General features: G+C 69.4%; 46 protein-coding genes and 1 pseudogene (1 of these 47 running past the window's edge). 30 read left to right on the top strand and 17 right to left on the bottom strand.

The genetic code is table 11. The features are described from left to right. The 3 genes from R8Z57_RS11415 to R8Z57_RS11405 all read left to right on the top strand — a co-directional run. Positions 1–361 carry the end of an LCP family protein gene (locus R8Z57_RS11415; RefSeq protein ID WP_318353886.1) on the top strand. It extends 1115 nt beyond the left edge of the window, so only the last 361 of its 1476 coding nucleotides appear in the window; its start codon lies off the left edge, out of view; its stop codon occupies positions 359–361. Positions 362–363: 2 nt separating this feature from the next. Next, the gene (locus R8Z57_RS11410; RefSeq protein WP_378722473.1) at positions 364–1494 is read left to right on the top strand and encodes a glycosyltransferase; all 1131 of its coding nucleotides are present in this window, start codon (positions 364–366) and stop codon (positions 1492–1494) included. An 86-nt stretch (positions 1495–1580) separates the two neighbouring features. Then, complete coding sequence (locus R8Z57_RS11405; protein WP_318353884.1) at positions 1581–5051, top strand: hypothetical protein; 3471 nt, start codon at positions 1581–1583, stop codon at positions 5049–5051. Between the two features lie 47 nt (positions 5052–5098). Here R8Z57_RS11405 and R8Z57_RS11400 read toward each other — a convergent pair whose 3' ends face one another. From R8Z57_RS11400 to rfbB, 3 genes and pseudogenes are all read right to left on the bottom strand, one after another. Then, a complete protein-coding gene (locus tag R8Z57_RS11400) occupies positions 5099–6235 on the bottom strand; it encodes an NAD-dependent epimerase/dehydratase family protein (RefSeq protein WP_318353883.1) in 1137 nt (378 codons plus the stop codon). Between the two features lie 43 nt (positions 6236–6278). After that, positions 6279–6854 (bottom strand): annotated as a pseudogene (locus tag R8Z57_RS11395) (dTDP-4-dehydrorhamnose 3,5-epimerase family protein); the annotation flags it as partial. Further along, positions 6835–7833 carry a dTDP-glucose 4,6-dehydratase gene (rfbB, locus tag R8Z57_RS11390; RefSeq protein ID WP_318353882.1) on the bottom strand — a complete coding sequence of 333 codons (999 nt, stop codon included), beginning with the start codon at positions 7831–7833 and terminating at the stop codon, positions 6835–6837. The pseudogene R8Z57_RS11395 and the gene rfbB, both read right to left, overlap by 20 nt. Before the next feature lie 118 nt (positions 7834–7951). Here rfbB and rfbA point away from each other — a divergent pair, with 118 nt between their 5' ends. The 4 genes from rfbA (at position 7952) to R8Z57_RS11370 (ending at position 13380) form a co-directional block, all read left to right on the top strand. Further along, positions 7952–8827: a glucose-1-phosphate thymidylyltransferase RfbA gene (gene rfbA, locus R8Z57_RS11385; protein ID WP_318353881.1), complete on the top strand. Its 876-nt coding sequence runs from the start codon at positions 7952–7954 to the stop codon at positions 8825–8827. Between the two features lie 86 nt (positions 8828–8913). Beyond that, positions 8914–10902, top strand: coding sequence for a rhamnan synthesis F family protein (locus R8Z57_RS11380; protein WP_318353880.1), 1989 nt, complete (start codon positions 8914–8916; stop codon positions 10900–10902). Next, positions 10865–12175 carry an acyltransferase gene (locus R8Z57_RS11375; RefSeq protein ID WP_318353879.1) on the top strand — a complete coding sequence of 437 codons (1311 nt, stop codon included), beginning with the start codon at positions 10865–10867 and terminating at the stop codon, positions 12173–12175. Before R8Z57_RS11380 ends, R8Z57_RS11375 begins: the two co-directional genes overlap by 38 nt. Continuing rightward, positions 12172–13380 carry an alginate O-acetyltransferase AlgX-related protein gene (locus R8Z57_RS11370; protein ID WP_318353878.1) on the top strand — a complete coding sequence of 403 codons (1209 nt, stop codon included), beginning with the start codon at positions 12172–12174 and terminating at the stop codon, positions 13378–13380. Before R8Z57_RS11375 ends, R8Z57_RS11370 begins: the two co-directional genes overlap by 4 nt. Before the next feature lie 15 nt (positions 13381–13395). On the opposite strand, the gene R8Z57_RS11365 is transcribed toward R8Z57_RS11370, so the two are convergent. After that, the gene (locus tag R8Z57_RS11365) at positions 13396–14262 is read right to left on the bottom strand and encodes an NAD(P)-dependent oxidoreductase (protein ID WP_318353877.1); all 867 of its coding nucleotides are present in this window, start codon (positions 14260–14262) and stop codon (positions 13396–13398) included. A gap of 131 nt (positions 14263–14393) precedes the next feature. On the opposite strand from R8Z57_RS11365, the gene R8Z57_RS11360 reads away from it, so the two are divergent. From R8Z57_RS11360 to R8Z57_RS11320, 9 genes are all read left to right on the top strand, one after another. Continuing rightward, positions 14394–15305: an ABC transporter permease gene (locus R8Z57_RS11360; protein WP_318353876.1), complete on the top strand. Its 912-nt coding sequence runs from the start codon at positions 14394–14396 to the stop codon at positions 15303–15305. Further along, positions 15305–16498, top strand: a complete 1194-nt coding sequence (locus R8Z57_RS11355) for an ABC transporter ATP-binding protein (RefSeq protein ID WP_318353875.1) — start codon at positions 15305–15307, stop codon at positions 16496–16498. The genes R8Z57_RS11360 and R8Z57_RS11355 overlap by 1 nt, the downstream gene beginning before the upstream one ends. Before the next feature lie 39 nt (positions 16499–16537). Continuing rightward, complete coding sequence (locus R8Z57_RS11350; RefSeq protein WP_318353874.1) at positions 16538–17518, top strand: glycosyltransferase family 2 protein; 981 nt, start codon at positions 16538–16540, stop codon at positions 17516–17518. Positions 17519–17586: 68 nt separating this feature from the next. Further along, positions 17587–18723 carry a UDP-galactopyranose mutase gene (glf, locus tag R8Z57_RS11345; protein ID WP_318353873.1) on the top strand — a complete coding sequence of 379 codons (1137 nt, stop codon included), beginning with the start codon at positions 17587–17589 and terminating at the stop codon, positions 18721–18723. A gap of 81 nt (positions 18724–18804) precedes the next feature. Beyond that, a complete protein-coding gene (locus R8Z57_RS11340; RefSeq protein WP_318353872.1) occupies positions 18805–19830 on the top strand; it encodes a glycosyltransferase family 2 protein in 1026 nt (341 codons plus the stop codon). A 17-nt stretch (positions 19831–19847) separates the two neighbouring features. Next, a complete protein-coding gene (locus tag R8Z57_RS11335; protein WP_318353871.1) occupies positions 19848–20300 on the top strand; it encodes a GtrA family protein in 453 nt (150 codons plus the stop codon). After that, the gene (locus tag R8Z57_RS11330; protein WP_318353870.1) at positions 20297–22264 is read left to right on the top strand and encodes a hypothetical protein; all 1968 of its coding nucleotides are present in this window, start codon (positions 20297–20299) and stop codon (positions 22262–22264) included. The genes R8Z57_RS11335 and R8Z57_RS11330 overlap by 4 nt, the downstream gene beginning before the upstream one ends. Before the next feature lie 41 nt (positions 22265–22305). Then, positions 22306–23112, top strand: a complete 807-nt coding sequence (locus R8Z57_RS11325; protein WP_318353869.1) for an ABC transporter permease — start codon at positions 22306–22308, stop codon at positions 23110–23112. Beyond that, complete coding sequence (locus R8Z57_RS11320) at positions 23112–23858, top strand: ABC transporter ATP-binding protein (RefSeq protein WP_318353868.1); 747 nt, start codon at positions 23112–23114, stop codon at positions 23856–23858. Before R8Z57_RS11325 ends, R8Z57_RS11320 begins: the two co-directional genes overlap by 1 nt. Here R8Z57_RS11320 and R8Z57_RS11315 read toward each other — a convergent pair. The 5 genes from R8Z57_RS11315 to R8Z57_RS11295 all read right to left on the bottom strand — a co-directional run bounded on the left by R8Z57_RS11315 (position 23843) and on the right by R8Z57_RS11295 (position 31204). Beyond that, entirely contained in the window at positions 23843–24955 is a 1113-nt protein-coding gene (locus R8Z57_RS11315) for a glycosyltransferase family 2 protein (protein WP_318353867.1), read from the bottom strand. The genes R8Z57_RS11320 and R8Z57_RS11315 overlap by 16 nt on opposite strands. Before the next feature lie 22 nt (positions 24956–24977). Next, on the bottom strand, positions 24978–25955 hold the full coding sequence (locus R8Z57_RS11310; RefSeq protein WP_318353866.1) for a glycosyltransferase: 978 nt from the start codon (positions 25953–25955) through the stop codon (positions 24978–24980). 168 nt (positions 25956–26123) lie between these two features. Further along, positions 26124–28205 carry an acyltransferase family protein gene (locus tag R8Z57_RS11305; RefSeq protein ID WP_318353865.1) on the bottom strand — a complete coding sequence of 694 codons (2082 nt, stop codon included), beginning with the start codon at positions 28203–28205 and terminating at the stop codon, positions 26124–26126. A 153-nt stretch (positions 28206–28358) separates the two neighbouring features. After that, on the bottom strand, positions 28359–29714 hold the full coding sequence (locus tag R8Z57_RS11300) for an O-antigen ligase family protein (protein ID WP_318353864.1): 1356 nt from the start codon (positions 29712–29714) through the stop codon (positions 28359–28361). Beyond that, positions 29711–31204 carry an O-antigen ligase family protein gene (locus tag R8Z57_RS11295; protein ID WP_318353863.1) on the bottom strand — a complete coding sequence of 498 codons (1494 nt, stop codon included), beginning with the start codon at positions 31202–31204 and terminating at the stop codon, positions 29711–29713. The genes R8Z57_RS11300 and R8Z57_RS11295 overlap by 4 nt, the downstream gene beginning before the upstream one ends. A 133-nt stretch (positions 31205–31337) precedes the next feature. Here R8Z57_RS11295 and manA point away from each other — a divergent pair, with 133 nt between their 5' ends. The 4 genes from manA (at position 31338) to R8Z57_RS11275 (ending at position 37433) form a co-directional block, all read left to right on the top strand. After that, entirely contained in the window at positions 31338–32534 is a 1197-nt protein-coding gene (gene manA, locus R8Z57_RS11290; protein WP_318353862.1) for a mannose-6-phosphate isomerase, class I, read from the top strand. Between the two features lie 198 nt (positions 32535–32732). After that, positions 32733–33059 carry a WhiB family transcriptional regulator gene (locus R8Z57_RS11285; protein ID WP_318354084.1) on the top strand — a complete coding sequence of 109 codons (327 nt, stop codon included), beginning with the start codon at positions 32733–32735 and terminating at the stop codon, positions 33057–33059. A gap of 85 nt (positions 33060–33144) precedes the next feature. Then, positions 33145–36030, top strand: a complete 2886-nt coding sequence (locus R8Z57_RS11280; RefSeq protein ID WP_318353861.1) for a glycosyltransferase — start codon at positions 33145–33147, stop codon at positions 36028–36030. Then, on the top strand, positions 36027–37433 hold the full coding sequence (locus R8Z57_RS11275) for a DUF5719 family protein (protein WP_318353860.1): 1407 nt from the start codon (positions 36027–36029) through the stop codon (positions 37431–37433). Before R8Z57_RS11280 ends, R8Z57_RS11275 begins: the two co-directional genes overlap by 4 nt. A 3-nt stretch (positions 37434–37436) precedes the next feature. On the opposite strand, the gene R8Z57_RS11270 is transcribed toward R8Z57_RS11275, so the two are convergent. Continuing rightward, positions 37437–37877: a metallopeptidase family protein gene (locus R8Z57_RS11270; RefSeq protein ID WP_318353859.1), complete on the bottom strand. Its 441-nt coding sequence runs from the start codon at positions 37875–37877 to the stop codon at positions 37437–37439. A gap of 230 nt (positions 37878–38107) precedes the next feature. Between R8Z57_RS11270 and R8Z57_RS11265 the strand changes: the two genes are divergently transcribed. Beyond that, entirely contained in the window at positions 38108–38314 is a 207-nt protein-coding gene (locus R8Z57_RS11265; RefSeq protein WP_045301176.1) for a DUF3499 family protein, read from the top strand. A gap of 73 nt (positions 38315–38387) precedes the next feature. Continuing rightward, positions 38388–39884 carry an adenosylhomocysteinase gene (ahcY, locus tag R8Z57_RS11260; RefSeq protein WP_318353858.1) on the top strand — a complete coding sequence of 499 codons (1497 nt, stop codon included), beginning with the start codon at positions 38388–38390 and terminating at the stop codon, positions 39882–39884. Between the two features lie 18 nt (positions 39885–39902). On the opposite strand, the gene R8Z57_RS11255 is transcribed toward ahcY, so the two are convergent. After that, positions 39903–40748: an RDD family protein gene (locus R8Z57_RS11255; protein ID WP_318353857.1), complete on the bottom strand. Its 846-nt coding sequence runs from the start codon at positions 40746–40748 to the stop codon at positions 39903–39905. A 16-nt stretch (positions 40749–40764) separates the two neighbouring features. Between R8Z57_RS11255 and R8Z57_RS11250 the strand changes: the two genes are divergently transcribed. From R8Z57_RS11250 to katG, 3 genes are all read left to right on the top strand, one after another. After that, positions 40765–41760: a stage II sporulation protein M gene (locus tag R8Z57_RS11250; protein WP_318353856.1), complete on the top strand. Its 996-nt coding sequence runs from the start codon at positions 40765–40767 to the stop codon at positions 41758–41760. A gap of 162 nt (positions 41761–41922) precedes the next feature. Then, complete coding sequence (locus tag R8Z57_RS11245; protein ID WP_318353855.1) at positions 41923–42393, top strand: Fur family transcriptional regulator; 471 nt, start codon at positions 41923–41925, stop codon at positions 42391–42393. Positions 42394–42434: 41 nt separating this feature from the next. Then, on the top strand, positions 42435–44747 hold the full coding sequence (gene katG, locus R8Z57_RS11240) for a catalase/peroxidase HPI (RefSeq protein ID WP_318353854.1): 2313 nt from the start codon (positions 42435–42437) through the stop codon (positions 44745–44747). 62 nt (positions 44748–44809) lie between these two features. Here katG and aqpZ read toward each other — a convergent pair whose 3' ends face one another. The 6 genes from aqpZ to R8Z57_RS11210 form a co-directional block, all read right to left on the bottom strand. After that, positions 44810–45598, bottom strand: a complete 789-nt coding sequence (aqpZ, locus tag R8Z57_RS11235; protein WP_318353853.1) for an aquaporin Z — start codon at positions 45596–45598, stop codon at positions 44810–44812. A gap of 275 nt (positions 45599–45873) precedes the next feature. Continuing rightward, positions 45874–47175, bottom strand: coding sequence for a DUF58 domain-containing protein (locus tag R8Z57_RS11230; RefSeq protein ID WP_318353852.1), 1302 nt, complete (start codon positions 47173–47175; stop codon positions 45874–45876). Between the two features lie 69 nt (positions 47176–47244). After that, positions 47245–48267 (bottom strand): MoxR family ATPase, encoded by a 1023-nt coding sequence (locus R8Z57_RS11225; protein WP_318353851.1) that lies wholly within the window; start codon positions 48265–48267, stop codon positions 47245–47247. Further along, on the bottom strand, positions 48264–49472 hold the full coding sequence (locus tag R8Z57_RS11220) for a DUF4350 domain-containing protein (protein WP_318353850.1): 1209 nt from the start codon (positions 49470–49472) through the stop codon (positions 48264–48266). Before R8Z57_RS11220 ends, R8Z57_RS11225 begins: the two co-directional genes overlap by 4 nt. Continuing rightward, on the bottom strand, positions 49469–50155 hold the full coding sequence (locus R8Z57_RS11215) for a DUF4129 domain-containing protein (protein ID WP_318353849.1): 687 nt from the start codon (positions 50153–50155) through the stop codon (positions 49469–49471). The genes R8Z57_RS11220 and R8Z57_RS11215 overlap by 4 nt, the downstream gene beginning before the upstream one ends. Further along, positions 50146–51699, bottom strand: a complete 1554-nt coding sequence (locus R8Z57_RS11210) for a glycerophosphoryl diester phosphodiesterase membrane domain-containing protein (protein WP_318353848.1) — start codon at positions 51697–51699, stop codon at positions 50146–50148. Before R8Z57_RS11210 ends, R8Z57_RS11215 begins: the two co-directional genes overlap by 10 nt. 267 nt (positions 51700–51966) lie before the next feature. Between R8Z57_RS11210 and mtrA the strand changes: the two genes are divergently transcribed. The 5 genes from mtrA to hpf all read left to right on the top strand — a co-directional run bounded on the left by mtrA (position 51967) and on the right by hpf (position 57599). Further along, a complete protein-coding gene (gene mtrA, locus R8Z57_RS11205; RefSeq protein WP_318353847.1) occupies positions 51967–52647 on the top strand; it encodes an MtrAB system response regulator MtrA in 681 nt (226 codons plus the stop codon). A gap of 7 nt (positions 52648–52654) precedes the next feature. Further along, the gene (gene mtrB, locus R8Z57_RS11200; protein WP_318353846.1) at positions 52655–54373 is read left to right on the top strand and encodes an MtrAB system histidine kinase MtrB; all 1719 of its coding nucleotides are present in this window, start codon (positions 52655–52657) and stop codon (positions 54371–54373) included. After that, entirely contained in the window at positions 54370–56064 is a 1695-nt protein-coding gene (locus R8Z57_RS11195) for an LpqB family beta-propeller domain-containing protein (RefSeq protein ID WP_318353845.1), read from the top strand. The genes mtrB and R8Z57_RS11195 overlap by 4 nt, the downstream gene beginning before the upstream one ends. A 94-nt stretch (positions 56065–56158) precedes the next feature. Then, positions 56159–56818, top strand: a complete 660-nt coding sequence (locus tag R8Z57_RS11190) for a ComF family protein (protein ID WP_318353844.1) — start codon at positions 56159–56161, stop codon at positions 56816–56818. 121 nt (positions 56819–56939) lie between these two features. Continuing rightward, complete coding sequence (gene hpf, locus R8Z57_RS11185) at positions 56940–57599, top strand: ribosome hibernation-promoting factor, HPF/YfiA family (protein WP_318353843.1); 660 nt, start codon at positions 56940–56942, stop codon at positions 57597–57599. Positions 57600–57671 lie beyond the last annotated feature (72 nt).

Raw genomic sequence — 57671 nt, 5'->3', positions numbered from 1 at the left:
CATGGACGGCGACACCGCCCAGTGGTACGCCCGATCGCGCTACACGACCAGCGACTTCGACCGTATGGAGCGCCAGCGCGAGCTGCAGGAGGCGATCCTCGCGCAGTTCACGCCGCAGGTGGTGCTCACGCGCTTCCAGGACGTCGCCGCGGCCGGCGCCGACATCGTGAAGACTGACCTGCCGCAGTCGCTCATCCCGACGCTCGTCGACCTCGGCATGAAGGCGCGCGAGCAGCAGGTGACCACGATCGAGCTGACACCCGCCGGCGGCATCGACGAGTTCGATCCCGACTATGCCTACATCGCCGAGCTGATGCAGACGACGCTCCATCCGCCGACCCCCACACCTTCGGGGGAGTGATCGTGGTTGCAACCCTTCGTGTCGTGCTCGATCAGCTCGTGGCGCCCACCGAGGCCCCGGTGGCCGAGGCGTCGCGCGAGCTCGCGCGCGCGCTGGTGATGGGCGCGCCGACGGGGTGCGAGGTCGAGGCGGTCGCCCCGGCCGGGGGAGCGGACGAGGCTTTCGACGCCGTCCCCGGGCTCGCCGGGGTGCGGCGTACGGCGCTGCCGCGTCGCGAACTCGCGGCCGCGCTGCAGCTCGGGGTGGGGACGGGTATCGGGGGCGGGATGATCCACTCGCCGTCGCTGTTCGCACCCCTCGTGCGCCACGACCGCGTGCACAACCACGACCAGACCGTCGTCACCGTGTGGGATCTGCGGCCTTGGGAGTCGCCCGCCGAGCTGCCTAAGGCCGTTGCCGCCTGGCACAAGGCGATGCTCAAGCGCGCGGCGAAGCACGCCGACGCCGTCGTGGTGCCCACGCACTCGCTGGCGTCGCGACTGGTCGAGATCGCCCCCGCGCTCCGTGGGCGCACGCGAGTGATCGCCGGTGCGTCGCCGCTCGGCTTCTCGGTGCCGACCGATGAGGTCGGGCGGCGGCGTTCGCTCGATCTGCCCGAGGGGTACGTACTGCTCGCCGGTGGGCCGCTGGGCTCGGAGGGGTTGGATGCCGGACTCGCTGCGGTGGCGGCATCCGGAATCGATCTTCCCGTCGTCGTGATCGACGTCGAAGAGGGACATGAACCCGCTGTGGCGGACCTCGGCTCGGCGGCCGGAGTGCCGGAGCGGGCGCTGCACGTGCGCGGCGTGCTGTCGGCGGACGACCGCGCGGCGGTGTTCGGGGCGGCAGTCGCGTTCGTGGCGCCGTCGCGCCGTGCGGCCTTCCCCTGGCGCGTGGTGGATGCGCTGACGTTGGGGGTGCCGGTGATCGCGGCTGCGTCGGCCGTGCACGAGGAGGTCATGCACGACGGGGGAGTGCTCGTCGAGGCGCCGGATGCCTCGGGCCTCGGTGAGGGACTGGGTGCTGCGATCGCGGCCGGTCTCAGCTCGACGTCGGCGGCGGAGCGGCTGGGCGTTCTCGCGGGCGACCGAGGGCGTGCGTTCTCGTGGCGCGAGGCTGCCGACAAGGTGTGGATGCTCCACGCGGAGATCTGAGTGCTCGGTCGTTCGGTGCGCAGATCGGCCTATTCCCTCCGGCGAGGCGTCACGTTACCATCCGTCTCATGCGTCACACTGTTCACGTGGCTGCAGGTTCCAGGGGGGAACGCCGCGTTTCGACGCGGCGTCGTATCGGTGTTTTCGCTGCGGCGTTGAGTCTGATCGGTGCGTTGCTACTTGCGCCGACGGCCGCGGAGGTTGATCCCGCGGCGGCAGCGGTCCCCTCGGCGTCGACTGCCGCGCCGGCCACGATCGCGAAAATGGCCGACCTCTCCCAGTTCCAGCCAGGACACATCATCAGCGACGCCAAGTTCTTCGATCGCGGCACCATGAGCGAGGCGCAGATCCAGCAGTTCCTGCAGTCCAAGGTTCCCAACTGCCAGGCAGGCTACGTCTGTCTCAAGGACTGGTACGACACCTCACGCGCCACGAACGCAGATGCGATGTGCGGCGCCTATCCAGGCGGGTACCGCGAGCGGGCCTCCGCGATCATCTACAAGGTTGCGCAGGCGTGTGGGATCAACCCTCAGGTGATCCTCGTCATGCTTCAGAAGGAGCAGGGACTCGTCAACCACACCTGGCCGTCGGACTGGCGCTACACGATCGCTATGGGGCAGGGATGTCCCGATACTGCAGCCTGTGACACCCGCTACTACGGATTCTTCAATCAGGTGTATGGCGCAGCCTGGCAGCTGAAGCGCTACGCGAACCCGCCTGGCACCAGCCAGTTCTTCACGTGGTACGCCCCGGGCAAGACGTGGAACGTGCGCTGGCACCCCAACGCCGCCTGCGGGTCGGCACCGGTGCACATCCAGAACCAGGCGACCGCCAACCTCTATTACTACACGCCTTATCAGCCGAATGCGGCGGCGATCCGCGCCGGCTACGGCGAAGGCGATGCCTGTTCGGCATACGGCAACCGAAACTTCTTCCAGTACTTCACAGACTGGTTCGGGTCGGTGTCGGGTGAGACGTTGCAGGTGCTCCAGGTGTCGGGAACGTCTGAGCGGTACGTCGTGAGCCAGGGGGCTCGCTGGCGACTCGCGACGGCCGAGATGGCCGCGCAGTTCACGTGGATTTCGCCCGTTCGCGACGTCAGCAGGTCGGAGATCGACGGATACCCGGATCGTGGTCCAGCTGACCGCGCGATCCGCACGTTGAGCGGCATCGTATATCTGCTGGATAGTGGTGAACGTTTCGCCGCTCGCGACGTCTACCAAGTCGCCGACTTCGGATGGGACTACGGCGGCCTTCCGGTCGCGAGCGACGCCCAGGCAGCGCGCTACCGAGACGGTGGCAGTCTGGAGCGCGTGGTCAGATCCGATGGGACAAGCTGGCTCATCCAGAGCGGCACGCGCCGAGAGATCCTCGATCTCTCAATGCTGCCCCGCTACGGCATCCCGGCGCTCGCGACGAACGTGTCGCGCGGTGTGATCGCCGAGTACCCGGTGGCAGCTCCGGTCCTCGGCGTCGGGATCTACCGCGACGCCGCGAACCCGCCTCGCATCGTGACCGATGGGGGTGTGTACACCCTGCCAGAGGCCGCCAGCGGCACCGCGGTCGCCGGCGCCTCCCGGACAGTGACTTCGGAGTCGTTTGCGTTCCTCAATCCGGTCCAATCGATGCCGCAGCGCATGACCTCCGCCGGCCGATCCTACGTGCTCCTCGATGATGGCTGGCTTGAGGTCTCGGTCGCCGACTATCCGGCGCGGCTCCCGTTCACGTCGCTGCCGCCCGGTGCGGCGGCTGGGCTGCCTTCTGCGGGTCGCGTCGCCAGCCCTCATTTCCTTCGTGAGAGATCGGACGCGCAGGTATACCTCATCTCTGGCGGCACTATGCAAGCCGTCTCGAGCGCCGACCAGGCGTTCATCACTCGCACCTATGGCGTCAACCCGCGCGTGTGGGTCGCGCTCGACGGCACCATCGCAGACGGGACGTCGATGGCGGAGGGCCTCGTGCGCACGTCGGCGGGCGCTGCGTATCTCCTCGACGGTGCGCGCGCCTACCGTTTCCGAGATTGCGGGCAGGTCGCGGCCTGGGGAAGCGACTGCAACACGCTGCGGACTGTCAGCGCGACCTCCATCGGCACATACGCGAATGCCGGCACCCTCCGCGACCTCGTCAAGGCGCCCTCTGGGACGATCTGGCTGGCGCAGGGCGGACAGTTCAGGCAAGTGCTCGACCCGGGAATCCTCGCGATGTACGGGATCTCGACGACCGCCAGCCCGGTCTCGGCTGCCACGGCGGCGACGCTCCCCGTCGGCGAGCCCGTGCTCACGGCGGGCGTGTACACCGACGGCGGATCAGGACGCATCGTCGTCACCCAGGGTGGCGAGTACACGCTCACCGATCTTCAGGCCACCGGCGTGGTGGCCGCATCCGCGCGGTCCCTTACCGCCGCGAGCTTTGCGAAGATCACGGTCGACGGGCCGCTTCCGTCTCGCATGCGCAGCGATGGAAGGGCGTTCGTCCTGACGCGGGAGGGCTGGCTCGAGGTCTCGGCAGCGGCGTACGGAGGCGACGGCGTCTTCACCCCGCTGGCTTCGCGCGCATGGACCGGCATCACCGTGGCGGGCAATGAGCAGCGGCCGCACTATATCCGCGACGAGGCGACGTCTCTTGAGTACCTCGTCTCGGGCGGGGCGATCCAGTTCGTCGCGGGGTCCGCCGAGCGTGCGGCCATCACTTCGACTTACGGGGTGCCTACGAAGGTGTGGCCGGTCGTCGGCGGCGTCGTCGCGGGCCTTCGACTCAACTACGATCTCGTCGTGAAGGATGCCTCGGGTGCGGTGTTCCTCATCGACGGAACGACACGCTATCGAATGAGCGGCTGCGGCGCAGCTGGCGACTTCGGCAGGGACTGCGCGTCGATCCGCACCCTCACGGCGGCACAGCTGTCGGGACTGAGCGACGGCGGCAACCTTGCGCCCCTGCTTCGTTCCTCTGAGGGCTACGTCTGGCTCGTACAGGGGGGAGCGCGACGCGAGGTTCCTGACCCCCGCGTCCTCGCGGCCTACGGGATCGGCACGGGCTCGACTCCAGTGTCGGCCGGCGTGATGTCTCAGCTGCGCCTCGGCCAGCCGGTGGTCGGCGTCGGAACGTACGACGACCGCGCAGGGGATGTCCGCGTGATCACCGGAGACGGGCGGACCTTCGCGCTTCCCACCGCGGGCCGGATCGGGTCGCTCACTGCGGCGGCTTGGCCGATATCACCGGCCTCCATCGATCTGCTGAAGACGGAGGGTGACCTGCCCACGCGCGTCAGCACTGGATCGCAGACCTACATCCTCACGACAGAGGGGTGGCTCGGAGTGAGTGCGAGCTCGTACTCAGGGCTCTCCTTCGCGACCATCGGGGCGCGGGCGACGGAGGGCTTGCCGTCAGCCGGATCGGAGCTTCGACCGCACTTCGTGCGCGAGTATCCGGATGCCCAGATCTACCTCGCGTCGGGTGGACTCGGTGCGGTAACCGACCCGGCCGCGCTGGCCTGGATCTCGTCTACGTACGGAGTGCCGTCGAAGGTCTGGGTGGTCCCGGATGGCACGCTCGGCTGACCGCGCAGCCGACTCGGCTGACCGCGCAGCCGACTCGGCTGCCGCGATCACTTGAGGAGGTCGCGCGCCGCCATTTCGGCAAGTGAGCGCTCGTAGCCATCCCCATCGAGGGGCTCGGTCAGCACCCACGCGACGAAACGTCGGATCCCTTCGTCGAACGGCACCTGGGCCGTGAAGCCAAGGAGCTCCTTGGCGAGCGTGGTGTCGGCGATGTTATGGCGGATGTCCCCCACGCGAAAGTTGCCCGACACGGTCACAGGGACATCCGTGCCGAAGGCCTGGAAGAGCGCGTCGACCACTTCGACGACGCTCGTCTGCACCCCGGAGCCGACGTTGAACACGCCGCCCGCGGCATCCGGGCGCGTGCACGCGAGGTAGGTCGCCTCAATGACGTCGTCGATGTAGACGAAGTCACGGCTCTCACGGCCGTCTTCGAAGACGTTGATCGGCTTTCCCTGCCGGATCAGCGTGGAGAAGATCGACAGGATGCCGGTGTAGGGGTTCTTGAGTGACTGTCCCGGCCCGTACACGTTCTGGTACCGCAGCGAAACGGCCTCAACGCCGATCGCCGGCGCGGCCGTCATGATGAGCGACTCCTGGGCGTGCTTGGTGATCCCGTAGACGGACGACGGATGCAGTCTCGCTGACTCTGGGGTCGGGATGAGAGTGAGCGGTCCGCCGTCGGCGCCGTGCACCTCGAAGTCGCCGGCCGCCATCGCAGCGGCGGATCGGTGGGAGGGGAACACGGTCTCGCCTGTCGCAGACTCGTATGCGCCCTCGCCGTAGATCGAGCGCGACGAAGCAATGACGATCCGGCGTACCGTGTGCGGCTCGTTGGCGAGCAGATTCAGCAGCTTCGCCGTGCCTCCGACGTTCGTGTCGACGTAGCGGTCGATCTCGTACATCGATTGCCCGGTGCCTGTCTCCGCGGCGAGATGCACCACGACGGTCGCGTCCGACAGGGCGGCCCGGAGGTCATCGGGCGAGGTGACCGAGCCGACGCGGACTTCGGCGACGCCGTCCAGGGATCGCAGCAGGGGCGACGTGGTCGCCGGGTGGTCGCCGTGCACCTGCGCGAGGAGCGAGTCGAGCACCGTGACGCGGTGCCCAGCCCCCGCGAGCCGGCGGGCCAGGGTCGAGCCGATGAAGCCGGCTCCGCCGGTGATCAGGACGTTCTCGGGCATGCAGTGCTTCTTCCCCAGTCTTACGAGGTGCAGGTCAGGACGTGATCGGGGTGACGTCGCTCAGGCGGGGGTGCTGACGGTCCTTGTCGGAGACCTCTGCCGTTGCGATGGGGATCGGCCAGGGGACGGCGGTCGCCTCGTCTTCCAGGTTGAGGAACGTGTACTGCGCCTCGGGTGTCCAGTGAGCATTGACGAGATAGGTGTACGCGGTGTCGGCTTCGAGCGTCTGGAACGCGTTACCCACCCCGCTCGGAACGAAGATCGCCTTTGACGGGTCGATCTCGGCGATGAACAGCCGACCGAAGCCGTCGCCCTCCCGCAGATCGACCCAGGCGCCGAACACACGTCCTGTGGCGACCGAGATGAACTTGTCCCACGGTTCGGCATGGATGCCGCGGGTCGTGCCTACGTTGCGATTGAACGAAATGTTGTTCTGGACCGGCCCCAGGTCCGGCAGGCCGAGCGCCATCATCTTCTCGCGCTGCCAGTTCTCTTTGAACCAGCCGCGGTTGTCGCCGTGGACCGGCAGATCAAAGAGGATCAGCCCGGGAATCGTCGTCTCGCGCGCGGCGAGCGCTTTGCCGTACTCCATCGATCGCCTACTGTCCCGCGATCGCATACTTGGCCTCGGCCTCGGCCTTCTGCGGCCGCCACCATGACTCGTTTTCGCGGTACCACGCGACCGTGTCGGCGATGCCAGCGCGGAAGTCGCGGTATTGGGGCTCCCAGCCGAGCTCCTCCCGCAGCTTCGACCAGTCGATTGCGTAGCGGCGGTCGTGGCCCGGACGGTCGACGACGAGGTCGTAGGCGTCTGTGGGCTGCCCCATCGTCTCGAGGATGATCTCGACCACGTCGCGGTTGGACTTCTCGCCGTCCGCCCCGATGAGATACGTCTCGCCGATCTGGCCGCGCTCGAGAATACGCAGCACCGCGGACGAATGGTCGTCGGCGTGAATCCAGTCGCGTACGTTGCGGCCGTCGCCGTAGAGGCGCGGGCGCACGCCGTCCAGGACATTGGTGATCTGCCGGGGGATGAACTTCTCGACGTGCTGACGCGGACCGTAGTTGTTCGAGCAGTTGCTGATCGTTGCGGCGACGCCGAAAGAGCGGACCCAGGCGCGAACCAGGAGATCGGACCCCGCCTTCGTCGACGAGTATGGGCTGGAGGGGTTGTATGGCGTTTGCTCGGTGAACCGTTCGGGGTCGTCGAGTTCGAGGTCGCCGTACACCTCGTCCGTCGAGATGTGGTGGTATCGCACGTTCGTGGCCCGCGCCGCTTCGAGGAGGGTGTACGTTCCGACCAGGTTCGTCTGGACGAACGGACCGGGGCCGCTCAGCGAATTGTCGTTGTGCGATTCGGCTGCGTAGTGGACGACGGCGTCATGCTCGCCGAAGAGCTGGGTGACGAGTGCGGCGTCGCAGATGTCGCCCTGGACGAAGCGGAAGCGGTCGCTCGGCAGTCCGTCCAGCGAGGCGAGGCTACCCGCGTACGTGAGCTTGTCGAGGACCGTCACGGTCTTGTCGGTGTTCGCCAGCACGTAGTGCACGAAGTCCGAGCCGATGAATCCCGCTCCGCCGGTCACAAGGAGTCTGTCCATTCGAGCGAGTTTACCGGGTGCCGGCGGGCTTGCCAGACGGCTGCCCCAGCTGCCGTCGGCGCCGGTCTGACGTCCCGCGCGGTTTGTCTGAAGCCCGTCGATGAAAGACAATGTGACGATGCGCGGCATTGTTCTCGCCGGGGGCACCGGCTCCCGGTTGCACCCGATCACCCTCGGCATTTCCAAGCAGCTCGTACCCGTGTACGACAAGCCGATGATCTACTACCCACTGTCGACGCTCATGCTCGCCGGCATCCGCGACATCCTGGTGATCACCACGCCTCACGACGCCGAGCAGTTCGAGCGGCTGCTCGGCGACGGCTCGCGCTTCGGTGTCTCGCTCTCCTACGCCCAGCAGCCCTCGCCAGACGGACTCGCCCAGGCGTTCATCATCGGCGAGGAGCACATCGGCTCCGAGCCGGCCGCGCTCGTACTCGGCGACAACATCTTCTACGGACCGGGGATGGGAACCCGGCTGCGTCGCTACGAGTCGCTGACAGGGGCCGCTGTGTTCGGCTATTGGGTGAGCGATCCCTCGGCGTACGGCGTCGTCGAATTCGACGAGACTGGCCGCGCGCTCTCGCTGGAGGAGAAGCCGGCGCAGCCGCGCAGTCACTACGCCATCCCGGGGCTCTACTTCTATGACAATGACGTCGTCGAGCTTGCAAAGCAGCTGCGCCCTTCTCCGCGCGGAGAGCTCGAGATCACCGATCTCAATCGCGTCTACCTCGAGCGGGGCGATCTGCAGGTCGAGGTGCTCCCGCGCGGAACGGCATGGCTCGACACGGGAACCTTCGACTCGCTCAGCGAGGCCACCGAGTTCATCCGCACCGTTCAGAAGCGTCAGGGCCTGTCGATCGGGAGCCCCGAAGAAGTCGGATGGCGCCTCGGATTCCTCACGGACGACGAGCTGCGCGAACGCGCCGAGCCTCTCGTCAAGAGCGGCTACGGTGCGTACCTGCTCGACATCCTCGCGCAGGGACGCGCGAACTAGCCGGGTAGAATCTCTGGGTCGGCGGACACGTGCCGCTGCGCCCCGGCTTGTGCGTCAGGCGCGAGTGCAGTACCGAGGAGTGAGTTTTGCAGATCGAGCATCGCGCGGCTGTCGTTGAGCCTGGCCCGTTCCCGGCCGATGGACGCCGGGTCGTCTTCTACCTGCTGCACGACAACCGTGGCGACGTCGACGACTACATCGTGTACAAGCTCCGCGAGCTTCGTCCGTTCGCGGAGCACATCTTCGTCGTCGTCAACGGCGAACTCACCGCCGAGGGCCGTGCGCGGCTGGATGCCGTCGCCGACACCGTCTGGACGCGCGCGAACGTCGGCTTCGATGTCTGGGGCTACAAGACCGCAATGGAGCGGTTCGGCATCGATCGGCTCGCGGAATACGACGAGCTGATCCTGATGAACTACACCTGGTTCGGGCCGGTGCGGTCGTTCGCTCCGCTGTTCGAGCGAATGGATCAGGTGCCTGCACACTTCTGGGGTCTCACGGACTACGGCGAGGAGATCCCGAACCCGTACACCCGCACCGGCATCCTCCATCGTCACATCCAGTCGCACTGGATCGCCGTGCGTCGCACGATGTTCACGAGCGCGCAGTGGCTCGAGTACTGGGCACAGATGCCCATGATCACGACCTATACCGATTCGATCCTCCAGCACGAGTCGAAGTTCACCCACCACTTCGAGGAGCTCGGGTTCGCGTCCAGCGTCGCCTTTCCCGTCGATGACTATCCGTCCAAGCATCCTGCGCTCTTCAACGCGGACTTGCTCATGGACGACGGTTGCCCGGCACTCAAGCGGCGGGCGTTCTTCCACTATCCGCCGTACCTCGATCAGCATGCCGTCATCGGTCGATGGACGATCGAGAAAGCCGCCGGCTACGGCTACCCGGTCGCCATGATGTACCAGAACCTGGTGAAGAACTCGCCGCCGAAGGCCCTCTACACCGACGCGTCGATGATGGAGATCCTGCCCGACGTCGACGTGTCGTACGACCCCAGCGCACCGTTGCGCCTCGCTGCGGTCGTCCACATCTTCTATGAAGAGATGACGGACGAGCTCCTCGACCGCCTCGTCATGCTGCCGGAGCAGTTCGACCTGTTCATCACCACGACCGACGCCGAGAAGTCGGCCGCGATCCAGGAGGTCGTCGACCGGCGCGCGGATGAGAAGGTCGCCCGCTACGAGATCCGCATCCTCCCGTCCAATCGCGGCCGCGATCTCAGCGCCTTCTTCATCGCATGCCGTGACGTGCTCGAGGTGGGCCGTTACGATCTCGTGGTCAAGATCCATTCGAAGAAGACCGTGCAGGACTCCTACAACGCCGGCCGCTACTTCAAATTCCAGCAGCTCGACAACGTGCTCAACTCACCCGGCTACGCGGCCAACGCCGTCGCGCTGTTCCAGAAGGAGAGCGGGCTCGGACTTGCATTCCCCCCGATGATCCATATCGGCTACCCGACGATGGGTCGCGGGTGGTACGCGAACAAGGAGCCCGCCGCCGAACTCTGCACGGAGCTCGGCATCCGCGTACCGTTCGACGACATCTCCCCGCTTGCGCCCTACGGCTGCATGTGGTTCGCCCGGCCGGAGGCGCTGAAGATCCTCACCGACCGGGAATGGAGGTACGACGAGTACGCGGCGCCCAACCGGCACACCGACGGCAGCCTCGCCCACGTACAGGAGCGTTTGATCGCGTACGCGGCCGCCGAGCTCGGCTACCACTCGCGCACCATCGCGACGCTGGAGCACACGTCTGTCAGCCACACGGCGCTGGACTTCAAGCTTGACCAGATGGGCGCGACGATGCCCGGTTACCCGATCGATCAGATTCAGTTCCTGCATCGAGCGGGCTGGCTCGGCCACGGCGGGATCGTCGCACTCACCCGGGTGTACCTGAAGCTCAATCACCCGCGGATCGCCTCCTTCCTCAGCCCGCTTGAGAAGCCCGCGCGCGCGGCTCATGCGTGGCTGTGGCGGCTGAGGCACCGGTCCGAGATCGCGAAGCATCGCGAGGAGGTGGAAGGTGACCTCACTGAAGGAGAGCTTCGACCCGCGGAATAACAGCATCGGGTTCCTGCGGTGGCTGATGGCCTTCATGGTCATCTTCTCGCACGCAGGGCCGCTCGGTGGCTTCTACGGCGGACACGATCTCGGCACGCAGTGGAGCGACGAGCAGTCGTTGGGCGGCGTCGCCGTCGCCGGATTCTTCTTTCTCTCGGGCTTCCTGATCACCAAGAGCAAGATGGGTCGGGCATCCACGCCCCGCTATTTCTGGCGGCGCATCATGCGCATCTTCCCGGGCTGGTTCTTGATCCTGATCGTGACCGCCTACATCTTCGCGCCGATCGCGTGGCTGCAGGAGAACGGGTCGATGGACGGGTTTTGGGACGCCACCGTCGAATCGCCTTTCACCTACTTCTCGAACAACATGTGGCTGCCGTTGATGCAGCACAACATTGCCGAGATGGGCACGAGCATCCCGTTCTACACGATCCATGGCGGGTTCGAGTGGAACGGCTCCGCCTGGACGCTGGCGTTCGAGTTCGGCTGCTACATCCTCGTCGCCATCCTCGGCATCATGGGCGCCCTCGCCAACCGTGCCGTCGGCGCGATCATCTCCGGCGGCATCATCCTTCTTGCGATGATGCAGTGGTTCGGCGTGGGCAACCTCTCGGCGCTCACGCCGGCATTCGGCGACTACCGCGTGCTCCTGCTCTACGCCCCGTTCGCGTTCGGCATCCTGTTCGCTACCTACGGCGACAAGATACCGATCGACAATCGGCTCGCGATCGCCTGCATGCTGATCGCCGGGTTCACGTACGTGAAGGGCGGCTGGCTCATCGTCGGGCAGTACGCGTTCTGCTACGTGCTCCTGTGGTTCGCCATCAAGGCGACGGTGCTGAAGAACTGGGACAAGCACGGCGACTTCTCGTACGGGATCTACATCGTTGCCTGGCCGCTCATGCAGTTCGGCGCCTACTTCGGTCTCGAGAAGGCGGGGTGGCTGGTCTATCACCTCGTGATCGTCGCGGGCTGCCATGCGTACGCGTACCTCAGCTGGCACCTCATCGAGCGCCCCGCGCTGCAGCTAAAGGACTGGACGCCGAAGTGGCTGTCGGGGATATTGGTGCGCACCGCGCGTCCCCGCGCGGTTGCGATGGACTGGCTGGATCCACATCGGGCGGTGACGAAGCCGCCATTGCCGAAGGGCATGTCAGCGACCACCGCAGTGACCGCTTCGGCTGCAGCCGAAGCGCCGGCGAAGTCGGCTGAGCTGTCCGAGCCTGCGGCGGACACCGGCGTGCTCGTGTCCCCGCGGGAGGGTGGAGCATGAGCGCGAGCGGCGGCGGCGACATCGTCCACGGCGCTGGTCTGCCGTCGCCACGATGGTGGCGGCGATATCGCGACATCCCACTCATCATCCTCGCCGTCCTGTCGCTCATTGCAGCTCTCGTGGGTTGGGTGACGCAGTACCGGCTCGACGAGGCCGCGGCGCAGCCGGCAGCATTCGCACCTGCTCCGGGCGCCGACGACGGGACGTTCGCCGCCTGCGGGCCCGAGGCGGCCGTGCCGGATGAACAGCCCTGGATCGACGATGCCGCGGCGTCTGAGCAGGTCTGGGCGGCGAACGCAGATTCCCTGGACGAGCCTGTCGTGCTCGGACAGGATGGCTGGGCCTTCTACAACGACCAGGTCGAGGAGAGCTTCTCCCAGGCGGTCGGGCGGCGCTACCTCACTGTCGGAGAGGTCGGGGCATGGCACGACTACTTCTCGACGCTCGCGGAAGCGCTCGACGCCCAGGGAATAGAGTTCTCGATCCAGATCATCCCGTCGGCGTCCACCATCTACCCTGAGCAGCTGCCCGAATGGACCGCCGGCATCGTCGGATCGACTCCGCTGGACCAGTTCCTGGCCGCGTCGTCGGACCTGCCCGTCGTCGACTTCCGTCACGACCTTCGCGCGGCGGCCGCATCGGATGCCGTGTTCACACCCGTGAACAGCCATTGGACCGACTGGGGCGGCTACGTCGCGTGGGAGACCTACGCCGCGTGTCGCGACGCCACGAATGCCGCCGACACTCCCTTCTGGGTTCCCGCGATCGATGCAGTCGAGAGCACGCGCGTCTACAACGAGTACGCCGCCTACGGGGTGCCTGACGCGGAGCCTGCGTGGACGGTGCCCGACTTCGCTGAGGATTTCGCGGATGTCGAGGTCGTGGCCGCGGACGGCAGCAAGGTGACGATCGATGGATCGAAGCCGATGGACTACGCCCTTCTCCCGGCCTCGACCACCACGGAAGCGGCGAAGACATCCGCGGAAGCGCTCATCCTGCGTGACTCCATGGGTAACGCGCTCACCCCGTACTGGGGCCAGGAATTCGCCAAGACGCGCCAGGAGCTGCACCGCTACGACGACTGGTCGACCCCGCCGAATTATCGTGCTCTGGTCGATCAGTATCAACCTGACATCGTCATCGTTCAGCTCGCCGAACGTCACCTCGTCAACGCGCCGCCCGCGGGCGTCGGCACGGGATACTGAGACCGGTTGCGGCTGTCAGCGGTCGCGTTCCATCACCTCACGGATGATCGTGGCATCGCCCCAGACGCCCGGGGAGTCATACGGACGATCCGGGAAGGCGCCGTACTGCAGCGTGAGTCCGAGGTGGTTGTCGGCGATGTACTGCTCTACCTGCTGCGCGAGCGAGACCGGGTTTCCCGAGCAGCAGCTCAACGTGCCCTTCACATCCTCGGCGTCCGTGAGCGCCGCCAGCTGTCGGCCAAGCTCTTCGACCCGGATGAAGTCGTAGAGGTTCTTTCCGGACGTGAACGGGAACTCGGTCCGGCCGGCGTCGGCGGCATCGAGCAGCTTTCGGAAGATCGACTCGCTGCGCCGGTCATCGCCGTAGATGTAGTACGCGCGGGCCCAGGCCAGCGAAGTGGACTCCGGCACCGCGAGGGCCAGTGAGCGGCGGAGTGCTTCTTTGGCGATCCCGTACTGCGAGAGAGGGGCGGTGGGCGTGGACGCCTCGATGGCACCCTCCCAGTAACCCACTTCGTGCATCGTGCCGAGCGCCACGATTCGCGCCACACCGCGCTCAGCGAGCCGCATGAGAAGGTCGTAGTGCGCCGACAGCTGCGACATGTGGGCGGGCGAGTTGTGACGGAACCCGTCCTTCCAGGCGAGGTGTACCACCGCGTGCGGCGTCGCACCCCAGACTTCCGGCTCGAAATCTGGTGCGAGGATGTCGGCCTCGACGACGGTGGCACGGGGATCGAGCTCCACACCGCGGCCCGAGCGCACGGCCGCCACCACATCGTGTCCACGCTCTAAGAGCGCGGTGACGACGTGCGGGCCGAGGTAGCCGGCTGCGCCGGTGACGACGACTCTAGACATTCCGATCATCCTTTCGGGCAGCGCCACGCGACGACGAGATCGATGCGGCAACACACTGCGCGGGTGGTTCGCATCCGAGGATACCGGCGTGCGCGCGCGCCGAACTGCCAGACAGAGGCCGGGTATAGTTGTCCAGTTGATTGACGTAGGTGGAGTACTTGGACACGACTGACCGGTTCGCTCGTATCGCCGGGACCCCATTCACGATCTCGGACGCACGCGGCCTCAAGTTCCCCGGACGAGGCGGCAAGGTCCGGGAGATCGTCACGCGCCGCGACCTGCTGGGACTCCTCATCCGGCGCGATCTGCAGGCCAGATACCGCGACAGCGTCCTCGGCTTCCTCTGGACCCTGATCCGCCCGATTGTCCAGTTCCTGATGTACTACCTCGTTCTGGGCCAGTTCCTGAGAGCGGCTGAGGGCATCGACCAATTCGCGATCTTCCTGTTCGCCGGTCTGACCATCTACGGCTTCTTCGCGGAGATGGTCCAGGGCTCGACCATGTCGATCCTCGGCAATGCGGGACTGGTCAAGAAGATCTATCTCCCTCGTGAGATCTTCCCCCTCTCGAGCGTCGGCGCCTCGGGCTTCATGTTCTTCGTCCAGACGCTGGTCCTCTTGGCCGGCGCCATAATCTTCCAGGCGTTGCCGACGCCACCCGAGATGCTGTGGATCGTGCCGTCGGTGCTCCTGATCCTCGTGTACGGGCTCGCCCTCGGCATCCTGCTGTCGGCCCTCAACGTGTATCTCCGTGACGTCCAGTACGTCACGGACGTCTTCATGATGCTCGCGATGTGGGGCTCGCCCATCGTGTACTCCTGGACGATGGTCGTCGACACGTTCGACTCACTGGGCCTTCCGCCATGGGCGATCGAGGTCTACACAGACAATCCCATCACGCTCGCCGTCCTCGGTTTCCGCAAGGCCTTCTGGGGTGCCGGCACGGATGCCGACTATCCCGACAACCTCTTGCTGAGGATCGTGGTCGCTGGAGTGATCGGCCTGGTCCTCCTGGTCATCTCGCATCGCGTCTTCACGCGCTTGCAGGGCAACTTCGCGCAGGAGATGTGATGGCCGTCCCGCACAATCCTGGTCCCGTCGTCGTGCGCGTCGACGACGTCACGAAGCGATTCACCGTGCGCAAGGACAACACCCTCAAGGAGCGCATCGTCCACGCCGGACGTCGAGGACGAGCGCACAAGCAGGACTACACTGCGGTCGATGCTGTGACCATCGACATCGAGGCGGGCACCACCGTCGGCCTGCTCGGACCGAACGGGTCGGGCAAGAGCACGCTCCTCAAGCTGATCGGCGGCATCGTGTCGCCGACGAGCGGACGCGTGGAGACCAGGGGGCGAATGGCGGCGCTGCTCGAACTCGGCGCGGGTTTCCACCCGGACCTGAGCGGCCGCGAGAACGTCTACCTCAACGCATCGATCATGGGCATGACCCGTGCCGAGACCGACGCGCAATTCGACGACATCCTCGAGTTCAGCGGCATCGGCGACTTCATCGACACCCAGGTGAAGTTCTACTCCTCCGGGATGTTCGTTCGACTCGCGTTCGCTGTGGCAGTCCACACCGATCCCGACGTCCTGCTCGTGGATGAGGTGCTCGCGGTGGGAGATGAGGCGTTCCAGCGCAAGTGCATGGAGCGGATCGCGAGATTCCGCAGCGAGGGCCGCACGATCGTGCTGGTGTCGCACTCGGCTGCCCAGGTGCAGGAGCTGTGCGATCGCGGGGTCGTCCTCCAGGACGGTCGGGTGGTCTTCGACGGTGAGGTGAACGACGCCGTATCGGCGCTGCGCGACGTGCTCGAAGGACGCCGCGTCGGTGAGGCGCGACCCATCGAGACGACGAAGCCCATCGAGATCACTCGTATCGAACTGCTCGACGCCGACGGCGTCGGGCGCGGAGAGTTCCATGTGGGCTCCCCGATCCGCATCCGCATGCACGTGCGCGCTAAGAATCCGGTACCACACTGGTCCATCGGCTTCAGCGTCGACACCCCGACCGGCCAGATGGTGCTGGCCTCGAACACCGAACGGCTCGAAGTCGAACTCCCGGCGATTCCCGCCGGCGATTCCAGCATGGAGTTCACGATCGCCAGCGCCAACTTCGGCGCTGGCCAGTACTTCGTCAACGCCAACGTGTGGCCGAACATCCCCGACGATACGCATGTGCTGTGGCAGGGTGCTCGGTTCACGATCGTCGCCGACGAGGGCAGCATCGGCACGGTCGCGGCCTCGATCACGGCAGCCTGAGCGGCGCCGACCATGAACGATCGGTCGTCAATGCCCACGGTGTCGATCATCGTGCCGGTGTACAACGCCGAGCCATACCTGTCCGCGTGCATCTCGTCGATCCTGGAGCAGGACTACCGCCATCTCGAGATCGTCCTGGTCGACGATGGATCCACCGACGGCTCGGGGAGGATCTGCGACGAGTTCCGCGAAGCCGACGACCGCGTGGTCGTCATCCATCGTGAAAACGGCGGCATCGCCGCCGCCCAGAACAGCGGTCTGGATGCCGCCACCGGCGAGCTCGTCACGTTCTGCGACAACGACGACCTGATGAGCGCGCGGATGATCGGCCGTCTGGTTGAGATCCTCCTCGCCTCGGACGCCGACATGAGTTGCTGTCGCTGGTTCAATGTGGGCGCGAGCAGCGCGTCCGAGCTCCGCGACAGCATGGCCGGCGAGCCGCCCGGGCGCTTCATCGTTTTCGACGACCCGGCCAAGCACTACCAAGGCGTCTTCAGCGTGCTCCTGCGGAGGCTCACACGGAGCGACCTCTACTACTTCAGCGAGGCGAACTGGGGCAAGCTGTACCGGCGATCGCTCTTCGACGGGATCCGCTTCCCGGCGCGCCGCTACGCGCAGGACGTCGCAGTCGCGATGGACCTCTACCAGCGGATGGGGCGCGTCGCGTCGTGCGAGGATCGGCTGTACTACTGGCTGCAGCGACCGGACAGCGTGTCCCATAATCTCAGGACCACGGACTACTACCACGACATTGTCCAGGCTCATGGCCGGTGCTTCGAGCTCGCCCTCGCTGACGGAATTCTCCCCGCGCGTGCATACTTCGGACTGCACGCGATCGAGCGTGAGCGTCGCAGCGTCGTGACCCCTGCCGACCAGGCGACCTACGAGGACGACCGACGCTACGTCGCGGCGCTGCGCTCCCGACTCACGCTCTGGCAGCGGGTCCGCTGCACGGCGCTGCACTGGGTGCGCGCCCTCGAAGTCAAGGTTTACGATCGCACCATCCACCGGCGCCGCTGAGGCGGCGCATTCGACGGTGCATCGCTCACCGCTTAGGGTTGTGACGTGTCGAATCCTGGTGTGCGCTGATGGATCTGCTCGTCGTCGGCTCCGGCCTGTTCGGATTGACCATCGCGGAACGCGCCGCGGCATCCGGTCGCAAGGTGACGATCATCGATCGCCGGGATCACATCGGCGGCAACGCATTCAGCGAAGACGACCCCGATACCGGGATCGAGGTGCATCGCTACGGAGCGCACCTCTTCCACACCTCCAATCCGTCGGTGTGGGAGTACGTCAACCGCTTCACCTCGTTCACGAACTACACGCACCGGGTTTACACGACCCATCGCGGGGTCGTCTATCCTCTGCCGATCAACCTGGGCACGATCAATCAGTTCTTCCGCGCGGCCCTCTCGCCTGACGAGGCACGCGCGCTGGTGCGTGAGCAGGCAGGGGAGTTCGACCCGTCGGGCGCAGCCAACCTCGAGGAGAAAGCGATCGCCTTGATCGGGCGGCCGCTGTACGAGGCGTTCATCAGGGACTACACCGCCAAGCAGTGGCAGACGGATCCTCGCGACCTTCCCGCGGAGATCATCAGCCGGCTGCCGGTGCGCTACAACTACGACAACCGCTACTTCAACGACCGGTGGGAGGGTCTGCCGGTCGACGGGTACACGGCTTGGCTCACCAGGATGGCGGATCACCCGAACATTGACGTGTCGCTCGGCACCGACTTCTTCGACGAGGCCCAGCCCTTCAACAAGGCGGCGACGGTGGGTCAGGTGCCGATCGTCTACACCGGCGCGGTCGACCGCTACTTCGACTACTCCGCCGGAGAACTCTCGTGGCGTACGTTGGACTTCGAGCGCGCGGTCGTTCCGGTCTCGGACTTCCAGGGGACGTCGGTGATGAACTACGCGGATCGTGACGTGCCCTTCACCCGCATCCACGAGTTCCGTCACTTCCATCCGGAGCGGGCCGACCGGTACCCGTCCGACAGGACGGTCATCGTTCGCGAATACTCTCGCTTCGCGTCGCGAGCGGACGAGCCGTACTACCCGGTGAACACGCCAGCCGACCGCGCGGGTCTGCTGGCCTATCGCGAACTCGCCAAGGGGGAGGCCGACGTCTATTTCGGCGGGCGTTTGGGGACCTACCAATACCTCGACATGCACATGGCGATCGGCGCCGCCCTCTCCATGTGGAGCAACCGCCTGGCCTAAGCCCGTCACGGTTCGGGCGCTGGGGAGGGTTGGGGTAAACTTGCCGGGCGCTAGACCCCGCAGGCACGATCGAGGAGCACCTTGTCAAGACGGACGATCAGTGTCGTCATTCCGAGCTTCAACGAAGAGCGCAGCGTGCAGGAGATGTTCGATCGACTCACCGCGGTGTTTCGGAACGACCTCCCCAACTACGACTACGAGATCATCTTCGTCGATGATTTCTCGACCGATGGCACACGAGGAGAGATCCGCCGCCTCGCGAAGCAGGACCCGCGGGTCAAGGCCGTCTTCAACGCACGTAACTTCGGATTCCACCGGAACGTCTTCTCCGCCCTGACCTACGGCAGCGGCGATGCCACATTCATGCTCTTCGGCGACCTTCAGGATCCGCCAGAGAACCTTCCGGCGTTTGTCCGGGCCTGGGAGTCGGGCAAGCAGGTGGTGATCGGGCAGCGACGCAGCAGCGATGAGGGCTTCATCATGACCGGGCTGCGGCACTTCTACTACGCGGTCATCCGGTGGTTCTCCGACACGACCCAGATCCCGCGTTTCACCGGCTACGGGCTGTACGATCGCGACTTCGTGCGAGTGCTGGAGGAGATCGACGACATCCAGCCGTTCTTCAAGGCTGTCGTCGCCGAGTACGGCCTGAACGTCGAGATCATCCAGTATGACCAGGCGAAGAGCGCCCGCGGCAAGTCCAACTTCAACTTCCTGCGCAATTACGACTTCGCGATGCAGGGCATCACGTCGTCGACGAAGCTGCTGATGCGACTTGCCACGTTCATCGCGGCGATCGTGGGTCTGATCTGTCTCGGGGTCGCGATCTTCGTACTCATCAACAAGCTCGTGAACTGGGAGACCTACCCGGTCGGCGAGGCTTCCACCACGGTCGGTATCTTCTTCCTCGGTGCCACGCAGCTGTTCTTCATCGGCGTGCTCGGGGAGTACATCCTGAGCATCAACGGCCGGGTCACGAGCAAACCGCGCGTCGTCGTCGGAGAACGTGTGAACTTCGCAGGGTCGCTCCCGTCGCATGTGTCGACCGAGACGCATGATGTCATCTCCGATGCCTCGAGAGACGAGCCCTCCGAGACGCGTTCATGACGGTATCAGGACGTCGGATGCGTCGTCTGCTGTGGCAGTTCGCTCGCTTCCTGGTCGTCGGGCTGGTCTCGTTCGCCTTCGACTATGGCCTCTTCTTCGTCCTGTACCACTACTTCGGGGTGCAATACGTGGTGGCGAGCACGATCTCGTTCTCGCTGTCGCTGGTGCTGAACTACATCCTCACATTGCGATTCGTCTTCGACGCACGACGCGATCGCAACATCGTGAAGGAGTTCGCGATCTACATCGGGCTGAACATCGTCGCCCTCGGACTGAACCAGCTCATCCTCTTCCTCACGGTCGACTCGCTGGGGGTCTCCCCGCTGGTCGGCAAACTCATCGCCACCGCCGTGGTGCTGGTCTACAACTTCATCTCCCGCAAGCTCCTCATCGAACGTCCGGGCGCCGCGGCGTCGCGGACCGCTGGCGATGGGATCGGAACCCCGGAAGCAGGCAGCAGTCCCTCATGACCAATGCAGAACTCGGACCGGAGCCTGCCGCAGCCGGCGGTACCCGCATCGGCCGCTTCGTCGATCGGGGTTGGGCGCGTGTCGACGGGGCGTGGGCGTCTCTGAGCAGCGGCGTGGCCGGCAGTCCCGCCGGCCAGTGGTGGAAGCGTGTCGAGCAGCCGAACGCAGCGGACTGGGCTCTCCTCGCCGCGATCTGTGCCCTCGCAGCCGTCACGTTCCTGTACGGCGACGTGAAGGCGACGTTCGAGCACTCGTTCAACTTCCTCGACGCGGTTCTGGCCGGGCGCCCGCGCGACTTCTACCAGATCGCGATCGAGAACTCCACGTTCGGGCATCCGGCTGTCTACGACGTTCCGATCTACGCGATCTTCGCGGTCTGGAACCTGCCGACCTACCTGCTTTATCGGTATGCCGATTTCGACTACCTGACCTCGACTCCGGCGCAGCTATGGCTCAAGCTGATGCTGATCCTCTTCGCGCTTGTCGCCACGTGGCTCGTGGTGAGGATCGCGAAGACGCTCGGCATGACGTCCAAGCGCTCCAAGTGGGTCGCGTTCTATTTTCTGTCGTCGATGAGCCTGTTCGTGCCGGTGTTCGTCATCGTGCAGTACGACATCATCTCAGTGACGTTCATGCTCGCCGGACTGAGCGCGTACCTGAAGGGACAGACTCGGGCGTTCCTGCTGTGGTTCCTCGCGGCGAACACGCTGAAGCTGTTCGCGCTGTTCATCTTCATCCCGCTCGTGCTGCTTCGCGAGAAACGGCTGCCGCGCGCGTTCCTCCAGATTGTGTTCGGCGTGCTCGGACTCGCGCTGTGCCGACTGCTATATCGCGGCGACCTGGCGTTCCAGGCATCCACTGGCGGCTTCACCGACATCATGCTGGACCGCCTGCGCATCGCGGGATTCGCCTGGCAGTCCGACATCTTGGTCCCGATCTTCGTCGTGTTCATCGTCGGACTCGCGATCTTCGCGTACGCGAAGCGACCGACCTCGCAGCGGGAGCTTCAGGCGTTCGCGCTCTACCTGTCGCTTGCGGCGTTTCTGGTCTTCTGTGCGGTTGTTCCGCTGAACCCGTACTGGATCGCCCTCGTGGCCCCGTTCTCGATTCTGATCATTTTCGCGAATCCGCGCTTCCTGACGCTCAACTCGCTGCTCGAAGTGAGCATCAGCACCTCGCTGTTCCTCATCTACATGCTCGTCGGCTACTCGATGTACAACGCCGGCATGTTCAACGACCTCCTGTTCGGTCAGTTCATCCCACCGGCATCTCCACAGCGATTCAGCACTCCGGGTCAGATCCTCAACGCGCTCGGCATCAGCGGCAACATCGTGATCTTCCTCGTCGGCTTCATGATCGCGTGCGTCCTCGCCGTCCTCATCGTGAACTATCCGCGTCCCGAATTCGTGGCGGGGATGCCGAACGCCCAGACGATCAAGCGGAGCGTCGTGTGGATCCGCCTGGCCGCGCTCGTCGGATTCATGTCGCTGCTGTTCGGCATGTATCTAATCCCCGCGCGGCCGACGGTCTACTCCTCTACGAGTTCGGCGCCCGAGCTCACAGAGACCGACATCCTCGCGCCGAATTCGGATGTGCAAGAGGAGCTCGAGTTCGACACTGCTGTGACGGTCGACACCATCAAAGTCGGACTGGACGCCTCGGCAGTGACCTGGATCGACTCGGCTGCGATCACCCTCACCATCACCGATGAAGACGGAAGTACTGTCTTCTCGGGTGCGAAACCGGCGAACTCGATCGGGGTCGGCCTGGCCGCATTCCCTGCCGGCGGGCTGTCTCTCGACGCAGGTGAGACCTACACAGTGCGGCTGTCGGGTTTCGATTCTGAGGGCGCGCCGGCGTACGTCCAGGTGAACCCCGATCAGGACCGATTCCTGACCACCGAGAACGGCCGGCTCATCGACGGCGATCTTGTGATGGTGTGGGAAGGCACGACGGCGCCGTAGCGCCGATCGGTGCCCGATCCCGCGACGTTAGACTCGACACTGTGACCACAGCCGCCGTTGGCGCTCCCGGATCCGCCCGGCGCTATCTCCACTCGCTGTGGCTCTTGTCGGCGCGCGATCTCAAGGTGCGCTATGCGACGAGCGCGTTGGGATACCTGTGGTCGATCCTCGATCCGCTGGTGATGAGCGGGATCTACTGGTTCGTATTCACTCAGATCTTCCACCGGACCGTGGGGCACGAGCCGTACATCGTGTTCCTCATCACCGCGCTCCTTCCCTGGGTGTGGTTCAACTCGTCGGTCTCGGACTTCACCCGAGCCTTCAACAAGGATGCGCGGCTCGTCCGATCGACGGCGATTCCGCGCTCGATCTGGGTGAATCGCATCGTCCTCAGCAAGGGGGTCGAGTTTCTCTGCTCGTTGCCGGTGCTCGCGCTCTTCGTCGTGATCGCCCAGTTCTCCGCGACTCCGGCGCAGCTGAACTGGGGTCTGCTCTGGGTGCCCGTCGCCATCGCGCTCCAGGCGACGCTGCTGGTGGGCCTCGGGCTTCTCGTGGCACCGCTCTGCGTGATCTGGAACGATCTTGAGCGCACCACCAAACTCATCCTGCGGGCTCTCTTCTATGCCTCCCCGGTCATCTACGGCGTTGAGGACCTGCCCGGCGCTTTCGAGACGATCGCGGCCTTCAACCCGCTGTCGGGCATCTTCGCTCTCTACCGTGTCGGCTTCTTCGCCGAGGAGTGGGATCCCTGGATCATCAGCGTCGGCGCGGTGATGACCGTCCTGCTCTTCGTGCTGGGGGTCTCAGCGTTCCGCCGACTCGAGCGTCCCGTGCTGAAGGAGCTGTGATGACCTCGTCTGGACTCGCGATCGAGGTGCGGAGCATAGGCGTGCGCTTCCGTCGTAACCGCCGCGGCCGCCGGAGCATCAAGGACCTTTTCTCCGACTCGTCGCGGCGTTCGAAGCCCGGCGAGTTCTGGGCGCTTCGCGACGTGAGTTTCGATGTGAAGCCAGGGGAGTCGATCGGAGTTGTCGGCCGCAACGGCCAGGGGAAGTCAACCCTCCTCAAGCTCGTGGCGGGAGTGCTCCTGGCGGACGAAGGTTCGGTCTCGGTCAACGGCGGCGTGGCGCCGCTCATCGAGATCACCGGGGGCTTCGTCGGCGACCTCACCGTGCGCGAAAACGTCCGGCTGACGGCGGGACTGCACGGGATGTCCAAGGCTGAGGTCGCTCGTCGCTTCGACGGCATCATTGACTTCGCGGAACTCGGGGACTTCGTCGACACCCCCTACAAGCACCTCAGCAACGGCATGAAGGTGCGGCTGGCATTCTCAGTCGTGTCGCAGCTCGAGGAACCGATCCTCTTGGTCGACGAGGTGCTTGCCGTCGGCGACAAGGCGTTCCGTGAGAAGTGCTACACGCGAATAGACGAACTGCTCGCCGACGGTCGCACGCTGTTCTTCGTGTCCCACAGCGAGCGCGACCTGCGCCGCTTCTGTACTCGGGGGCTCTACCTCGACAAGCATCGTCTGGCCTTGGACGCCCCTATTGCCGAAGTGCTCGACCGCTATAACACGGACTACTCGGCGGGCTGAGCCGCATCCTTCCGGCGACGCGTGGGGAGGATCCGGTGGAACGCGCGCCGGAGGCTGGGGAAGAGTGAGTAGTGGTGGGAATAGTTGGCCATCGCCATCTGCAGCTGACGAGTCTGATCCTCCATCCGCGCGGCGAGGCTCGCCTCGATCTCGCCGATCCGGACCCAGGTGTCGTGGCGTGACGACGCGAACTGCTCGTCCAGGTACCGCGCGAGATAGAGCAGCCCGCCGATGCCGTTGCGCTCGATGTACTCCCGGATCGCGCGGTCGCGGAGCTCCCGATCCGTCTGCCGGTGCAGCTCTAGGTCGCCGATGACGCTGTTCGCGAGTGCGCCTTCGTTCTGCGGCCGCTGACGCCAGAACGCCAGCGTCTCGCCTTCGATGTACCCGATGGGTCCGAGGCACGCCAGCTTTAGCATCATGTCCCAGTCGCCGAGAACCGAAAGCGAGGGGTCGAAGCCTCCGGCGGCCTCCACCGAGGCCGAGCGCAGCAGCAGGCCGATAGGCGGGATGTGCGCGGCGTGGAGCAGGTCGAACAGGGAGATCCGTGCGAACGGCGGGCGGATGGCCTCGGTACGCAGATCGACGATGGCGTCGTCACCGACCCGCTCCTGGACGATCTCGGTGGCAACGGCGACGGCCACCTGATGGGGGTGATCGTCCAGCCAGCTCACCGTCCGGGCGAGGAATCCGGGCGCCCAGGTGTCGTCATCGTCGTGAATCGCGGTGAACTCGACCGCGGTGTCGGCGAAGGCCATCTCCAGGATGGCGTCGCGTCCGATGGGATGATCGGTGTCGATGACTTCCCAGCGGTGCGGGAACCGATCCGATCGGCTTCGGATCACCTCATCCAGGACCGCGCGGTCCCCCCGGTGGTTGAGGATGACGATGTCCCACTCCCGGTACGTCTGGGCCAGGATGTCGTCCAGAGCGCGGGCGAACAGCACCGGTCGATCATGGGTGCGAATCACGATGCGAACGCGGGCTGCGGTCGGGTCGGGTTGCAACGGGGCTCCTCTCGGATGACGTCGAGCAGTTTCGCCCCTCGCTGCTTCAGTGGCGTGGACCCGGGCCGATCGTCGTCGATTCGAGTCCATTATCGCTTCTGGGTGACGAACATCAAACGATGTGCGGTTCCAGAGGCGGCATCGGCCGCCAGGACCCATCCTTGGAGATCCTGCGCCCGTCCCGAAGGCCTCGAACGAGATTCGACGTGCCACGAACGGTGCGCTCGACGAACAGCAGGCGGATGAGCTCCTTGCCGAACGTGAGCGTCGTCCCGAGGCCGAACGCGATCGGGTTGTACACCTCGAGCGCGCGGTAGTACTTCTTGATGTAGGCGCGGTTGCGCATGATGTAGTACCGGTACGCGTTGCTCGACGCGTTCATGTGGCGTATGCCCATGTCCCACTGCTTGATCTCGCGCGTGCGGCGCAGCACGAACTCGTCGACGATGACCGATTGCGTCTTGCGCGACGCGAGCCAGCCGTACATCTGGTCGTCCCAGTAGATGAAGAAGCGGGGGTCGGGCAGGCCGATCTGCTGCACGATGTCGCGGTGGATGAACATGCCCTCGAAGCATCCGGAGTTCATCGGCTTGAAGCCGGACTCGTCGAACTCGGCGGGGGCGAACGGGATGGGGATGCCCATCCGCTCGGCGACGCGGTACTGCCAATAGAAGGCGCTGCCGTCGTAGTCATAGCGGCGGCCCTGGATGCTCTTGAAGCGCGGCGCCCACTTGCCCATCTTGGCCAGGCCGTCGGGGATCACCTCGACGTCGTCGTCCATCAGCCAGATCCACTCGGACCCGAGCTCGTAGGCGACCTTCATACCCTCGCTGAAGCCGCCGGAGCCGCCGGTGTTCGTCTCCATGCGCCGGTAGACGAGCCTCGCGGGCTCCAAGCCCTCACGGAACGACTCGACCACGTCGGTGGTGTCATCAGTGGATGCGTTGTCGACGATCACGATGTGGCCCGGCTTCGGATCCATCGTCGTGATGCTCGTCAGCAGGCGCGCGAGCAGACCCGAGCGGTTGAAGGTGACGATGGCGATCGTCGCTGTGGAGGGATCGAACCGATCGCTGGGGGCATGAGTCACAGGGGAGATTCTCCGAGCGAGGGGTGGGGGTCGCAGATGCATCGACCGGCACAAGCCTACCTGCTCCACCTGTGCGACCGACGATAGGTAGGCGCCGGTGTCGGCCCCACGAGAGGCAGCGTGGGGCGTGCGACCGATCCGTGTCCTGCTCGACCATATCCGGCCACATCACTCCGACACGAGCGCGGCGTTCAGGCGCTCCGCAAGGTAGGGGGTCATGGTCCGCAGGTAGGTCGCGGTCAGGTGACCGTCCGCGTCCCGATACACTCGGGTGCCACCGGTGATAGCGGGACATCCGGCGTCGTCGCACAGCAGATCGACCGTCGCGACGTGTGCACTCGGCGTCAGGTCGGCGATGCGCGAGAGGGTGTCGGGCATGGTGAAGGCCTCCGCGAGTCCGGTGTCGCAGCGGTCTGTACCAGGATCGAGGTCGATGCGCTGAGCGCAGTCGATCGATCCGACCGCCGGGATGGGCACCGACTCGAGCACCACGACGCGAGAGCCCGCGTCGACAGCGGCCTGCCACATTGCGGCGGCGCGGTCGACAGTGGCGTCGTCCCAATCGTTCATCGCCTTCCGCGAGCTCGCGGTGAGCACCAGATCATAGGGCGAGTCGCCGATCAGACGCGCCTGGGCGAGGTTGGACTGCTCCTCGCAGGGCTCGCCCTCGTGCGGCGCCCATTGGCAGCCCCACCCCACGTACGTCGAGATCGTCCAGTTCAGCTCCGGCGCGAGCTCTCGAAGCACCGGGATGTACATCGCCGCGTGGCTGTCGCCGATCAGCGCCACCCGTGTCGCATCAGGGGAGGAACTGCCGAACGTGCAGCTCGCGGGGGCATCGTCGCGGTTGCGCCAGCATTCGGCGGTGAAGGCGCCGCCGTCATCGGAGGCGATCGTGTCACGGGCAGGGACGACGCCTGTCGCCCGCTCGCAGGAGTCGGTGGGCAGCTGGAGGGAGACGGCGCCCGGGCAGTCGATCCGACCCGCCGCAGGGGGTGTTGGCGGATGCAGCGCTACGCCGCGGGATGCAGGCGGCGTGGCGGTAGCCGGCTCGCGTGTCGCGATGACGGCGGTGCTCGCCAGCACGACCAGCATGGCCAGCACGATGGCACTGGCGCGCCCTTCCGGGCCCCGGAGCAGGTCGGAGCGCGTCTCGAGCCATGTCGACCGACGGACCGGAGTCTCGACCCATCGGTAGGTGAGCTCGGAGAGGATCAGCGTCGCCACAAGGATGCCGACGCCCGACGCCCAGCCTGACGCGACGATCGACGGCGCGAACACGACGAGAGGCCAATGCCACAGGTAGATCGAGTAGGAGCGGTCGCCCAGGTAGCCGGCCACCGGATTGGTGAGAGGGGCGGCGACGCGGCCGTAACCCGAGCGAGCGCCGGTCCCTGCCGCGAGCGCAATCGCGGCGCCGATCACGGGCGGCAGCGCGTTGACGCCTGGGAAGGTCGACTCTGGGGTCAGCGTGAAGGCTGCGACGAGGATCATCGCGATCCCGGCGTAGAGCAGCACTGGGCGGATGAAGGCGGGGATGCGCCCGAGCCACGGGGTCGCCAGCGCCAGCAGAACGCCTACGCCGAGTTCCCAGAATCGTGACAAGGAGGAGAAGTACGCCGACTCCGGCAAAGCCACGGAGTCGAGCACGCTCCACGCGAAGCTCGCGACGGTGATCAGCGCGACCACCCCGGTGGTCGCGCTGCGGCGGGACCGCACGAGGATTGTGCCCAGGATGAGGGCCAGGGGCAGCAGGATGTAGAACTGCTCCTCCACCGACAGCGACCAGAAGTGCTGGAGAGGGGAGGGGGGCAGTGCTTGCGCGAAGTAGTCGGTCTCGGTCGCGGCGAATCTCCAGTTGGACACGCCCAGCGCCGCCGCGACAGCGTCCCACCAGGTCGAGCGGGCACGATCAGCCGGGAACAGCACGAACGCGATCGCGCACGTTGCGGTGATGACGAGCGCGGAGGCCGGGAGGATACGGCGGGCCCGGCGCCGGTAGAACCCGCGCAGCGAGATGCCGCCAGTGCGGTCGCGCTCCCGCAAGAGGAGACGGGCGATGACGAATCCGCTGACGACGAAGAACACATCGACGCCGATGAAGCCGCCCGAGGGGATGTGGAAGATGTGCGCGGCCAGAACCAGCGTGACCGCGAGGGCGCGCATCCCCTGGATGTCGGGACGGAAGGAGTCCTTGGCGGCGGCTGCGGCCGGCTTGCGGGGGCTGGCCCGGACGTCGGTGGCGGTCAAGGTGTCTCCAACACGATCTCAGCGAGAGCCCCGGCGCGTCGTGTGGCGCGACGCTCCGAAATGGTCGCGCGCCCCGCCCTCGCCGGGAGGGGGCCGAGGACATCATGGCATCGCGCTTCCGCACTCCGGACTGCGGCGCCGGTGGCAGCGAGCTTACCCTGCCATGCCCTGCTCTCCCTGGGCGTGAGGCAGACCCGAACCGCTCCCGGAGCCCGGCCCGTCGGCATCCGTCCCGTTGTCGATCTTCTCCCGCCACGAGCGGGACTGACCCGCACGAACGGCGCACAGGACGAGCATGAGCCACCCCAATCCTGTCAGCGTGAAGCTCTCGAACATGGAGTTCACGAGCAGCGCCACGAGCATGAGCGGCGTCCACGCGTACACGACCGAGCGGCGCTCGCCGGCCACCAGCCACGATCGCCCCAGAGCGAGCGCCCCGATGGCCAGGAAGAGCACCAGTCCCACCCACCCGAGCTGCAGTGCGACGTCGAAGTAGGCGTTCAGGCCGGTGGCGTGGTCGGTGTCGAGCCAGAAGTTGATGGCGTTGAACGGATACTCGCCCTGGTTCCAGACGCCGAACCAGCCGAATCCCTGCACGGGGCGCTGCCGGAGGATGTCGACCATGAAGTTCCACAGCTCGACGCGCATCGAGAAGTCGGTGCCGGCACCGAGCAGGGCGATGATGGGATGCCGCGCCGCATAGCCGACGAAGACGCCGATGACGACGAGGGCCCCGAGCGCGAGCTGGAGGCCCGCGCGGCGCTCGGGGCGCGCGTGGCGCACGAGGGCGAGCGCGCCGACGGCGAGGCCGACGCCGAGAGCGAGCACGACGACGGTGGGGGAGTCGCTGAGGACCGCCAGGCCGCCGGCCAGCACGACCGAGGCCACTGAGAGCCCGGGCCGCACCGACTGCGTGCGGTACTCGATGAGGAACGTGATCAGCGCGAGCACCGCGACGAAGCCGAGCAGGTTGCGCGTGCCGAAGATGCCCTGGATCGGTCCGAGCTGCGCCAGGTCGCCCTGGATGCCGAGGAACGCGAAGGGGACGTCGAGCAGGATGCCCGACAGCACCTCGAGTGCGAGCGAGACGGCGAGCAGCGCGCGCAGCACATCGCCGAGAGCCCTCACGGTCTGCAGCGTGTCGCGCACGTGGCCGATGACGACGGCGAGGAAGGCCATGGTGGCCATCGACACCCAGCTCCAGAACGACGTGCCGACGTCGCTGCTCCAGAAGATGCTCACGAAGGCCCAGCCGACGAAGATCACGACAGTCGTCGGCACCAGCCGCAGCAGCGAGAGCTCGCGCCTCCGCGCGGCCATCACCCCGATGCCGAGCACGCACAGCCCGGACACGATCGTGACGTACGTCACGCGCCCGGCGACCCGCTCGATGGCGAAGGCCGAGAAGACGGCGCCGAAGACGACGAGCGTGAAGGCCCGGGCGAAGGATGCCGACGCCAGCAGTGTGCCCAGCCAGCCGGGCGATGCGGAGCGCGGCGTGTCGGTCACGTGCTGCGCCCAGCCGGCCGATCGGTGCTGTCCGCCCGATCGGCTCTGTCCGCCCGATCGGCTCTGTCAGGCTCGGCGGCGCGCCCCTCGGGATCGACACGGCCGACGCGCTCGCCGCGTTCGATGGCGGCGCTCTGCTCGGCAGGACCGACGCCGACGTGCGGCGACTGCTTGATCTTCGCGCCGAGCATGACGACGAACAGCCAGCCCCACAGCAGGAGCGGCGTGGACTCCGCCAGCCCCTGCACCAGCAGGATCGCGCCCACCAGGGTCGGCAGCAGGGTGATCGGCGAGTAGGGGCGGTCGGCCCGGAGATCCCAGCGGGGCCGGTCGACGGCGAAGAACCACGAGCGCCACACGAACGCGAAGTAGAGGAGCGCGAGCAGCACGACGCCGATGATGCCGAGCTGCATCGCCACGTCGACCCACATGTTGTGCGCCTGCATCACCGTCTGGCCGTGGTCGATGATCCACTCGTCGAACGCCGGATCGGACGGCACCCACGGCGTGGCGAAGCCCCACCCCAGCCAGGGCCGCTCGGCGGCGCGGGAGAGCACGGACTCCCAGATGCGCTCGCGTCCGGTGAGGTCGGCACTGCGTCCGAGCGCGGTGAAGATCGTGTCGCGCAGGAGCCACAGCGACACCAGGCCGCCCACGCCGACGACGACGTAGCCCACGTAGAACTTGGTGCGCTCGCCGGGCTTGGTCGCGCGCCGCATGAGCAGGACGGTGACGAGCACGACGGCGACGGCCGCCGCGGCGAGGTAGGCGGTGGCGGAGGACGCCCGGACGAAGAGGAAGGCCGACAGCCCGATCCAGACCCACAGGGCGACGCGCCGTGGCGCGCCGGATGCCAGCCGGATGGCGAAGACGATGATCGCCAGGAGTGCCACCGGGGCCAGCAGATTCGCGTTGCCCATGACCCCCTGGAGGCGCCCGGGGAAGTCGAAGAGGTTGTTGCGCGACCAGTACTCGATCGGGTCGTCGGCCTTGTCGACCACGAATCCCGGCAGGACGGGCTGCTGGATGACGACCGCGACCCACAGCTCGAACAGCAGCGACAGTGCCATGACCCACTTCAGGGCCGACGCCACCGCGCGGACGAGCTCGCGCCAGGTGAGCACGCTCCCGATGAACAGGGCCTGCAGCGTCGTGATGTAGAGCAGCAGCAGCGTGAGCGCGGTCGCCTGCGGCCACGCCGACCACGCGAGCGAGAGCGTCGCCCATGCGACGTAGGCGACGACGAACCACGGCAGGCGCCGCCATTGCACGGGCGGGCGCAGCACGATCCACAGCACCGCCGACAGCACGCCGCCGGCGATGGTGATCACCGCGGCCGGAAGCTCGCCGAAGGCGTTGACCCAGGCGGTTCCCGACAGTGCCATGAAGAGCACGAAGATGCACCAGCCGCGCAGCATCAGGTGGCCGGTCTTCTCGCGGACCGGCGGTCCCGGCGGCGCCGACGCCGGGTGCTTCGAGTGGACGGCCATCGCCTCACAGATTACCCGGGCGGCCCGGTGAATCCTCTGCCCGTCGCCCGGTCGGAGGCGTTTCGTCCCGCTTCGCCCGCTCAACGACCGGACCGGCGTGAAGGCGCCAGTCGCGCCTCGTTAGGCTGAGCGGGTGCTGATCCCGCTCGCCAACGCCCCCCGCGACTACGCCTGGGGCGCGACCTCCCTCATCGCAGATCTCGAAGGCCGGGCGCCGTCCGGTCGTCCGGAGGCCGAGGTGTGGTTCGGCGACCACCCCGGCGACCCCGCCGAGACGCCCGACGGCCGCACGCTCGACCGGTGGATCGCCGAGGACGGCGCCGGCGCCGGGATCGACGCGCCGCTGCCGTATCTGCTGAAGCTGCTGGCCGCGGCATCCCCCCTCTCCATCCAGGCCCACCCGTCGAAGTCGCAGGCCGAAGCGGGCTTCGCGCGCGAAGAGGCGGTGGGCACGCCGCGCGACGCAGCCGAAAGGACCTACCGCGACGCCAACCACAAGCCCGAGCTCATCGTGGCGCTGAGCGACACCTTCCGCGCGCTCGCCGGGCTGCGCGAGATCGACGACACGCGCCGCCTGGTCGCCGCGCTCGGACCGGGAGCCGCGCCCCTCGCCGAGCGGCTGGCGCAGACGGATGCCTCGCTCGCGGCGATCATCGGCTGGCTCCTGTCGGACGGGGCCGACGAGGCGCGAGCTGTCATCGCGGCGGCCGTCGCGGCGGCGCGTTCGTCCAGCCATCTCGGCGCCGTCGGGACCGCCGAGGAGACGGTGCTCGGCGAGTTCGCCGCCGAGCTCGAGCTGGCCCGCACGCTGGAGGAGGGGTTTCCGGGCGACCCGGGGATCGTCGTGGCGCTGCTCATGAACCTCGTGACGCTCCGCCGCGGCGAGGGCCTCTTCCTGCCGGCGGGCGTGCTGCACGCCTACCTCGAGGGGCTGGGCGTGGAGCTGATGGCCGCGAGCGACAACGTGCTGCGCGGTGGACTGACACCGAAGCACATCGACGCGGAGGAGCTCGTCCGGGTGCTCGACCCGGAGCCCGGGCTGCCGCCCGTCGTCATCGGGCGCCCGGTCGGAGAGGGCGTGCACCAGTACGACGTGCCGGTCGCGGACTTCGCCCTGCTCGCGGTCACGCCGCCGCCGCTCGGCGTCGACGTGTCGCTGGACGGCCCCGCCATCGCGCTCGCGACCGCGGGCGCGCTGACCGTGACGGCGCTCGCGTCGGGGGCGAGCGAGACCCTCGAGCCGGGGCGCGCGGTGCTGGTCACGCCGGACGAGAACGGCGTCCGTGTCGCCGGGCAGGGGGAGCTCTTCATCGCGCTGCCGGGACGGTGAACGGCACGCGATCCCGTTTCTCATCGGACCGTTACACACGGCGACACGCCGTCGGCGCGTCGTGAAGGTTCAAGAGGCGGTTGAGCCTTTACTATCTGCGACTTGACCTCGGTGAACTACACGGGTGTAATTATCGGTACACGCACCAGCGTGAAGCAGGATCGCAGTACCGAGCAGGATCACGGGGGTGAGAACGACATGACGGTTTCGCAATTCCGTTCCGGCGTTCCCGACGACTGGTTCGTCGATCCGGTTCAATTGGGGGTTCCGGGGGTACGCCGCAACATCGACGCGGACGAGGACAATCCGCTCGCATGGCAGACCGACGCACTCTGTGCGCAGACCGATCCGGAGGCGTTCTTCCCCGAGAAGGGCGGCTCGACGCGCGATGCCAAGCGCATCTGCACGACCTGCGACGTGCGGGGCGAGTGCCTCGAGTACGCGTTGCAGAATGATGAGCGGTTCGGCATCTGGGGCGGTCTGAGCGAGCGCGAGCGTCGCAAGCTGAAGCGCCGAGCGGGCTGAACGCACGCCGGTCGGCCGGTGGATCCGGCCGACCCGGCGCGTTCGCCCCGAGCGCCTGCGAGGGCGCGCCTAGGCTGACGAAGACATGCCCACTGCCTCGTCGAATCCCGTGACGTCGAACACGTCCAACCGCGTGCACGCCGTGCTGGTCGTGCGTCCCGACGGTCGCACTCCGGCGGCGTTCCATCTGCGACGCACGATCGCCGCGCTCGGCGAACAGGTGCGGCCGGTCGACGCGCTGACGATCGTCGTGTGCGGGGGAGACGACCACCTCTTCGAGGTGGCCGGCACGGCCGCCGCGGCGGAGATCGTGACGGCGCCGGCTTCGACGGGCTTCGCCGCCGCGACGGCCCTGGCATCCTCCGAGCTGGAGGGCGGGGCGCTGTGGCTGCTGGCGCAGGACACCGCACCCGAGCCCGACGCGCTCGCCCGGCTGGCCGGGGAGCTCGAGCGATCTCCGTCGGCGGCGTTCGTCGCCCCGAAGCTCGTGCGCTGGGACGACCGCTCCGAGATCGTGTCGCTCGGCGTGGGGATGACGCGTTTCGGACGCACCGTGGGCCTCGCCGACGGTGAGCTCGACCAGGGGCAGCACGATGCGCGGGAGGACGTGCTCGGGTCTGACGTCCGCGGCATCCTCGTGCGCACCGACGCGTGGCGGCGCCTCGGCGGGCTGGACCGCGGCCTCGCCGGCGCCGACGAGGGACTCGATCTCGGTGTGCGGGCCCGCTTGGCCGGCGGCCGCGTGTCGCTCGTGCCCGGCGCGCTGGTCGCCACCGCGGGCGACGGCGTGGCCGGCCTTCCCGCCCCGCTCACGCCGCAGCGTCAGCGCCGCGCCGTCTATGCCGAGCGAATCGCGCAGCTGCACCGGCGCCTCACCTACGCGCACGCGGCGCTCGTGCCCCTGCACTGGCTGTCGCTGCTGCCGCTCGCGCTCTGGCGCACGATCGTCGACCTGGTGCGCAAGCAGCCGGGCCGCATCGCCCCCGAGTGGGGTGCCGCCGCCGTGGCGATCGTGAGCGTCGCCGCCGTGTGGCGGGCGCGACGGCGGCTGGCGCGGGCGCGCACCGTGTCGTGGGCGCAGGTCGCGCCGCTGCGCACCACCAACAGCGAACTCCGCGAGCGGCTCGACGACGAGCCCGAGCTCGCGCTCGGCGGCACCCGGCGCACCGACCTGCGGTTCTTCGCGGGCGGCGGCGCGTGGCTGGTGCTCGCGGCCCTCGTGCTGTCGATCGCGGCGTTCCCGGCGCTGCTGGCGTGGCCCGTGCTGGGTGGGGGAGCGCTGCAGCCCCTCGCGAACACGGTCGGGCAGCTCTGGGAGGATGCCGCCTTCGGGCAGCGCGCACTGGGGCTCGACACCATCGGGCCGGCGGATCCGTTCGCGGCGGTCGTCGCGGTGATCGGGTCGCTCGCGCCGTGGGCGCCGTCGCGGGCGCTGGTGCTGCTGTGGGTGCTCGCCCTGCCGCTCGCCGCGCTCGGCGGCTGGTTCGCGGCCACCCGCGTGACGGAGCGATCGAGCCTGCGGCTGCTGGGTGGTGCGGTGTGGGCGCTGGCGCCGACGCTGCTGATCGCGCTCACGCAGGGCCGCCCGACCGGCGTGATCGTGCACCTGCTTCTGCCCTGGCTCTTCTACGCCGGGTCGGTCGCGCACCGGTCCTGGTCCGGCGCCGGAGCGGCTTCGCTCCTCCTCGCCGGGGTGGTCGCGACGGCCCCGTCACTCGCGCCGGCGCTCGGGGTGATCTGGGTCGGCGCCGTGGTGGTCGCCGTCGTCGTCCGCGCCGGTCGCGGCGTCGCGCGCCTGGTCTGGGCGCTCGTGCCCTCGCTCGCGCTCGCCCTGCCGCTGGTGTGGAGCGCCGTGGCGGACGCGAGTTTCTGGGGGCTCGTCGCCGACCCCGGCGTGCCCTGGGCCGGGCCGCAGGTCGCCGCCGACGCCGCGGGTCGCGCGCTCCTGGCCGCCGGCATCCCCACCCCCGATCTCGCCGGCTGGACGACGCTCGCCGACGGCGCACCGACGTGGTGGGTGCCGCTGCTGAGCATTCCGCTCGCGCTGCTGGCCCTCGCCGCCCCGCTCACGCAGCGCTGGGCCGTCGGCACCGGGCTGCTCGTCGTGACGGCGCTCGGCCTCGGCACGGCGTTCGCCGCCGTCGGCATCTCGGTCGAGTTCGTCCAGTCGGTCACCGTGCCGCTGTGGCCGGGCACCGGCCTGAGCCTGGCGTGGCTCGGCGCGCTGGGCGGCGCGCTCGTCGCGCTGGACGCCGGGCTGGCGCCGCGCGTCGCGCTGGTGCGCGGCCTCGCGGCGACGCTGGTGCTCGCCGGAGCCGTCGTGCTCGCGGTGCCGTCTCTCACGGCGTTCGCGCGCGGCGTCGCCACTCTCGCCAACGGCCCGGCCAGTACGCTGCCGGCATTCGTCGCCGCCGAGGGGCGCGACGACCCCGATGTCGGCACCATCGTGCTCACCCCGCAGGCGGACTCGGGCGTCGCGGCGCAAGTGGTGTGGGGCGCGAGCGAGACGATCGGCGGCCAGGCCACGATCCTCTCGACGCGCACGCAGCCGTCGGCGCAGGACGACGAGCTCGCCGACCTCGCCGCCGACCTCGTGACGCCGTCGTCGGACGACGTCGTGGCGGAGCTCGGCGACCGGGGGATCGGATTCATCCTGCTCGCGCCGTCGACGCCTCCCGAGACGGATGCCGCGCGCACGATGCGGCTGTCGGCGATGACCGCGCTCGGCCAGCGCGACACGCTGGTGGTGGTGGGCGACACCGCCAAGGGCGAGCTGTGGCGCGTCGTCGACGAGGTCGCCGACCGGCCGGCGGAGCCCGCATCCATCGCCACGCTGGCCCGATGGCTCGCGATCGCACAGTTCGTCGTCTTCGGCATCGCCCTGCTGCTGGCCGTGCCGACCGGAGCGTCGATCCGCGAGGCGCGCCGGACCCCGCGCGTCGTGGGACCCCACTGGCAGGAGGGCCGATGAGCGACCGCCGCGTATTCCGCTGGGCCACGACGAGCGCCCGGCTGCTGATCGGCACGGCGGTGTCGATCATCGCCGTGGTCGCGGTCGTCACCGCCGTCTCGGTGCCCTGGCCGACCGTGGTGCGCGAACCGCTCAGCGTGCCCGCCACGCCGGCGCCCGCGGCATCCGTCATCGCGTGCGACGGCCCGTTGCTCTCGATCGGGCGCGACCCGTCCGACGCCGACGCGCTGACGGTCGCCGCGCCGCAGTCGGTCGTGGGCGGCGCCGCCGAGGGCGAGGCGCCCGAGGAGCAGCGCCTCGAGACGACCGGGATCGGCCCCGGCCCCCTGGCCTTCGTCGCGCAGCCCTTCGACGGCCGGGCGGTCGACGTCGCGGCGACCGGCTCTGCGACCATCTCGGACGAAGACCTCGCCGGCTTCGCCGCCGCCGCGTGCCGCCCGCCGCTGCTGGACTCGTGGCTCATCGGGGGATCGGCGGCGACGGGTGCGGCAGATCTGGTGCTGCTGGCGAACCCCGGCTCGGTGCCGGCGACCGTGCAGCTCACCGTCTACGGCGCGACCGGACCGCAGACGCCTCCGGGCGGTGCCGACCTCATCATCCCGCCCGGCACGCAGCGCGTGGTGCCCCTGGCGGGCATCGCCCTCGGCGAGGAGACGCCCGTCGTGCGCGTCTCGGCAGTGGGCGCCGCCATCCATGCGTCGCTCCAGACGAGCATCACCCGCACACTGACGCCCGGCGGCGTCGACCAGGTCGGACCCGTCGCGCACGCCGAGACCCGGCAGACGATCGCCGGCGTCACCGTCACGGCCCCCGACGACGAGGACGGCGCTCCGGAAGAACTGACCGTGCTCCGGATGCTGGCGCCCGCGGCGGCGACGACGGCCCGCGTCACGGTGGCCGGCGTGGGGCGTGGCGAGCCGCTCCGCGAGCCGCAGGACGTGGCGCTCGAGGCGGGTCTGCCGCTGGAGCTCGCCCTCGACGGCCTCGCGCCGGGGTCGTACACCGTCACCGTGGAGGCCGACGCGCCGATGCTGGCGGCCGTGCGGCAGGCGACCGGCGTGCAGGAGGGCGACGACTTCGCGTGGTACACGCCGGCGCCCGAGGTGTCGGTGCCGTCGCTGTTCGCGACGCCCGGCGGACCGACGCCCTCGCTCACGGTGATCAACCCCGCAGGAGAGCCGGTCGCGGTCTCGGTGACGGCGGTCGACGGCGGCTCACCCCTCGACCTCACGATCCCGGCGAACGGCTCGCTCGAAGTGCGTCTGGGCGCGCGAACGGTCTACCTGCTCGACCCCGCGGCGCCGGTGCGCGCCGGGCTGTCGTTCGCGGGCGACGGTGCGCTCGCGGGCGTGCCGATCTGGCCGGCCGACGTCGCCACCCCCGCGATCGTCGTCTACCCCTGAGCGTCAGAAATACCGGAAGCGCTCGGGGCCGAGGTCCCACGGGTCGCGGTCGAGGTACTCCGCCGCCGCGCGGAACACGGCGCCCTCGACCAGCATGCGCCGGTGGAGCTCGTCGTCGCGGTGCAGGTGGCTGAGCCGCTCGATCGGCAGGCGGTACAGGATGATGCGCTGCTCGGCGGGCAGCACCGTCCACCGCGGGATGCCGTCGGCATCGGTGGCCGCGGGCATGTCGGCGACCTCGAAGCGCACGTCGCGCAGCTCCGGCCAGGCCGACCGCAGGAACTCCGCGGCGGTGCCCACCGACAGGTCGAACCGGTCGACCCGGGTGTCCAGCGGCGGCAGCGGCGGGCGCACCACCGAGCTGCGGCCTTCGCGGCCGTGCCGTCCATGCCGGGACGCGCGCCGCGGCGCGCGCTCGCTGGTCCGGGTCCGACGCCACGCCATGCCCCCATCCTAGGTCTCGGCCGGTTCAGCTCGCCTGTCACGAAGTACTGGGCTGAGCAGCACAACGCGACAGGTGTGCCAGTCGAGTGAACGATGCGGGTCGCTCGCCTGTCACGAATCGCCGTGGGGAGCAGCGCATTGCGACAGGTGAGCAGCGTGCGTGCGCGTTCGCGGAGTCGTGCGGCGCGGCATCCGTCCCTCTGTCCGGAGTGCGCGATAGCGTCGAGCCGATGCGCGAGAGAGTCTGCTCCAAGGTCGGGTGCGCCCGTGAGGCCGTGTCGACCCTCACCTACGACTACGGCGACCAGATGGCCGCGCTCGGCCCGCTCGGCGCCGCTGGCGACCCGCACGCGCACGACCTCTGCGCCATCCACACCGACCGCCTGTCTGTGCCCAAGGGCTGGGTGGTCGTCCGGCACGAGACCCTCCGCGCCTGAGTCGCCGGCGCGTCCGCTCCCGCCCGCGTCGGGAGCAGCCGTCGCGCCGCATCGCGCGTGGGAGAATGGGCGGATGCCGACCCACACGTCCGTCGCCCCCGAAGCCGCCGCCACCCGTGAGCCCGTCGACGGGCTCGACTTCGAGGTCGCCGACCTCTCGCTCGCCGAAGCCGGCCGTCATCAGCTGCGGCTCGCCGAGAACGAGATGCCGGGCCTCATGGCGCTGCGCGAGGAGTACGGCCCCTCGCAGCCCCTGAAGGGCGCCCGCATCGCCGGGTCGCTGCACATGACCGTGCAGACCGCAGTGCTCATCGAGACGCTCGTGGCGCTCGGCGCCCAGGTGCGCTGGGCGAGCTGCAACATCTTCTCCACGCAGGACGAGGCCGCTGCCGCTGTCGTCGTCGGTCCGACGGGCACCGTCGAGGCGCCCGCGGGCGTCCCGGTGTTCGCCTGGAAGGGCGAGACGCTCGAGGAGTACTGGCGCCTCGCCGACCGCATCTTCGACTGGAGCGCCGAGGGCTTCGACGGGCCCAACATGATCCTCGACGACGGCGGCGACGCCACCCTCCTCGTGCACAAGGGCGTCGAGTTCGAGGAGGCGGGAGCGGTGCCGGATGCCGCAGCCGACGACTCCGCCGAGTACCGCATCGTCCTCGACACGCTCCGCGCCAGCCTCGCACGCGACCCGCAGCGGTTCACGCGCATGGCGGGCGACCTCCTCGGCGTCACGGAGGAGACCACCACCGGTGTGCACCGCCTCTACGAGCTGGCCGCCGCGGGCGACCTGCTCTTCCCGGCGATCAACGTCAACGACTCGGTGACGAAGTCGAAGTTCGACAACAAGTACGGCATCCGCCACTCGCTGCCCGACGGGATCAACCGCGCCACCGACGTGCTGATGGGCGGCAAGGTCGCCTTCGTGTGCGGATACGGTGACGTGGGCAAGGGCGCCGCAGAGGCGTTGCGCGGTCAAGGCGCCCGCGTCATCGTGAGCGAGGTCGACCCGATCTGCGCGCTCCAGGCAGCGATGGACGGCTACCAGGTCGCGCGCCTCGCCGACGTCGCCGGGCAGGTCGACATCCTCATCACGGGCACCGGCAACAAGGACGTCGTGACGGTCGACGACCTGCAGCAGCTCAAGCACCTCGCGATCGTCGGCAACATCGGCCACTTCGACAACGAGATCGACATGGCGGGCCTCGAGTCCCTGCCGGGCGTCGAGAAGGTCGAGATCAAGCCGCAGGTGCACGAGTGGCGCCTGCCGAACGGGCGCAGCGTGCTGGTGCTCAGCGAAGGCCGGCTGCTCAATCTCGGCAATGCGACGGGGCATCCGTCGTTCGTCATGAGCGCGTCGTTCACCAACCAGGTGCTCGCGCAGATCGAGCTCTTCACCAAGCGCGACGAGTACCCCACCGCCGTGTACACGCTGCCCAAGCACCTCGACGAGAAGGTCGCGCGTCTGCACCTCGACGCGCTGGGCGTGCAGCTGACGACGCTGAGCGACGAGCAGGCGGCCTACATCGGCGTCCCTGTCGAGGGCCCCTACAAGCTCGACCACTACCGCTACTGACGCCGTCCGGTTCAGGAGTCAGCGGGCGGGGAAGCCGCGCGGCGGGCCCGACACCGGCGCTGCGAGCGCGTCGGCGCGCGCGGTCTCGAGCCGCAGCGCCCGCAGCTCGCGCTCGCGGCGCACCGCCACGACGGCGATGAGGAAGGTCTCGGGGTCTGCCGCGGGCACGGGTGAGACGTGGGCAGCCGCTTCACGGGCGAGGGATGCCGCCACCCGCGCACGTGCGGACGGCTCCATGCTGCGCGCGGACTGCGCGAACTGCGCGAGCCGCCGGGCGAGGCGCTCGGGCAGGCGCGCGACGTCGGCGATGCGGGCCCAGTCCGCGAGCGCCGGCGGCACGCCGTACGAGGTGTCGGGAAGGCGCGGGGTGCGGGTGCGCTCGGAGTAGGTGCCGGCGAGGAGATCGCCGAGCCGCTGCGACCGCGGCGTGAACGCGCCGACCAGGGCCGCGACCGCGCCGAGGGTGAACCACAGCTCGAAGACGCCCACGAGGGCCCGGATGAACGCGTGACGGAAGCCGGCGGCTCCGCCGTCGGTGCGGACGATGCGTCCGCCCACGGCGAGCTTGCCGAGACTGCGTCCGCGCGTGGTGGTCTCGACCACCGTCGGGATCACCACCATCACCACGACGATCATCACGATCGTGATGATCGGGACGACCGCGTCGTCGATCGCGCCGACCGAGCTGAGCCACCCCGCGGCCCAGAGGAAGAGCAGCAGCACCAGGACGCCCAGCAGCATGTCGATGAGCACCCCGAGCGCGCGCAGGAAGAACCCGATGGGCTGCACGTCGAGGGCGACGGCCTCGCCGGTGAGCACCTCGTCCTGATGGATGTCGACGATCGCGGGGTGCGGGGCGGTCATGGCTACAGTAAAGCGCATGGACCTCGACGCGCTCACCGCCGCCCGGCGTGAGGAGTGGGCGCGTCTGGACGAGCTCAGCCGCACCCGGCGGCTGAACGGCGCCGAGGTCGACGAGCTGGTCACGCGGTACCGCGCCGCCTCGGCCGACCTCGCGGACGCGAAGACGTCCGTCGGGCGGAGCGTCCAGAGCGACCACATCTCGACCATGCTCGCGCGCGCGCGGCAGCGCCTCACCGGTGCCCCCGACAACGTCATGCGACAGATCCCGCGGTTCTTCGCGCTGCAGCTTCCGGCGGCGCTCTACCGGGTGCGGTGGACAACGCTCGCGATCGCCGTCGGCTTCGTGCTCGTCGCGACGGTCGTCGCCCTGTGGATCTCGGGCGACGAGGCGCTGGTCGCGAGCCTCGGCAGCGCCGCGCAGCTCGAGCAGTACGCCGAGAACGAGTTCACGGACTACTACAGCGAGAACCCCGCCGCGGTGTTCGCCGGCACCGTGTGGACCAACAACGCCTGGATCGCGGCGCAGTGCGTGCTCTTCGGCATCACCGGCATCTGGCCGATCATGGTGATGGTGCAGAACGCCGTCGGCGTGGGGACGGCCGCCGGGGTCATGACGGCGTTCGATCGCGCCGACGTGTTCGTGCTGTACATCCTTCCCCACGGCCTGCTCGAGCTGACGTCGATCTTCGTGGCCGGCGCCGCGGGACTGCAGATCTTCTGGGCGTGGGTCGCGCCTGGACGCCGCTCGCGCGGCGAGGCGCTCGCCGCGGCCGGCCGGTCTCTCGCCACCATCGCGATCGGCCTCGTCATCGCGCTCGGCGTGTCGGGTCTCATCGAGGGCTTCGTGACGGCCCAGCCGTGGCCCTGGCCGGTGAAGATCGGTATCGGGGCCGTCGCGCTCGGGCTCTTCCTGGCCTACATGCTCGTGGTCGGGCGCCGGGCGCACCGCCTCGGCGAGACCGGCGATCTCACCGAGTACGAGGCCGGCACACCGACCCTCGTCGCCGGCTGATCTCGTGGGCCCGCTGGCCCTCGTCCCTGCCGAGCCCGGTCGGCTGCGTGGTTTCGAATCGCTCACTTTGCAGCCGCGAGGCGACGAACGGTGCAAAGTGAGCGATTCGAAAGCGACCTCAGTACTGTTTTGAGTTACTCAAAACAACGGTAGGCTGGGGGCATGCCCCCGCACACCCACGCCGACGCGCACGCCGTCGACACGGCGGCGCGGCTCAGGGCTGCGGGCCTCAGGGTCACCGACTCGCGCCGAGCGGTCGTCGAGGCGCTCGGGGAGCGCCCGCACGCCAGCGCCGAGGAGCTGTTCGCCGTCGTCGCCCAGACCGTTCCCGGCACCAGCCTGCAGTCCGTCTACAACGCGCTGGGGGACTTCGTCGACGCCGGGCTCGCACGACGGATCGAGCCCGCCGGTCGTCCGGGGCTCTTCGAGCTGCGCGTCGACGACAACCACCACCACCTCATCTGCTCGTCGTGCGGCGCCGTCGAAGACGTCGACTGCGTCGTCGGCGCCGCGCCCTGCCTCACCCCGTCCGACGCGCACGGCTATGCGGTGCAGGTCGCCGAGGTGACCTTCTGGGGCGTCTGCCCCGCCTGCTCCGCCGACCGCGCCGCCGCGGTGCCGGCAGCATCCTGAATCCTGTCCGACCTATAGCCCATCCCGATTGGAAGGAAGCCATGACCGACACCAACGACACGATCCCTGAGATCGGCGAGGACCTGCCCGGCGCCGACCAGGCCGTCACCCCGATCGACACCCCCGTCGACGAGCGCGAGGACGGCGAGACCCGCCCGCGCCCGAACGAGGCGGAGTCGTGCCCGGTCATCCACGGCGGCGGCCAGCCGCACCCGACCACGGGCAACGCTAACAGCGTGTGGTGGCCGAACCAGCTGAACCTCAAGATCCTGGCGAAGAACCCCGCGGTCGCGAACCCGCTGGGTGAGGACTTCGACTACAAGGCGGCCTTCGAGTCGCTCGACCTCGCCGCGGTCAAGGCCGACATCGCCGAGACGCTCACCACCTCGCAGGACTGGTGGCCCGCCGACTTCGGCAACTACGGCCCGCTCATGATCCGCATGGCGTGGCACAGCGCCGGCACCTACCGCGTCACCGACGGCCGCGGCGGCGGCGGCGCCGGGCAGCAGCGCTTCGCGCCGCTGAACAGCTGGCCCGACAACGTCAACCTCGACAAGGCGCGCCGCCTGCTGTGGCCCGTCAAGAAGAAGTACGGCCAGTCCCTGTCGTGGGCCGACCTCATGATCCTCGCCGGCAACGTGGCGCTCGAGTCGATGGGCTTCCAGACCTTCGGGTACGCCGGTGGCCGCGCCGACGTGTGGGAGCCGGACGCCGACGTCTACTGGGGCCCCGAGACCACATGGCTCGCCGACGAGCGCTACTCCGGCGACCGCGACCTCGAGCGTCCGCTCGCGGCCGTGCAGATGGGCCTCATCTACGTCAACCCGGAGGGCCCCAACGGCAACCCCGACCCGCTCGCGTCGGCGCGCGACATCCGCGAGACCTTCGGCCGCATGGCGATGGACGACGAGGAGACCGTGGCGCTCATCGCGGGCGGCCACACGTTCGGTAAGACCCACGGCGCGGCGCCCGACACGAACGTCGGCGACAACCCCGAGGCCGCGGGCCTGGAGGAGCAGGGCCTCGGCTGGAAGAACGGCCACGGCACCGGCAAGGGCGACGACACCATCACCTCGGGCCTCGAGGTGACGTGGACGTACCACCCCACCCGCTGGGACAACGAGTTCTTCCACATCCTCTACGCCTATGAGTGGGAGCTCATGCGCAGCCCGGGCGGCGGCCACCAGTGGCGCCCGATCAACGGCGGCGGCGCCGACATGGTGCCGCTGGCGCACTCGAACGGCCGTCGCGAGCCGCGCATGCTCACGAGCGACCTCGCGCTGCGGATGGACCCGGAGTACGACAAGATCTCGCGCAAGTTCAAGGACGACCCCGAGGCCTTCGCCGACGCGTTCGCCCGCGCATGGTTCAAGCTGACCCACCGCGACATGGGTCCCATCGAGCGCTACCTCGGCGCCGAGGTCCCCGCGGAGGAGCTGCTCTGGCAGGACCGCGTCCCCGCGGTCGACCACGAGCTCATCGACGCGGCCGACGCTGCGGCGCTCAAGGCGCAGATCCTCGAGTCGGGCCTCACGGTCTCGCAGCTCGTCGAGACCACGTGGGCGGCGGCATCCTCGTTCCGCGGCAGTGACAAGCGCGGCGGCGTCAACGGCGCCCGCATCCGCCTCGCCCCGCAGAAGGACTGGGAGGTCAACAAGCCCGCCCAGCTCGCGACGGTGCTGGCGAAGCTCGAGGAGGTCCAGGCCTCGTTCAACGACGGTCGCACCGACGGCAAGAAGGTGTCGCTGGCCGACCTCATCGTGCTCGCCGGCAACGCGGCGGTCGAGAAGGCGGCCAAGGACGCCGGTGTCGAGGCGGAGGTCGTGTTCCACCCGGGCCGCACCGACGCCACGCAGGAGCAGACCGACGTGCAGTCGTTCGCGTTCCTGGAGCCGGCCACCGACGGGTTCCGCAACTACTACGGCCCGAACGCATTCATGCCCGAGGAGCACCACCTCATCGACCGCGCGAACCTGCTCACGCTCAGCGCGCCGGAGCTCACCGTCCTCGTCGGCGGCCTCCGCGTGCTCGGCGCGAACTGGGACGACTCGGACTACGGCGTCTTCACCGACCGCAAGGGCGTGCTCACGAACGACTTCTTCGTGAACCTGCTCGACCTCGGCACGACGTGGAAGCCGCTCGACCCGGGCGCCCACGCGTTCTCGGGCGCCAAGGACGGCTCGGGCGAGCCGGTCGGCATCGGCACGCGCGTCGACCTGCTGTTCTCCTCGAACTCCGAGCTGCGCGCGGTCGCCGAGGTCTACGCCTCGGACGACGCGAACGAGAAGTTCGTGCGCGACTTTGTCAAGGCGTGGGGCAAGGTCACCGAGCTCGACCGCTTCGACCTGGTCTGATCCGGCACGCAGAAGCGGCCCGTCCCCTCTCGGGGGCGGGCCGCTTCGCGTTTGCGGCGGCGTCAGCGCACGCGCGCCTCGGCGCGGTCGGCCGGGAGCGGCTTGGGCTCGAAGAGCGCCCGGTGAAGCAGCCCCGCGAGGAGGCCGCCGACGATCGGGAACACGATGAACACCCACACCTGCGAGAGCGGGCCTGCACCGCCGTAGATCGCGGCGGCGATCGAGCGCGCCGGGTTCACCGACGTGTTGTCGATCGGGATCGAGATGAGGTGGATGAGCGTCAGCGTGAGGCCGATGGCGAGCGGCGCCAGCGCCGCGGTGCCGCGCACCGTATGCGTCACGCCGAGGATGATGAGCACGAACAGGCCGGTGAGCAGGATCTCGGCGATGATCGCGGCGCCGAGCCCGAAGCCGCCCGGCGAGAGCTCGCCGTAGCCGTTCGACGCGAAGCCGCCGTCTTGGGCGTTCGCGAGCCAGTCGGTGGGTCCGAACAGGCCGATAAGCACGATCAGCGTCGTGCCGAGCGCCCCGCCGATGAGCTGCGCGATGATGTAGCCGATCGTGTTGCGCCATTCGAAGCGGCCCGCGACCGCCAGGCCCAGCGTGATCGCCGGGTTGAAGTGGCCGCCCGAGATGGGACCGAACGCGTAGGCCCCCGCGAGCACGGTCAGACCGAAGGCGAGCGCGACGCCGACGAAGCCCACGCCGAGCGGGTTGCCCTCCGACCCGGCGGGGAAGTTCGCGGCGAACAGCGCCGTGCCGACGCCGCCGAACACGAGCACGAACGTGCCGATCGCCTCGGCGACGAGCTTGGTCGCCGTCGAGGGGGTGTTTCTGGTGGTATCCGACATGGGCGGACTCCTTTCCTCGTGGTGAGGCTAGCGCTCCGTCCAGGGTTTTCTCAGGAAGTGCGGGCGGAGTGTCTGCGGATGACGGCCGATCACGCCAGGTTTCGCCGCGTGTTCAGGCGTTCGTTCCCGGTGGTTCCGATGACGGATGCCGCGACCGCACGCCGTCGGCGGCGTCGATCTTCGCCCGGGCAACGACCGTGCCCCGGCGCTCGCGCACGCCGGGGCCTGCTCGCGCACGCCCGGGCCCGCTCGCGAGCCCGGCGCCGTCCGAGCGGTCAGAGCCGTCCGGCGGCCTTGAGCGCGAGGTAGCGGTCGGCGATCCGCGGGGGGAGGTCGTCGGGGGTCGCGGCGATGGCGTCGCCCCCGGCCCGGCCGATCGCTGCCGCGACCACCGCGGCGTCGTGGGCGCTCCGCTCGATCGCCGCGGCCCGGTACACGTCGGCGGCGTCGGGCCGTTCGGGCGCGCGGTCCGCCTCGTCGGTCACGGTTCCGACGACCACGTGCGCCCCGCGCGCCACGGCCGGCAGCGACCCCAGGAATCCCCGCGCCGACTCGGGCGCGTCCTGTGCCGTCAGCAGCACCACCAGAGACGGGCGCGACGTGAGGGCGCGCACCTGGCCGAAGGCGGCATCCCAGTCGGTGTCGATCAGCTGGGGCTCGACCGGCGCCATCGCGTCGACCAGCGCCGGGAGGAGGGCCGGGCCCTCGACGCGGGTGACCCGGGCGCGGATCGCGCGGTCGAACATGAGCAGGTGCACGTGGTCGCCCGCGCGGGTGGCGAGGGCGGCGAGCAGCAGCGCGGCCTCCATCGCGGCATCCATCCGCACTCCGTCGCCCACGCGTGCGGCGGCGGTGCGGCCGGTGTCGATCACGATGACCACGTGCCGGTCGCGCTCGGGACGCCACGTGCGCAGCATCGTGGTGTGCGCCCGGGCGGTCGCGCGCCAGTCGATCGAGCGCACGTCGTCGCCGCGCACGTACTCGCGGAGGCTGTCGAACTCGGTGCCCTGCCCGCGCACCTGCACGCTGGTGTTGCCGTCGAGCTCGCGCAGCCGCGCGAGCCGCGAGGGCAGGTGCCGCCGCGCGGTGAACGGCGGCAGGACGCGGACGGCGCCCGGCTCGTCGAGTCGTGCCTGGCGCCCCGCCAGGCGCAGCGGGCCGTCCGCGCGCACCACCACGAAGCGCGAGCGCAGCTCGCCGCGGCGCCGGGGGAGGAGCGGCACCGGCACCGCGCGCGCCTCACCGGGCGGGATGTCGATGGCCGGACGCTCAGCCGGGGCGCCCGCCGTCGGCTGCCACGCGTCGCGGACCCGCCCGTGAACCGCTCGGTCACCGGTGTTCCGGAGCACGAGCTCGACGACCACGGGCTGACCGAGCAGCACGCGCCGCGGCATCCGTCGCATCACGGTGAGGCGACGCGGGTCCGGGGCGGCCGCCGCGTCGGCGAGGGCCGCGATCAGGCACAGCAGCACCCACCCGACCATCGCGAGCCACGCGTCGACGCCGGCGATCGAGAGCAGCACCACCGGCACCGCGCCGACGGCGAGGAGCAGGGGAAGGCGACCGGTGACGTACATGCTCTCCTGGGTGGTGGGGCTGGATGGGCGGGTATTTCGAGACGCTCGCCGGCGCTCGGTCCGTCGGCGTCAAATGGGCACGCGGGTCTGCTGCAGCACCGACCCGAGCACCGCGTCGACCGAGACGCCTTCGAGCTCCGCGTCGGTCCGCAACCGGATGCGGTGGCGCCACGTCGGAACGAGCATCGTCTGCACGTGGTCGGGGGTGATCGCCGGGTAGCCGCCCAGCCAGGCCCATGCCTTCGACGCCGCCAGCAGCGCCGTGGCCGCGCGCGGCGACACGCCGAGCTGCACCGACGGGCTGCGCCGTGTGGCCTGCGCCAGGTCGACGACGTAGCCGAGCACGTCGTCCGACACGGTGACGGATGCCGCAGCCCGCCGTGCCGCGCGGATCTCGTCGGCCGTGGCGGCGCGGCGGAGCCCGGCCGCCGCCAGGTCGCGCGGGTCGAAGCCGCCGGCGTGTCGGCGCAGCACGGCGAGCTCGGCATCCCGCGCGGGCACCTCGACGATCAGCTTCAGCAGGAACCGGTCGAGCTGCGCCTCGGGCAGCGTGTAGGTGCCCTCGTGCTCGATCGGGTTCTGCGTGGCGGCGACCAGGAACGGGTCGGGGAGGGCGCGCGTCACGCCGTCGGTCGAGACCTGGTGCTCCTCCATGGCCTCGAGGAGCGCCGCCTGGGTCTTGGGCGGGGTGCGGTTGATCTCGTCGGCGAGCACGACGTTCGTGAAGACCGGGCCCTCGCGGAACTCGAACTCGCCGGCCTTCGCGTCGTACACCAGCGAGCCCGAGACGTCGCCCGGCATGAGGTCGGGCGTGAACTGGATGCGCTTGGTGTCGAGTCCGAGGGCGGCCGAGAACGCCCGGACCAGCAGCGTCTTGGCGACGCCGGGGACGCCCTCGAGCAGCACGTGCCCACCCGCGAGCAGCGCGATCAGGAGGCCGGTGACGGTGCCGTCCTGCCCGATGACGGCTTTGCCGACCTCGAGGCGCACGCGGTTCATCGCCTCGCGCAGCGCGGCTTCGTCCAGGGGTGCGGGCCGTGGCTCGGACGCGGCGGGCGTGGAAACGGCGGACGTGGCGGGCGTATCCGTCATCGGGGGCTCCCTTCGGGGCGGACGGCCGCGTGGACGGCGGCCTCGAGGTCTGTCAGGCGTGCGCTCAGGGCGACGAGGTCGGCGTCGGTACGGGGGATGTCGTCGATCAGGATGCCGCGGACCAGCCTGCGATCCAGCCCGGCGCGCCCGGCGGCGGCGTCGGCGATGTCGGGGGCGGCGGCATTCCCGCCGAGGCCGAGAAGCGCGGCGAGGCGGCGGAGCGTTCCGATGCGCAGGCGGTCGGCGGCGTGCAGCGGGTCGCGGGCCCGGGCGTAGAGGCGCGCGCGGCCCTCGGTCGTCTCGGACGCACGGACGGTCACCGGCAGGCGTTCGGCCACGAGCGGGCCGAACCTCCGGCCTCGCCAGACGCCGGCCGCGACGCCGGTGACGAGCAGCAGCACGATGACGGGGCTGACCCACGGCGGGGTGAGTTCCCCGAGCGAGGGGTCGCTGTCGGCGAGGTCGGTGTCGCCGACACTCGGCACGTACCAGACGACGAGCGGATGCCGCCCCATCAGGTTCGCCGCCAGCGCCGCGTTGCCGTTCTCGGCCAGTACGTCGTTCGTGAAGAGTGCGCGTGCGTCGACGGCGGCGACGCGGCCGCCCGGGGTGTCGGCGACCAGCAGCCCGAAGCCCTCGCCAGCGGGATAGCACCCGGTCGCGTCGCCGGGCTCGTAGAGGCCGCCGGGAGCGATCGCTCCTGCGCGATCGGCGTCCGCGACGTCGCAGTCCGGCGGGACGGCGTCGTCCGCGGCGACGCCGGCGGGGGAGGCGCCGGGGAGGAGCAGGTCGAGCGTGCGGGCGCGCGGCTCGATGAGCACGACGTCGGAGGCGGCATCCGCCAACGCCGCGACGGCGTCGTCCGACAGGGCCGGGGCATCCGGGAGCACGAGGGTGGCCGGGCCGCGACCGAGCGCCGCGGACGCCGCCGCGCGGTCGCGCGCGACCTCCACTTCGACCCCGTGATCGCGCAGCACCTCGGCCAGCGCGCGGGCACCGGCCGGGCCGGTCGAATCCGGGTCGAGCGCACCACGCTGCGCCCACTGATTCGCCGCCGACACGGCGCCGCCGATGCCGCCGATGACCAGCAGCCCGAGCGCGATCGCCACCCACGCTGTCACCGCCCTGCGACGCGGGGGCGCGGCATCCGTCGTCCCCGTTGCCTCACGTGTCGTGGCGGGGGAGGGCGGGAGGGTGGCGGTCATGCGGTCGCCATCTCCCGCACGGCGGGGCGCGCGGCGACGAGCGCGTCGTCGAGCGACGTCACCAGACGGTAGAGCTCGGCGGTGCCGGGGCGGCGCAGGTACCGCACGTCGTCGAACACCGTCGCCGCCTGCTCCAGGCGCGGCGCCAGCGCGGGGAAGACCCCTGCGGCGGCGCGGGCGAAGGCGTGCACGGTCGCGCCCGGTGGCGGGTCGACGACACCGCGCTCGAGGCAGCCGCGAGCGAGTGCCCGGAAGCGCAGCACGATGGCCTGGTCCCAGTCCCCCGCACGGGCACGTTCGGCGGCCGCGGCCCGCAGCTCCGCCGCCGAGCGCTGCTCGCCCTCGCCGAAGAGCAGCGGCGTACGCGCGGCCGCGCGACGCGTCGCGCGCGGCATGCCCCACACCAGGAAGGCGGTGACGATGACGGCGATCACCACGATGGTCGCGACGAGCGCGAATGTCGAGCCCCACGCACCCGAGATGTCGGGGTTCAGCAGCGACGCGATGAAGTCGCCGATCGCCCGTGCGATGCGATCCACGGGCGTCGGTTCGGCGACGTCGTACGCCGGGTCGGAGAGCTCCTCCTCCGCCCACCGTCGCGCCTCGTCGCCGTCCGGCGTGAGGGGCGGGACGGCCTCGACGGCGCCCAGCAGCACGCGCGACGCTGTGGAGGTCAGGCCCACGGCGACTCGCGGTCGGTTCCGTCGGTGGCGGCGCCGGGGGCGGTCCAGCTCGTCGGCGACGGTTCGGCGGGGGCCGGAGCCGGCGGCGCGGGCGGGGCGTGAGACGCCTGCGGCGCCGGTGGGTGGGCCTGCTGCGCCGGGTGCGCCTGCTGCGCCGGGTACTGCGGGTAGCCCGGCTGCGCCGGGTGTGCCTGCTGCGCCGAGTACTGCGGGTAGCCCTGCTGCGCGGGGTAACCCTGCTGCGCCGGGACGCCGGGCTGCGCCGGGTAGCCGCGCTGCGCCGGGTAGCCCTGCTGTGCGGGATACGGCTGCGGCGCCGGGTACTGCGGGTAGCCCTGCTGCGCCGGGTACTGCGGATATGCCTGCGGGGGGTGGCCCTGCTGCGTCGAGAACGTCGGTCCGTACCCGGCCGGCGCGTACGCCGCCGGGGAGCCCGCGTAGCCGGGGGCCGGGTACGCGCCCGGCACGCCGCGCGGCGCGATCGCCCGCCCGACGTGCTGGCGGTAGGGATCGGGAAGGCCCGCCGCGTCGAGCCCCGTGCCGGGGGACCGGGCCGCGTCGCGCTGCTCGACGTACGCCAGCAGGTCGAGGTCGAGGCCTTCGCGGCGCATGCGGCAGTCGATGTAGATGAGCGAGGTCGCGGTGGCCTGCACGACGACCGCGACCGACTGCAGCAGCAGCGTGAACACCTGCGTGAGCAGGGCGCCGGCGACGAGCCCGATGATCGCGCCGGCCTCGGGCTCGCCCGTCGGCGTGACGATGGTGGTGAGCCCCAGCGACAGGAAGCTCATGGGCAGGCTCACCACCTGCGCGACCGCCGCGAAGATGACGCTGATCACGAGGATGATCCCGAGCGCCGGCCAGAACCGTCCGCGGGTCAGCGTCCACGACCGCGACACCGCCTGCAGGATCGTCGCCCGCTCGACGATGATCGCGGCGGGCACGAGCAGCAGCTTGATCATCAGCCACCACGTCAGCGGGATCGCCGCCAGGATCACCAGGATCGTCAGCGCGATGGCGGCCGGCGCGGCGACCAGGGCGATGCCGATGATCGCCAGCACCACGACCGCGATGAGCGCGACGACCGACAGCACGAGCAGCAGCGAGTACCCGATGAGCCGCCACGCGATCGGCTTGACCTGGCGCCACAGCGCGCCGAGCGTCAGCTTCTCCGAGACCGCGGCCCGCGTCACCTCCACGACCACGATGCCCTGCACGATGACGCTCAGCGCGCCGGCCGCGAGCGACAGCACGATGCCGGCGATCGCCGTGATGGCGATCGACCCGGCCATCACCGTGTCGTACTCCTCTGTGCCCGGCTGCAACGTGTCGAGTCGCGAGAAGGTCGCCCAGGTGACGGCCAGCACGCCGCCGAGCATGACGACGTACGCGAGCGTCTGGACCACGAGCGCGAACCCGAGCAGCACGCGGGGGTTCTGGCGCAGCGCGGCGAACGAGCGGCCGAGGATGGTCCCGAACGACAACGGGTGCAGCGGGATGATCCCGGGGCGGGACGCCGGCGTCCAAGCCGGGTACGCGGTCACGGTCTCCCCTTCCGTCGGCGCCGGCTCGCGGCGCGCGGGGCGAAGTCCGCGCGGTCGTCCGGTCGGCGTGTTCCCTATCGTTCCACATCGGCCGGATGCCGCAGCCGCCGTCCACAGCCGCATCGCGTCCAGCGCCGACCGAGGCCTCTCGGCGCGCGTTCGGGCGAGGTTCGGCCGGTCCACAGGCGGTGTCGACTACTCTGGGGGAGCGCATGGGGACGGCGCGTGCCGTCGACCGTGCCGGGACAGAAGGAACGAACACGCGCGATGACTTCACGCATCCTGGTGGTCGACGATGACACCGCCCTCGCCGAGATGATCGGGATCGTGCTGCGCACGGAGGGGTTCGAGACGGTGTTCTGCGCCGACGGCGCGCAGGCGGTCGACGCCTGGCGCACCGAGAAGCCCGACCTCATCCTCCTCGACCTGATGCTGCCGGGCATGGACGGCATCGAGATCTGCACGCGCATCCGCGCCGAGTCCGGCATCCCGATCATCATGCTCACCGCGCGCACCGACACGGCCGACGTCGTGAAGGGCCTCGAGTCGGGCGCCGACGACTACATCGTCAAGCCCTTCAACCCGAAGGAGCTGGTCGCCCGCATCCGCACGCGCCTGCGCCCGAGCGCAGAGCCCGCGAGCGACACCCTCCGGATCGGCGACCTCACCGTCGACGTCGCCGCGCACGAGGTGCGTCGCGGCGACGCGCCCATCGCGCTCACCCCGCTGGAGTTCGAGCTGCTCGTCGCGCTGGCGTCGAAGCCGCAGCAGGTGTTCTCGCGCGAGATGCTGCTCGAGCAGGTGTGGGGCTACCACTACAAGGCCGACACGCGCCTGGTGAACGTGCACGTCCAGCGGCTGCGGGCGAAGGTCGAGAAGGACCCCGACAACCCCAAGATCGTGACGACGGTGCGCGGCGTCGGCTACCGCGCCGGCGCCGTCGTCTGAGGTCCCCGTGACCGCGCCGATCACGGCCGTCACCTCCACGCCGACGGTCGTGCCGTGGTGGCGTCTGTGGCGATCGTGGCCGGGCAGCATCGCGGCGCTGTGGCGCCGGTCGCTGCGTTTCCGCACGATCCTGGTGACGATCGGCCTCACCGCGTTCGCGGTGGTGATCGCGTGCGTGTGGATGGCGCTGGCGATCCAGAACGACCTGTTCGCGTCGCGCAAGGATCAGGTGCTCATCGACGCCGAGCAGGCCCGCGCGGCTGCGCAGCGCACGCTCGACAACGCGGTGCAGAGCGACGCCGTCCAGATGCAGAGCGTGATGACCCTGGCCTACACCTCGCTGCGCGACCAGTCGACCGCGAACATGTTCGCGGCCTACCGGATCGGGCCGCCGGTTCCCAACGCCCCGCAGGACTTCAGCACCGCGGAAGGGACGATGGAGGAGCTGCTGACGCCCGCGATGCGCGTGCTCGTCCGGGAGAACCCCGATCAGCAGATCTGGCAGTCCGTCGCCCTGCCCGACGGGGCCGAGTCCACCGTTCCCGGCATCCTGGTGGGCCAGCAGCTCGATGTGGGCATCGCGTCGTACGAGCTCTACCTCGCGTACGACCTCGCCAACGCCCCGCAGACGCTCACCTTCGTGCAGCAGACGCTGTGGGTCGTCGGCATCGGACTGGTGCTCCTCATCAGCGGCATCGCCTGGTTCGTGCTCCGATCGGTGACCACGCCGATCAGCGAGGCGGCCGACACCAGCGCGCAGCTCGCCGCCGGCCGGCTGGACGTGCGGCTCGAGGTCCACGGCGAGGACGAGCTGGCGACCCTCGGACGCTCCTTCAACGCGATGGCCGACAGCATCGAGTCGCAGATCAAGGAGCTCGCCGATCTGTCGCTCGTCCAGCAGCGCTTCGTCTCCGACGTCTCGCACGAGCTGCGCACGCCGCTCACCACGATCCGCCTCGCGGCCGACATGATCAACGACCAGCGCGACGAGTTCGATCCCGCGACCGCGCGGGCGGCGGAGCTGCTCAACGCGCAGGTGCAGCGGTTCGAGACGCTCCTCACCGACCTGCTCGAGATCAGCCGCTACGACGCCGGGTCGGTGCAGCTGGAGCTCGAGCCCACGAGCCTCGCGCACCTCGCCGAGGACGTGATCGGGTCGATGGAGCAGCTCGCCGAGCAGCACGGCACCGATGTGCGCCTGGTGGCGCCGGGTGGATACTCCCCGGTCGACATGGACCCCCGGCGCGTGCGGCGCGTGGTGCGCAACCTGCTCGGCAATGCGATCGAGCACGGCGAGGGGCGTCCGATCGTGGTCACCGTCGACAGTGATCAGCAGGCGGTGGCGATCGGGGTGCGCGACTACGGACTCGGCATGAGCGCCGACGAGGTCGAGCACGTGTTCGACCGGTTCTGGCGTGCCGATCCGTCGCGCAAGCGCACGATCGGCGGCACCGGGCTCGGACTGTCGATCGCGCTCGGCGACGCGAAGCTGCACGGCGGCGAGCTGGCCGTCTGGTCGGCGCCCGGGCGGGGCACCAACTTCGTGCTGACCCTCCCTCGCCAGAGCGCCGGCCTCGGGGGCGCCTCACCGATCGCGGTGGACCCCGGCGACGACGCCCCCGCGCTGGAGGACCTCGGGCTCACCGAGCCGATCACGCTTCCGAGAGACGTGCCCGGCGCCGACCGGACCGGGTCGGATGCCGCATCCCGAGGAGGTTCCGCATGACCCGGGCGCGCGGCATCCTGGCCCTCCTGCTCGCCGTGTGCGCACTCGCCGTGAGCGGCTGCGCGGGCTTCCCCACGAGCGGACCCCCGGAGTACGGCCTCGAATCCGGCGGAACCGGCAACGGGTCGCCGAACGTCAACTTCATCCCCAACCGGCCGCAGCCCGGGGCGACGCCGCAGGAGATCGTCGAGGGCTTCATCGACGCCGGCTCCGGTCCCGGGGTGGCCGAGAACTGGGACGTCGCGCGGGAGTTCCTGGCGCCGTCGCTCGCCGAGACCTGGCGGCCCGAGACGAGCGTGACCGTCGACGAGCGCGCCGAGCGCGACTACGTGGAGACCGGCGACGGGGAGGTCGACTTCGCCTTCGACGTGGTCGGCACGGTCGACGACAAGGGCGCCTACCAGCGCGCCGAGCTCGCCCCCGGGTCGCAGACTTTCCGGCTCGCGCAGCAGAGCGACGGCGAATGGCGCATCACCGAGGCACCCGACGGCATCTGGCTCGACGAGGGGCAGTTCCCGACGGTGTTCCATCGGTACCCGCTGATGTACTTCGACCCCACGTGGCAGTTCCTCGTGCCCGACGTGCGGTGGTTCCCCATCACGAAGGCCCGGGTCAGCATCACGACCGCCCTCGTGAACAAGCCGATGAGCGAGTGGCTCGCGGCCTCGGTCAAGACGGCCTTCCCCGACGACGTGGTCGCCACGGCATCCGTTCCCATCGATGCCGACGGTGTCGCCGAGGTCGACCTCTCCGAGACGCTGCTCGCGGCCGACCCCCTGTTCCGCGACCGCATGCTGACGCAGCTCGAAGAGAGCCTGCGGGCCGCGGGTGTGATCGACGTCGTGATGAGTGTGGACTCCGCTCCCATCGACGCGCAGCCCGTCGCGGTACGGTCGACCCGCGTGCCCGTCGCGCCGCTCGTGCTGACGGCCGACGGCTTCGGCTTCCTCACCGGCGACGAGGTCGACCCGATCCCGGGTCTGTCGGACGCCGTCGAGTCCGCCGCTCCCGTCAGCGTGCAGGTGGGCCCGGAGCGGGAGTTCGCCGCCGCGCGACTGGGCGATGGGCGCGTGGTGCGGCTGAATGCCGGCGGCGTGGATCCGGAGTTCGCCGACACCCGCAGCGGCCTGGTCGACCCCACCATCGATCCTTTCGGAATCGTGTGGAGCGTGCCCCGCGAAGACCCCGGGGCGGTGCGCGCGTACCTCCCGTCGGGCGACCCGGTCGACGTCGCCGACGCCTGGAGCGGGGCGACCTCCATCTCGGCGATGGCGCTCTCGCGCGACGGCACCCGCGTCGCCGCGGCGGTCATGGCGGGCGGCCGCACGATGGTGTGGGTCGCCGGCGTCGTGCGCGACGGCGACAACGTCCCCATCCGGCTCTCCGCCCCCGTGCAGCAGCTGGCGGTGGTCGCCGGGACCGGCATCGGCATCACCTGGATCGACGACATGAGCGTGGGGGTGCTGGGCAGAGGCGAGTCGCAGTCCGTGGTGGTCGAGCAGCTCGTCGGCGGGCCGACGGCGAGCTCGGTCGCCGCGCCCGACATGGCCTCCATCGCCGGCGGCACGGGCATCTCGAGCCTGCGGCTGCGGGCCGAGGACGGCACGCTCTTCGTGAAGCGCGGCACGGTGTGGCAGCCGACGGCGACCGGGATCCTGCTGCTCGCCACGCAGCAGGGCGCTCCGCAGTAGCGGCTCCTCCCCAGTCGAGGCGCGGGCGCGGCTGTCCACGGATGCCGCGCAGCGGCGTCGCGGACGGGCCGCAGGCCGCGAGGCTGTCGCCGTGATGAGGGAATTCGCCGTCGCCGTGCGTGCCGCCTGCGCCGACGCGCTCGCGCTGCTCCTGCCCGTCTGCTGCGCCGGATGCGACGAGCCCGACGTCGTGCTGTGCGAGCGCTGCCACCTCGCGCTCGCACCGGCGCCGCGACGGCGTCGCGTCGCGGCGCCCGGCGGCGACATCGCGGTCTGGAGCGGGCTCGAGTTCGACGGCGTCGCCGCGCGCGTGCTGCGCGCGGTGAAGGAGGAGGGGCGGACGACCCTCCTGTCGGCGTGCGCGCCCGCGTTCGCCGCGGCGCTCGCGAGGGCCGGTGCGGCCGGGGCGGTGCTGGTGCCCATGCCGACGTCCGCCGCGTCGTACCGCCGCCGCGGATTCCGGGTGCCCGACCTGCTCGCCCGGCGGGCCGGGCTGCGCGTGCGCCCGCTGCTGCGCCAGGCGCGCCGCACGGCCGACCAGCGCGGGCTCGACCGCGACGCGCGGCGCCGCAACGTCGCGCGGAGCCTCGTCGCGCGGGATGCCCGCGGCCTTCGGGTGGTCGTGATCGACGACGTCGTCACCACCGGGGCGAGTCTCGCCGAGGCCGTGCGCGCCCTGCGGGAGGCGGGGGTCGACGTGGTCGCGGCGGTCACGTTCGCCGCCACGCCGCGGCGCGCGCGCACACCTCGGTGAACGCGATCTGCCGCATTCGAAACTCACAGGTGACAGAGTCCGGACGCGCGGCTAGCGTGGGGAGGACAAGGCGACTCATGGTCCGCCCTTGACCGGGAGGACCGGAACAAGGAGGTCAGGGATGGAAACCAGCATCGTCGGCGTGGGAGTCGGGATCACGGATCGCTTCCGCAGTGTCGTCGAGGAGAAGGCCGCCCGAATCGAGCACCTCGCACCGCGCGCGCAGCGCGTGGACGTCAAGGTCACGCACCGCGCGTACCACAACGGTCGCATGGAGGACGAGACCGTCGAGCTGACGGTCGACGGACGGGGGCCCGTGATCCGGGCCGAGGCCACCGACGGCGACAAGTTCACCGCACTCGACCTCGCGGTCGACAAGCTGTGCGAACAGCTGCGCCGCGCGAAGGACAAGCGCGTCGACGCACGCAACCACCCCCGTGGCGCCAAGTTCGAGAAGGGGAGCGGCGCCCTCCAGGGGATCGATGTGCAGCCGGCATCCGTCGACGTGCTCCGCGCCGTCGCGACCGGTGAGATCCCGATCATCACGGGCAACGAGGAGGAAGAGGGCTACAGCCCGGTCGTCATCCGCACGAAGGAGTTCCACCCCGAGTGGATGTCGGTCGAGGAGGCCGTCGACCGCATGGAGCTGGTCGGACACGACTTCTTCCTCTTCATCGACGCCCGCACCGACCACCCGAGCGTGGTCTACCGCCGCAAGGGCTGGGACTACGGCGTGATCTCGCTGACCACGCAGGCCCAGCCGGACGAACTGGCGTCCTGAGACACGACCGAAGAGGGCGGTGGCCGCGGCCACCGCCCTCTTCGCGCGACTGCCCGTCGAGGTCGCGGCCGC

This window comes from Microbacterium sp. M3 (assembly GCF_033548675.1).
GTDB classification, from domain to species: Bacteria; Actinomycetota; Actinomycetes; order Actinomycetales; family Microbacteriaceae; genus Microbacterium; species Microbacterium arthrosphaerae.
The sequence above is the reverse complement of the archived record's forward strand: the minus strand, read 5'-3'. Positions and strand labels throughout refer to the sequence as shown.

Excerpts from the sequence above, each read along its gene's own strand:
- R8Z57_RS11400 (WP_318353883.1), bottom strand. The coding sequence starts at position 6,235 with ATGCCCGAGAACGTCCTGATCACCGGCGGAGCCGGCTTCATCGGCTCG.
- rfbB (WP_318353882.1), bottom strand. The coding sequence starts at position 7,833 with ATGGACAGACTCCTTGTGACCGGCGGAGCGGGATTCATCGGCTCGGAC.
- rfbA (WP_318353881.1), top strand. The coding sequence starts at position 7,952 with ATGCGCGGCATTGTTCTCGCCGGGGGCACCGGCTCCCGGTTGCACCCG.
- R8Z57_RS11370 (WP_318353878.1), top strand. The coding sequence starts at position 12,172 with ATGAGCGCGAGCGGCGGCGGCGACATCGTCCACGGCGCTGGTCTGCCG.
- R8Z57_RS11355 (WP_318353875.1), top strand. The coding sequence starts at position 15,305 with ATGGCCGTCCCGCACAATCCTGGTCCCGTCGTCGTGCGCGTCGACGAC.
- glf (WP_318353873.1), top strand. The coding sequence starts at position 17,587 with ATGGATCTGCTCGTCGTCGGCTCCGGCCTGTTCGGATTGACCATCGCG.
- R8Z57_RS11335 (WP_318353871.1), top strand. The coding sequence starts at position 19,848 with ATGCGTCGTCTGCTGTGGCAGTTCGCTCGCTTCCTGGTCGTCGGGCTG.
- R8Z57_RS11330 (WP_318353870.1), top strand. The coding sequence starts at position 20,297 with ATGACCAATGCAGAACTCGGACCGGAGCCTGCCGCAGCCGGCGGTACC.
- R8Z57_RS11320 (WP_318353868.1), top strand. The coding sequence starts at position 23,112 with ATGACCTCGTCTGGACTCGCGATCGAGGTGCGGAGCATAGGCGTGCGC.
- R8Z57_RS11315 (WP_318353867.1), bottom strand. The coding sequence starts at position 24,955 with ATGGACTCGAATCGACGACGATCGGCCCGGGTCCACGCCACTGAAGCA.
- R8Z57_RS11295 (WP_318353863.1), bottom strand. The coding sequence starts at position 31,204 with ATGGCCGTCCACTCGAAGCACCCGGCGTCGGCGCCGCCGGGACCGCCG.
- R8Z57_RS11285 (WP_318354084.1), top strand. The coding sequence starts at position 32,733 with ATGACGGTTTCGCAATTCCGTTCCGGCGTTCCCGACGACTGGTTCGTC.
- R8Z57_RS11280 (WP_318353861.1), top strand. The coding sequence starts at position 33,145 with ATGCCCACTGCCTCGTCGAATCCCGTGACGTCGAACACGTCCAACCGC.
- R8Z57_RS11275 (WP_318353860.1), top strand. The coding sequence starts at position 36,027 with ATGAGCGACCGCCGCGTATTCCGCTGGGCCACGACGAGCGCCCGGCTG.
- R8Z57_RS11270 (WP_318353859.1), bottom strand. The coding sequence starts at position 37,877 with ATGGCGTGGCGTCGGACCCGGACCAGCGAGCGCGCGCCGCGGCGCGCG.
- R8Z57_RS11265 (WP_045301176.1), top strand. The coding sequence starts at position 38,108 with ATGCGCGAGAGAGTCTGCTCCAAGGTCGGGTGCGCCCGTGAGGCCGTG.
- ahcY (WP_318353858.1), top strand. The coding sequence starts at position 38,388 with ATGCCGACCCACACGTCCGTCGCCCCCGAAGCCGCCGCCACCCGTGAG.
- R8Z57_RS11255 (WP_318353857.1), bottom strand. The coding sequence starts at position 40,748 with ATGACCGCCCCGCACCCCGCGATCGTCGACATCCATCAGGACGAGGTG.
- R8Z57_RS11250 (WP_318353856.1), top strand. The coding sequence starts at position 40,765 with ATGGACCTCGACGCGCTCACCGCCGCCCGGCGTGAGGAGTGGGCGCGT.
- R8Z57_RS11245 (WP_318353855.1), top strand. The coding sequence starts at position 41,923 with ATGCCCCCGCACACCCACGCCGACGCGCACGCCGTCGACACGGCGGCG.
- katG (WP_318353854.1), top strand. The coding sequence starts at position 42,435 with ATGACCGACACCAACGACACGATCCCTGAGATCGGCGAGGACCTGCCC.
- aqpZ (WP_318353853.1), bottom strand. The coding sequence starts at position 45,598 with ATGTCGGATACCACCAGAAACACCCCCTCGACGGCGACCAAGCTCGTC.
- R8Z57_RS11230 (WP_318353852.1), bottom strand. The coding sequence starts at position 47,175 with ATGTACGTCACCGGTCGCCTTCCCCTGCTCCTCGCCGTCGGCGCGGTG.
- R8Z57_RS11225 (WP_318353851.1), bottom strand. The coding sequence starts at position 48,267 with ATGACGGATACGCCCGCCACGTCCGCCGTTTCCACGCCCGCCGCGTCC.
- R8Z57_RS11220 (WP_318353850.1), bottom strand. The coding sequence starts at position 49,472 with ATGACCGCCACCCTCCCGCCCTCCCCCGCCACGACACGTGAGGCAACG.
- mtrA (WP_318353847.1), top strand. The coding sequence starts at position 51,967 with ATGACTTCACGCATCCTGGTGGTCGACGATGACACCGCCCTCGCCGAG.
- R8Z57_RS11195 (WP_318353845.1), top strand. The coding sequence starts at position 54,370 with ATGACCCGGGCGCGCGGCATCCTGGCCCTCCTGCTCGCCGTGTGCGCA.
- R8Z57_RS11190 (WP_318353844.1), top strand. The coding sequence starts at position 56,159 with ATGAGGGAATTCGCCGTCGCCGTGCGTGCCGCCTGCGCCGACGCGCTC.
- hpf (WP_318353843.1), top strand. The coding sequence starts at position 56,940 with ATGGAAACCAGCATCGTCGGCGTGGGAGTCGGGATCACGGATCGCTTC.